Below are 57,671 nucleotides of genomic sequence, written 5' to 3' on the forward strand. Positions count from 1 at the left end.
TTGTCATTCGCCATGTAAGGCATTCCTCATCATATACGTATATTAATACGCAAAAAATATGGTGATATGCAAGTGTCTGTTTCCACACTCCCCACATAGATAAACGTTCTTTGGGGGTCGTCATCATATAGACTTTTTATGTATTTTGATAGTCTTTGATGTTTTGGATTTGACCCATCATTATTCCTTTTGAAGGCAATAAAATAAAGCATTCGAGATGAAATTAAAAGTTAATAACCTGAAATTTCTAAATTTATTTTCAAATTTAATGTATCAATTCTATGTATTTCAGTGCTAAAAGTGCCATCTTCCTTTAAATGTAATACACGATAACCCGGTGCAGAACTATCTAAAGCAAATTGTTCACTTTTTGGCTTGAATTGCACGCACGTAGAAGGTGTAGAGTAAAAATGGATATTATTCCAAAGGTTGATAGATTCTTGATGTACGTGTCCAAAAAGTACCATTTTAATATTTGAATATTTTTTGAATATTTCACAGAAACTTTCACTATTTTTAAGTTTGTGATTATCTATCCAACGAGAATCCATTTCTAAAGGATGGTGATGGCAGGTAATTATAATGTGTTGATTTTTATGTTCTGCTAAAAGGGTATCAAGTTGTTGTAATTGTTCATCTTCAATCCAACCATGAACCTGACCTTTAACAGCACTATTTAATAAAATAACAGTCCAAAAGCCTATTTTAATGGCATGAACTTGGTTTTGATTGTGATGAAAGGGGAAAAATTCAGCTTTGTCATGGTTGCCAGGAATTTGATAATACGGAATTCCCACACTATTCATAAAATTAATATACGTTTCATAAGTTTCAGGAACAGGTGCTTGAGCCAAATCTCCTGTATGAAATATAGAATTTACGTCCGGATATTTTTGTTGAATATCTTTCATCACAGCATGAAAAGTTGCAGATGGATTCATCTGTAAAAATTCTAAATTATCTTTATTCATCAGATGGGTATCTGAGATTTGTATGACTGTTAAATCATTTTGCTTATTGTTTTCTGTTAAAGCCATGTCCATCCCCTCTAGACATTCTTTATGGTTTTAATATGTTGTTTTAACCATTGTAAAGCCATGATGACAGGTGCATTTCTCAAGCGTCCATTTGTTAAAAGTGTGTTTAAATCTTGGTATGAAATTAAATGAAGTTGAATATTTTCCCCTTCATCGGGCATGCCAAAAATCCCACCTTCTTTTGGCAATTTTACTTTTGCGCTATATAAGTGAAAAAGTTCTGAGCAAGCGCCTGCAGAAGGGAAGAATGTGAAGAGATGTTCTAAATCATCTACTTCACATCCAGATTCTTCAAGAGCCTCTCTGCGGATGCAACTTTCAGGTGTTTCATCTCCATCGAGTACACCTGCAATAATTTCAAGTTGCCATGGAGATTGTTCATCATCCATAGCACCTACTCGAAATTGCTCAATTAAAGCAAATTTTTGTTGCTCATCATCATAAAGAAGAACACCTGCTGCTTCAGGGCGATGAATAAGTTCACGCTGAATATCGGGTGTATATGAAGTTTTATTAAACAATTGATGAGATAAACTCACTTTTTCAACTTGTATGAAGCCACGATATAAGTATTCACGTTGATGAATTTTATAGTCGTTAATTCCATAAGTTGCTTGTTTAATAATATTCATAATTTATTCATTAGGATAAATAAAATCTTATTTCATCCTAACTGAGTTTTTGATGAATACAAACAGTTTTCTGATCATTTACACTTTATGGTACAACTTTTGTCCTTGTTCCAAATACGCGTCACTCATGGCTTTGAGACCAGTTTCAATTTCTTGACTGTTTTGATCGGAATTAATCTCAGCATTTTGATTTTGAGCATACTCTCTCACATTTTGGGTGATTTTCATCGAACAAAATTTAGGTCCACACATAGAGCAAAAGTGTGCAGATTTATGTGCTTCTTTTGGCATGGTTTCATCGTGCATACTACGTGCAGTGTCAGGATCTAAACTTAAGTTAAACTGATCTTCCCATCTAAATTCAAAACGTGCTTTTGAAAGAGCATTATCACGTGCTTGAGACCCCGGATGTCCTTTTGCAAGGTCAGCGGCATGAGCTGCAATTTTGTAGGTGATGATGCCGTCTTTTACATCTTTCTTGTTTGGTAAGCCTAAATGTTCTTTGGGCGTGACATAACAAAGCATTGCGGTGCCGTACCAACCAATCATTGCCGCACCAATGGCAGAGGTAATGTGGTCATAACCTGGAGCTATATCGGTCGTTAATGGTCCAAGTGTATAAAAGGGTGCTTCTTTGCAAACTTCAAGTTGCAAGTCCATATTTTCTTTAATCATATGCATTGGCACATGACCCGGACCTTCAATAATCACTTGAACATCATGCTCCCAAGCTTTATGCGTTAATTCACCTAAAGTTCTGAGTTCATTAAATTGTGCTTCATCATTGGCATCTTGAACACATCCGGGGCGTAAGCCATCTCCTAAACTAAAAGAAACATCATAAGCTTTCATAATTTCGCAAATTTCATCGAAATGCGTATATAGGAAGTTTTCTTTATGATGTGCCAAACACCACTGCGCCATAATTGAACCGCCACGAGAAACAATTCCTGTGAGGCGATTGGCTGTTTGAGGTACGTATCTTAAAAGTACGCCCGCATGAATGGTGAAGTAATCGACACCTTGTTCGGCTTGCTCAATGAGTGTGTCTTTAAAAATTTCCCAAGTTAAGTCTTCAGCAACGCCATTTACTTTTTCGAGTGCTTGATAAATAGGTACAGTACCAATAGGGACGGGTGCATTTCGAATAATCCATTCACGTGTTTCATGAATGTTTTTACCTGTAGATAAATCCATGATGGTGTCTGCGCCCCAACGTGTTGCCCACGTCATTTTGGCAACTTCTTCATCAATGCTTGAACCAAGTGCAGAGTTACCAATATTGGCATTAATTTTCACAAGGAAATTACGTCCAATAATCATCGGTTCACATTCAGGATGATTAATGTTTGCAGGAATAATGGCACGACCAGAAGCGACTTCTTGACGTACAAATTCAGGTGTAATTTCACGTAAATTTTGCGCACCAAAATTTTGCCCTGCATGTTGGCGCATATCTACGCCATCACGTTGTCTTTGGTTTTCTCGAATGGCAATGTATTCCATTTCAGGTGTGATAATGCCTTGTTTTGCATAATGCATTTGCGTGACATTTTTGCCTGCTTTGGCACGTCTTGGTTTTTGAATATCTGCAAAACGAATATCAGCAGTACGAATATCTTTTAAGCGTTCTTGACCAAATTGAGATGTTAGTGTTTCTAAACGTTCGGTATCTCCGCGCTCTTCAATCCATGCTTCACGAACACTAGGTAAACCTGTTTTAAGGTCAATCGTTACGTTTGGATCGGTATAAACGCCAGAAGTGTCATACACCATGAGAGGTGGATTTTTTTCACCGCCTAAGCCTGTTGGTGTATCCGTAAGTTCAATTTCACGCATGGGAACTTGAATGTCTGGGCGTGAACCTTGGATATAAACTTTTTTAGAAGCAGGTAAAATTCGAGTTAAATCTTTTGCATCTTGCTCATGTTGAGCCGAAATTTCAGAAGCAGTGAGATTCGTTAATTGGTTCATTGCAATGATCCTTATGAATGACATCAACGAATCAAGCACGACCAAAAACGTGGCGGTTTTATCTTGTAAAATTTAGATAAATTGAGGCTAAGTTTTTAGATGGGCTTGATTCCTACGCAGGTATTAACCTGATCAGGTTCAACGGTACTCATCTTCAAACAAAAGCTTTGGGCTTTATTTAGATGATCTCAGCGAGTTTTTACTCGCGCTCCGTCAAGCGATGCGAGGATATTAGCATGAAGCTGAAGGAAAAACAGTGCTCGTTTAATCTTCAACTGCTTTTGATGAATGGATTGATGCGTGGATATAAAGGTTGAAAATGAGATTAATTTTTGTAGCAAATCGCATCTGAAAAGCAATCGAATGGTTGATTCAATTGAACAGATTTGAGTTTTAAATATTGATTGAGTTGAGCACTTGGATGTTCAAAACCTGTTAATTTTGTTCTTTCATTTAGATTCATTTGAATAAAACTGAGGAAGCGTCTTGCTTGATTTGAAAGTTGAGATTTATTTAATTTTGATAGCTTTTCTATTGCAGATAAATGATCGCTTTTAATTGAGGATTCACCTAGATATGATTCGGAAACAGGATTAACCGACACACCTTTAAACAAAAGCTGACTGTACGCTTGATATAAATATTGAGCTTCTTTAATGAATTGGCTTTTAGGATACTTATTTACATAGTCCTCCCAAAATAAAGCACGTTCTAATAACTCATTTGCATCGATAGTAATATCTTGATTATAAAATAGGTTTTGCATGTTTTGTTGAGCTAGATTCTCTATAAATACTCGCTCTGCTTGAGGTAAGTAAGGTGCGAAAATTCGAGCAAGATATTGCGGATTTCGTCTATAAACTAATTCTTGTTGGGCATTTTCATGAAGCTCAACATAAGCTTGACCTTTATGTTTAAGTAAATATTGGTCTCTTAAACTAAATTCTTGATGATGGCTTTGTTGAATAGTTGGATATTGAGCCATATTTAAAGCATGGCTTTCAAAGGCTTTTTGTTCTTTTGATGTGCGTTTAACGGTTAAAAAATTATTGTACATTTGGTTGCTCAAATGCATTAAGTGCATTTGTTGTTTTAGATCGACCAATGGAATACAAATTTTTAAATCATGATTGATTTGTTCAAGTGCAAAAGTAGTACGTGTATTATCAACCTCTTTCATTTCTTTGCTTAAATTTTCACATAAATGGGTCAAGTCTAGTTGTACTGGAGCCTCGTTTTTTTCTTCGGCACTTATAGGTGGAGGAGCAGATTTTTGACATGCAACTAAACTAAGCATAAAGCCCAAAGTACTTAAAATAATTGCGATGTAAAAAACTTTATATTTCACTATAACTCTTGCATAAAGAATATAAAACTAACTGAAACAATCTTAGCTTTGAAACATGAAGAATGATTGTGGATTTATGAGTTGGTTTGGTAAGTATGTGCATGTGAACGTAACAAATGTTGTTGCTGTAGTAATTGAGTGTGAAAGCCTGTCTAGATTTGAAAATAAATGAAAAATATACATAAAAAGGATGTTTAAGCTTTCAAAATTGTGATGTTATTGATTGAATACAAGATGTTATTGGCAACTAGACTAAATTTCGTAAGGGTTTAAACAATACAATGAAGAAAAACTTTTTATGCTTTTTATCTCTTGCTGTCATAAGCCCGTGGGTAAATGCTTTAGATTTGGTAAGCGCTTACGATCGTGCTAAAAATTCAGATCCAAATTGGCAAGCAAATGTTCTCCAATATGAAGCAGATCAACTAAATTTAGGTTTGGCAAAAGGTAACTTGCTACCAACCGTTACATTATCTGGAAATATCACAAGAAAAAGTCAGGACATGAATAGCATTTCTATACCTGGCGCACCCGAAGTAAATTCAGATAATTTGATGTCATCATCTTCAACTACGCGACAAGCCTCAATTACAGCAAGACAACCATTGTTTAGATGGGATGCTTGGGAAGGGCTGAAACAGGTTAAAACCTCGGTAAATTTAAGTGAAGTAACGTTAAAAGTTCAGCAGCAAGATCATATTTTAAATGTGTCTGAATCTTATTTTAATGTGCTTAGGCAACAAGCTTTAACAGCCGCATATTTACAAGAAGAAAAAGCTTTGCTTGAACAACTCAATATGATGAATGCCAAACTAAAAGAAGGATTAGTTGCAAAAAGTGATGTGAGTGAAGCCAATGCACAATATCAAAATGCACGTGCAAATCGAATTTCAACGCATGTTCAATTGGTTTTAGCGCAAGAACAATTGTCACAACTGATTGGGCTGTATCGTGAAAATTTAGCTGTTCTTCGAGATGATTTTAAGTTTCAAAAACCGATTCCTGAAAAGCTTCAAGATTGGACAGACTTAGCACAACGTCAAAATTTAAATGTGCAACAAGCACGTTTGCAATATCAATATGCCGAAGATGGTGTGCGTGTTGAGCGCGCTGCAAAGTATCCTCAAATTGAAGCAGTCGGAACTTATGGATATAACAAGCAAAGTCCAGAAAGTTTAATGTCTCAAAATGGTGAGTTTGATCAAATTGGCGTGGAAGTAAACTGGAATATTTTTAGCGGTGGACGTGTCAAAAAGAATGTGCAAAAAGCAGCAGTAAATGCAAAAAAAGCACAGGCTCAATTAGATGCTGCCATTTTAAAAGCCAATACAGATGTTAAAAAATCGTATTTACAAGTTGAAACTGACCAAGCGAAACTAGAAGCAAGAAAAGCGGCAATGGAATCTTCAGAAATTGTGTCAAACGCATCGAAAGCGCAATATAACGAAGGCTTAAAAACCATGGTTGATGTACTTTTGGCACAGCGAAATGCATTTTCGACAAAGCAAGATTATTTAAATGCAAAGTATGATTATGTAGTAAATGTCTTAAGGCTCAAGGCATCTGTAGGGCAGTTAAATGAGCAAGTGCTGAAAGAAATGAATGCTTGGCTGATTGCAAAATAATTTTGAAATTTAGGCGATTTAAATAAGTCTAAAAGATGATGTGCTTTGTCATAAAAAGTTCATCATTGATGTGCTTTAATATTGTTCATTATAAATTTATAAGTCTGTTGTCGTGGAGTATATTCCTTGAGTCCAACCAATCCTGTGCTGAATCATCATATTTCTTCTCAATTTAACGAAGAATTAAGAGATGTAAATACAAAATTTATGACGATGGGCGGCTTAGTTGAACAACAGGTCGCAAGTGCAATTCGTGCATTACTTGATACAGATGCTAGCTTAGCAATTGAAACACAATTTCAAGACAATGTTGTGAATCGATATGAAACTGAAATTGATGAAGCATTAACTTTAATTTTAGCTAGACGCCATCCTGCTGCAATTGATTTGCGTATGGTCATTGCAATGTCTAAAGCCAATACAGATTTAGAGCGTATTGGTGATGAAGCAGCAAAAATTGCACGTATTGCGCAAAATTTATGTGAAGAAGGTGGTTCTCCACGTGGTTATATGGAAACTCGCCATATTGGTAATCAAGTTCGTATTATGATTCATGATGCATTAGATGCTTTTGCACGTTTAGATGTAGACCAAGCATTACGTGTTTTATTGGCAGATGCCGATATTGACCGTGAATACCAATCTGCAATGCGTACATTAATGACCTATATGATGGAAGATCCGCGCCATATTTCACGTGTTATGAACGTTATGTGGGTATTACGTTCATTGGAACGTATTGGTGACCATGCACGGAATATTTCTGAGCAAGTGATTTATATGGTGAAAGGTCTAGACGTACGCCATACAGACGTTAAAGAAATTGAAGAAAAAGTACAGGAAAAGTAATTTTAAAAATTATTTAGTACACTTTTAAGGCCTCTAGTTATTTAGAGGCTTTTTTATAATGATTAAAAAAAGAATAAAAAAAATCCCAGACTTTGGGGGAAGTCTGAGACTAAAATTAGTACAGTATCAATGGAGATAGATACTGTCTATGAGATTTATTATAGGAAAGAGCTAAACATAAATCATGTGGTTTATTGTGTTCTAATGTAATGTTTTATAAACAGAAGTTGTTGATAATTACAGAAAAAACACATATTGTTTTTATGGATTTATTGTTTATCTAAGTTAAAAATATACGTTAATTTCTAGGTGGTATAAATATTTAAAGACTTTTCTTTGGTTCTAAGATTAGTGTGATTTTTATCCATTTTTCTTATGCCTTAATAAGTTAATAAAAAGAATCCCCAAATTTGGAGATTCTTTTCAGATTAAAGCCTACGCACACCTTCGGTGTTTGTCTTGCGTAATTTTAGAGCGATGCTCTAAAAATTACTCAGGCTTTAGACCTTCAGCTTTTTCTAGAGTTTCATCATTATTGAAGAATTTTTCACGTTGTTCTTCAAGAAACTTTTTAGCATCTGGTTCAAACACATTTAAACGCTTTTCGTTAATAAGTGTCGTTTGGTGCTTCAACCATTCTTGCCAAGCTTGTTTAGAAACCGTGTCAAATAATTCTTGACCCTTTGCACCTGGAAAAGGTGCAAAATCTAAAGCTTCCATTTCTTGTTGATACTTACGGCAAAATACTTGTCGAGACATATCAATACTCCGAATTAAACGTAAAATTTAAGCGTAAAGGCTTTCTAAGCGAGTATATGCACGAGCAATTGCAGCTTCTACTTGCGCAGGAGCTGTACCGCCAATGTGGTTACGTGCATTTACAGATGCTTCAAGTGTTAAAGCTTTTTCAAATACATCTGCTTGAATTAAGTCAGAGAACTGTTGAAGCTGTTCTAATGTTAATTCAGATAAGTCTTTGCCTTCTTGAACACCAAGCGCAACAGCTTTACCTACAATTTCATGGGCATCACGGAAAGCAACGCCATTTTTCACTAAGTAGTCAGCAAGGTCAGTTGCAGTAGAGAAACCACGAAGCGCAGCTTCACGCATGATTTCAATGTTTGGAACCAATGCAGGAATCATGTCGGCAAATGCCATAAGAGAACCACGAACCGTATCAATTGCATCGAATAATGGTTCTTTATCTTCTTGGTTGTCTTTGTTGTAAGCCAATGGTTGACCTTTCATAAGCGTTAATAAGCTCATTAAGTCACCATAAACACGACCAGTTTTACCACGAATTAATTCAGGAACATCTGGATTTTTCTTTTGTGGCATGATTGATGAGCCAGTGCAGAAACGGTCAGGAATATTCACAAATTTGAACTGAGCCGAAGTCCAAAGAATCATTTCTTCAGACATACGTGATAAATGCATCATAATTAAAGATGCAGCAGCATTGAATTCAATACCAAAATCACGGTCAGAAACTGCATCAAGTGAGTTTTCACAAACTGCTTCAAAACCTAAAAGTTCAGCAGTGTATTCACGTTCGATTGGATACGTTGTACCTGCAAGCGCAGCAGAACCAAGCGGTAAACGATTTACACGTTTACGGCAGTCAATTAAACGCTCAGAGTCACGTACTAACATTTCAAACCAAGCCATTAAATGGTGACCAAAAGTCACAGGCTGTGCAGTTTGAAGATGTGTAAAACCAGGCATAATTGTATTGGTGTTTTTAGCCGCTAAGCTCAAAATACCTTTTTGCAATTTTTCGAGTAATTGTAAAATCGCATCAATTTCATCACGTACATATAAACGGATGTCAGTTGCAACTTGGTCATTACGGCTACGACCTGTATGCAGTTTCTTACCCGTAATACCGATACGCTGAGTTAAACGAGATTCAATGTTCATGTGAACATCTTCTAAATCGATGCGCCACTCAAAGTTGCCCGCTTCAATTTCAGATTTAATAGTGGTTAAACCATTAATAATGTCATCACGTTCTTGTTCAGTTAAAACGCCAACTTTTGCAAGCATAGTTGCATGTGCAATAGAACCTGCAATATCTTGTTTATAAAAGCGTTGGTCAAATTGAACAGATGCTGTAAATTCAGCAACAAATGCATCAGTAGCTTCAGAGAAACGACCGCCCCACATACCCGATGTTTGGGTTTGTGACGGATTTGAGGAATTAGAAGATGTGGTCATGTCGGCTCAATAGAATAAAAAGCGATAATATGCAAAGTAGTATAGCAAATTCGGAAACAGTTACCGAAAAACAAGTCGATCAAACTTTTGCACATATGCAGGGGGAAAATCATTCAATCTATTTTTTAACGAAAATAGGTCGTTGGCAATATTTAATTGAATTATTTATTGGCAGTGTTTTATTGGCATTGGTTTTGGTCTTGGCAGAAGCACAGGGATGGTCAGGGCTAAGCTTTGAGCGTTTTATTCAATATGTGCTTTATATCGATTGGGTACTTTTGTGCTTTGTTACTTTGGTTGAATACTTTCAGAAAACGCTTATAAAAGTGCATTTGGCACAATCATTTGTTATGGGTTTTTTGTTGTTGCAATTGATTGTCTTTTCGACAAGTGTTGGTCTTAATTTCTTTATACATTTAGGTGAAAACCTTGGCTTAGAAAATTTGAGCTTGGATGTCTTATTCGATAATATTGGTTTGCACTTGGGTTATGGCATATTGCTTGGCGCATTTTGCTTTAGATATTTATATGTACGTGAACAATGGGTGCAACAGCAGAACAGTGAATTACGCTCAAGAGTAGATGCCTTACAAGCACGTATACATCCTCACTTTTTATTTAATAGTTTAAACAACGTTATTAGTTTAATTGCAATAGATCCAGATAAAGCAGAGCAAATGCTTTTAAATTTATCTCGATTATTTCGTGCAAGTTTGCAAGAACTCAAGCTTGTGAGTTTGGCTGATGAAATTGAACTTTGCCAAAAATACTTAGAAATAGAACAAATTCGCTTAGGTGATCGGTTAAATGTAGATTGGAAATTTGAAAATAAGCAGCTTTTCAATCAAACACAAATTCCACTGCTGACTTTACAGCCACTACTTGAAAATAGTATTTTTCATGGTGTAGAGAAAATTTTAGCCAAAAGCACCATTAGTATATTGGTTGAAGTTTTAGATAATCATGTCAATATAGTGGTGACAAATCCCTTTATAATTAATGATGTTGCACAGCGTCAAAGTCATGGGATAGCAATAAAAAATATTAAACAGCGCTTGCAAGCCTATTATGGAAGTTCTGTGACATTTAGAACATTTTCAAGCAATCAAATATACACAACAGTGGTTCAGTACAGATACAAATAATACGTTTCAGGTTTCTTAAATTTTGGAAAATTAATTGGGTAGATGAATGTATGGATATATTGATTTGTGATGATGAATCTTTAGCAGTACAAAGATTATCAAAATTAGTTGAACAGCTTGGGCATAAAGTTGTTGCGACTGCATCACATGGTCAAGAAGCCATTGAACTTACACAAATTTACTCTCCAGACGTTATTTTACTTGATATTCAAATGCCAGAAATGGATGGCTTAACCTGTGCAAAGCGTTTACGTGAATTGGGTTTAATGCCTGCGATTGTTTTTTGTACGGCATATGATGAGTACGCACTAAATGCTTTTAAATCTCAAGCAGATGGATATTTGCTCAAACCTGTGCTAAAACAAGATTTACAACTGGTGTTAGATCAATTAACCAAGCTTACTCAAGCTCAGCTGAGTAACATAAAACAAAAAGAAAATATGGAAGAATTAAATAATCAGCGCACACAAATCGTGGCGAAGACCTTTCGAGGTGTAGAGCTAATTCCTGTGGAAAATATTTATTATTTTCTAGCAGATCAAAAGTATGTCACCGTTCGTCATAAGAATGGCAGTGTTCTTATTGATGAAACTTTGAAAGATTTAGAGCAAGAGTTTGGTGATGAATTTATTCGAATTCATCGTAATGCCTTGGTTTCTGTTAACTTTTTGAGCGGTTTGGAGCTTGTGAGTTCAGGGCAATATCAAGTGAGATGTCATGGCTTGGAAGAAAAATTATCCGTAAGTCGTCGACATTTACCGCTTTTAAGAGAGCGTCTACAAAAAATTTAATTGGCTTAAATATAAATTTTGACACAAGCAAAAGTTCAATTTACTTGCATTTTTAAGATTTCAAGTTAAGTTTACATGCATACTCAATCATTTATTTAAGCTGGCATAATGAAAACCCTTAAAATTGCAACTCGACAAAGCCCACTTGCTTTATGGCAAGCAGAACATATTCGTGCGCGTTTAGAGGCGTTACATGCAGATTTAACCGTTGAACTTGTAACTTTCGTTACGCAAGGCGACAAAATTTTAGATACGCCACTGGCAAAAATTGGTGGTAAAGGTTTATTTGTAAAAGAATTAGAAGCTGCATTATTAGATGGTCGAGCAGACCTTGCTGTACATTCAATGAAAGATGTTCCAATGGCATTGCCTGAAGGTTTAACGCTTGCAGTGATTTGTGAACGTGAAGATCCTCTAGATGCTTTTGTTTCAAATACTTATGCAAGCTTTGATGATTTACCGCAAGGTGCAAAAGTTGGAACATCTAGCTTACGTCGTAAATGCCAAATTTTAAAAGCACGTCCAGATTTAGAAATTATTGATTTACGTGGCAACGTAGGTACACGTTTATCTAAATTAGATGCGGGCAATTACGATGCAATTATTCTTGCAAGTGCAGGTTTAAAGCGTTTGGAATTAGCAGATCGAATTCGTCATACACTTGATCCAGTTGTGAGTTTACCAGCCGTTGGACAGGGTGCATTAGGTCTGGAATGTCGTGAAGATGATCAAGCAGTCTTAGATTTAATTTTGCCATTAATGCATGAAGAATCGAATGTTTGTGTACGTTCAGAACGTGCATTTAATGCATATTTAGAAGGTGGTTGCCAAGTTCCAATTGCAGGCTATGCGACATTACAAGATGGTCAATTAACCATTGAGGGTCGTGTAGGTAGCGTAGATGGTGAAACCTTACTTCAAGTGAATTTAAAAGGTCAGCCTGAAGATGCTGAAAAGCTAGGGGTTCAATTGGCTCAAGAATTACTTGCATTGGGTGCAGGTGAGCTTTTAAAAGCATTACATTAATATGCTTTTTATTAATACCCGTCCTCAAGATCGTGCAAAGCCATTAACGGTGGCTTTGCAACAACAGTTTATTGAAGTTATTGAACTTCCATTGTTAGAACTTATTGCACGTCCTTTATCAAGCGAGTTAACGTACTTATATCAGCAACTTTTCTCTGCAAAAGTTATTGTAGTAGTGAGTCCAACTGCTGTTGAAATTGGCATGAAATATCTAAAACAATTAGATATTCAATTGGCTGATTTAGCACATTTGAAATGGATTGCTGTAGGTCAAAAGACTGCTGAAAGTTTGCTGGACTATGGTGTTGAAAGCTTTATTCCAGATGTTGAAACATCGGAAGGTATGCTGAATTTATCGGTTTTAAAATCTTTAGATGCTCAAACTGAGATTGCATTTTGGCGTGGTGAAGGTGGTCGTCAATTTATGATGGATACTTTAATGTCAGAAGGGCATAAGGTTCTTAATTTTATTTTGTATGAACGTCAATGTCCTGAGCAGTCTAAGCAAGATATAGAAACAATAAAACAGCGGTTAATACAATCACCAAGTTATAAAATGGTGGTGAGTAGTGAGGCAAGTTGGTTAAATTGGATTGAATTAATTCAAAATAATCGTGATATTCTAAATAAAGCTGATTATTGGGTACTTGGGGAGCGATTATTTCAATTGTTACTTAATGATCAAAAGCAAAATAAGCTTAGTTTTAAAATTACAAAATTAGCCAATTTAAAAATAGATTCAATCATGCAACAAATTATTGTTGCTCAAGGGAAATCATGAAAAAGCTTTATATTTTTGTGCTCATAATTATTTTGGCTGTAGTCGCTAAATTAAGTTATGACGTATATAAAATATCGGAACAGCAAATTCAATTGCAGCAAGTGGTTAATAAGTTAGAAAAAACAAATTCGAGCTTAAATGATCAGTTAGTGGCAATTAAGCGTGAACCGAATGAAAGCAATTCTATTGAATCTAAAAAAACAACCGATGTTGATACGCATATTCAGCCGAATGATATGATTAAACAGCAATTAAATTTGGTTGAATTTGCATTAAGACAGCATCAATATCATTATGCAGTAGAGAAATTATTGGTACTTAATCAACAAATTAATGATTATGTTTTAGCGCCATCATTAAAAAATAGTTTGCATCAAGTTATTAATAAAGACGTACAAACGATTAAGCAATATGTAATAAATAGTGATGCACAACAACAGCAAATTAATCAGTTAATTTTGAAGTTAAATTCAGAGCTTAAACAAGAAATTATTCAACCGAATTTAACGATTTCACAGCCTGAAAATGGATACTTTTGGCAAAAATGGTTTTTTGTTGAATCTACTAAAAAACCAGCACAGCAATTAATGCAGCGCTCAGTAATTTTAAAAGAAGCACAGTTAAGATTACTTATTGCACGTGAAGCATTATCTCAAGGTCAATTTGTTCAATATCATCAAGAATTAACCGATATTATTCAGTTGCTAGAGCAATTACCAGATCAGGTTGCTAAACAAATTGTTCAACAAATTAAAATGCTTGATGGAATGACCTCTATTCCAGTTCCTGTATTAAGTACTCGAGCATTAATGGGCTAAGTTATGAAAACAGTTGTTCTTGCTTATGCACTTATTATTTTAATTTTTACTGCCATTTTGAGCCTATTAAATTATGGCTATGGTGCAGGTTATGTTTATATTTATTGGCGTGACTTACAAATACAAACCAATACTTGGGTTATTTTCTTTTTAACAATTTTAACCAGTTTATTTATACAAATATTATGGGTGCTAAGTAAGAGATACTTGATGCGTGAAAAGCGTAAAAATGAAGTTATTTTTGACTTTAAAAACTTGCATCCATATGAGCAATTGGCTGTTATTTCGCTTTTAGATGCGGAAATTGATCAGAAAGATTTCATTCAAACTGTATTTTCAAATTCAGGTTTATTGCAGGGTGTTATTGATTCTCAACTTGAATATGTACAAGGCAATTTACCTCAGGCACTTATATCGTTAGAACAAACCAATGCAATGGCATTTGAGTTGGCGGAAATTCAACGCATCCGTATTTACTTGGCACAGAATGATGCTGAGAAGGCGCTAACGCATCTTGAGTTCTTAAATCAGCATGAATTATCACCTTGGTTAAATGATGTTAAAAACTCGTATGAGCGCACATTACAAGATTTATGGGGCGCTTTTGCAGTTGCATTTCCGTGGAATTATTTACGCTCAACCAAATATGGTCATTTAAATATCGATAAAAAAGTTGACTGGTTAAAGCAGTTACTTAAACAGTTTGATCAAGCAAGTTTTGATAATTTAGAAGATTTAAAGCAACGTTATTTGGCTTTATCTAATAATATCTCTGAAAAAAGTTATGAGGTGAATGTGCTTTGGTTAAAAGTACTTTCACGCTTACCAGAGCTAAGTGAACAGCATGAAGAGCTTGCAGAATATTTGTTAGGGACTCAATTTGATCAGGAAGTTTTCTACTTATGGTTCCAGCAGCAAGTATTAAAGCAGAACCCAGATTATGCAACGATTGAACAAAAAATTGAATATTGGGAAGCGAAATATCCTGCATTGCCTGTATTAAGTTTTGTGAAATGGCATGTTTTCCAAGAGCAAGGTCGTTTTGCAGAAGCAGAGCAATTATTAACACTTTATCCTGATCATGTGTTAATGAACTATTTAAGAATTAAATCGACTTTAAAAGATCAAGATCATTTAGTTCAGCAGCTTAATTTGATTTTTGAGAATAATGCGAATCATGTAGCAATTAAAATATAAGGTGAATAATGACTGCACTTAAAGATTATCCCGTGATATATGAGCAACAAGTTGCTTGGGGTGATATGGATGCTTTTGGGCATGTTAATAATGTAATTTATTATCGATATATTGAAAGTGCTCGATTATGTTATTTGGATAAATTAAATATTTTTGAGCAAGATATTTATACAGTTGTTGCATCAAATCAATGTAAATATATTCAACCTGTATTATATCCAGATCGTTTAAAAATAGGCGCGCGTGTAGATGAAATAAGAAATAGTGCATTTAGAATGCATTATTCTATTTGGAGTGAAAAGCTGAGTAATATCGTTGCAACGGGTGAGGCTGTAATTGTATGTGTAAATAAAAATGATATGAAAAAAGTACAAATACCCACTTATATTAAAGATAAAATTAAGCAATTAGAAAATGAGATTAATCATCTAATTGAGTAAATTGGAGAAATAATAAATTGTTTTTAATTGTAGTTTGTTGACTTTAAATGATTGAATTTTTTTATTTATATAAATAATATGGTCGAGTTAATTAATAAAATCAATATTCAGAAATTGGAGTTTATAATGCCAGATATTAGTAATATGTCTGTTGAACAGTTAAAACGTTTACAGCTTGAAGCTGAAGCTTTAATTGCATCTAAAAAAGATCAAGCAATAGAAGATGCATATAATCAAATTTTAGCAATTGCTGAAAGTGTTGGTTTATCTGTAGACCAGATTGTTGAGTTTGGCTCTGTTAAACGTAAAAAAGGCACACGTAAAGCAGTAGAACCTAGATACCGTAATAAGGGTAATACTGAAGAAACTTGGACTGGTCGTGGTAAACAACCTCGTTGGTTAGTTGCACAACTTGAAAAAGGTGCAAAATTAGAAGATTTTCTTATCTAATTTTTTAATTAATAATGCGCTGAAAAGTATTTATTTTAAAAGCCAAGTTTAATGAACTTGGTTTTTTTATGTTTGATGGTTTTAAATTGTATTGAGTTTATAAAACCGTAAGCTATTTTAATCATTCAGCGTGATATTATAATTCAAAATCACTATTGAGTAGCTTTTTATGACTTGGAAATTGCAGGCCATTACAGGTGAGTTCACAGGGCAAGAGATTCTCATTGACCGTGATATGTTGGTTGGTCGTCATCAAGATTCAGATATTCTTTTACAATCTTCTGAAATTTCACGTAAGCACGCAGCATTTTTATTGAAAAATAATGAGCTTTGGCTTCAAGATTTGAAATCTTCAAACGGAACATTTGTAAACGATGTCCGTATTGAAGAAGAAACTCTTATTGAAGCTGAAGATATTGTTCAGTTTGCAAGTTTAAAGTTTTCTGTACTACAAGAAGCGCAAAAAATTGAAAAGCCTACATTTATGCAAGGTGTAGAACTTCAACCTGTTGTCGTGGCAGATAAAGAAGAAGTAAAACAAGCTATTCAACAGCCTTCAGAAGCTATTGCGACATCTGAAACTGCGGCTAAGCAAGAAGAACTTACACCTGCACAGCAAATGAATGAGCAGGGTATGCCAGACTTAAAAGCACGTGATGCAAGTGTTCAAGTCACTAAAGAAGGTATGCCAACAAATGTTGGTATTCCAAAACCTGCGCCAATTCCTGCTGATGTAGATTTAACTGCGCCTATGAAACGTGAGGAATGTGAAGTTGAAATTCCTGCGGTTTGCGTAGAAGAGGAAAAAGAAGCACAAAAAAATGCTTCAGTTGGTTTGGTGGCTGTTATCGCGATTGTTATTTTGGCAATTATTGCATTTGTATTGTTTAAATAACGTTGGTTTAGCATACAATCGAAGGCATGCAATCGCATGCCTTTTTTATTGTGGAGTGAAAATGTCTGTCGCAAAGCTTAATAGTCGAGAAGTAATTTTATTTGACCTAGATGGCACTTTGGTTGATTCCGCTTCAGATTTATATCGTGCAATGAATTTGAGCTTAAAAGAATTGAATTTACCACTTGTGACAGAGCAGCAAGTTCGTGTTTGGGTAGGTAAGGGTACAGCAATTTTTTGTGATAGCGTTTTGAAGCATATCACAGGGGAAGTTGATCCAACGCAACATGAGCAATTACTTGCAACATTCTTAAAAATTTATAATGCAGAACCTTGTGTAGAAACTTTACCTTTTGATGGTGTTGTTGAGTTTTTAGATTGGGCTTCAGCACAACATAAAAAACTGATTTGCGTGACCAATAAGCCTGAACAGCCTGCAAGAGCAATTATTAAAGAATTAGCTTTAGACCATTATTTTGAAGATATTATTGGTGGTGATCGATTTGCAGAGCGCAAACCACATCCTAAACAACTGCTTCATTGTGTAGAAACTTACCAAGTGACTAAAGATCAAGTGCTCATGATTGGAGATTCAAGCAATGATGTAGAAGCTGCTCGTCGTGCAGGAGTAGATTGTATTGTGCTTAGCTATGGCTATAATCATGGTGAAAATATTTTAGAATGTCAGCCACAGCAAGTTGTTGATGATCTTAGAGAATTAATTGCGTAAAGCAGCGGTAAATGAAGGAATGTTGAAAATGAGTACTTGTGTGGTTTTTCGATGGCGAAGCTCAGTTAAATAAAATCGAATGAAATGAACATCGTCCATTAAGAAATTTTTTAGAGAAAAACATGACTACTCAAGCTCAATTCAACTTATTAAAAGATGTTGGCTATAATCTTATTCCTGTATATCGTCAGCGTTTAGCAGATACAGAAACACCGCTTTCTGTGTTTGCACGATTAAAATCTCACGAACAAGCTTATCTTTTTGAATCTGTGGAAGGTGGTGAAAACTGGGCGCGCTATTCCATTATTGGTTTGGGGGAGTCTACAGTTTTCTCGTGCAATGAAGGCCAGCTTACGGTTCAGCAAGCAGATGGTGCTATCGTAAAACAAGAATGTGCAGATCCATTTCAATATATCCGAGATTTTCAAGCGCAATATAAAGTTCCAACAAAAAATGATTTACCTGCGTTACCAAGCTTTACAGGTGGTCTAGTTGGGTATTTTGGTTATGACTCAGTTCGTTATATCGAACCTCGTTTAAAGAATATGCCAGAAGCAGATCCTGTAGGTTTGCCTGATATTTGGATGATGCTTTCTAAAACCGTCATCGTTTTTGATAATTTGAAAGATACCTTGTTTTTAATTGTTCATGCAGATGTGAACGATACAGATGCTTATACAAAAGCACAGGCTGAGCTAGATGCATTGGAAGAGCTTCTAGCAACACCAATTAGCCTTAAAGCAGAAAAGCACACAGCACCGCATTTTGAGTCGCTTACAGGTAAAGAGAAGTATTTAGAGTCAATTGAAACTGTAAAAGAATACATTCGAGCAGGCGATGTAATGCAAGTTGTTCCTGGGCATCGTATGGTTTCAGACTTTGATGGTGAGCCATTGCAGGTTTATCGTGCGCTACGCCATTTAAATCCATCGCCGTATTTGTTCTTGGTGCAAGGCAAAACATTAGAAAATAAAAAACCATTCCATATTGTCGGTTCATCACCAGAAATTTTATCTCGTTTGGAAAATGGTATTGCAACAGTTCGCCCATTAGCGGGTACACGACCACGCGGCAAAACCAAAGAAGAAGATTTAGCGCTTGAGCAAGATTTACTATCAGATGAAAAAGAAATTGCAGAGCATCTTATGCTAATTGATCTTGGGCGAAATGATGTAGGTCGCATTGCAAAAATTGGAAAAGTACAAGTTACAGATAAAATGGTGATCGAACGTTATTCGCATGTCATGCATATTGTGTCGAATGTTCAAGCAGAAGTTAGAGATGATGTAGATGCTTTAGATGTATTTAAGGCAACGTTCCCCGCTGGAACACTTTCTGGTGCACCAAAAATTCGCGCAATGGAAATTATTGACGAAGTTGAACCTGTAAAACGTGGAATTTTCGGTGGAGCTGTTGGTTATTTAGGCTGGCATGGCGAAATGGACATGTCTATTGCAATTAGAACATGCGTAATTCGTGAAAATAAGGTGTTTGTTCAAGCAGGAGCGGGGCTTGTTGCAGACTCAAATCCTGAATCTGAGTGGCAAGAAACGCAAATAAAAGCTCGCGCAGTGATCAAAGCGGTTGAATTATCGTCAAATGGATTGATTTTGTGAGTTTTTAACGTTTTTTTTGAAAAAAACACTTGCACGGATTCTAAGTTTTGCTAAACTGCACACCGTTCCGATACGAAACGTACGAAACACTAAGAAACGCCGGCATAGCTCAGTTGGTAGAGCAACTGACTTGTAATCAGTAGGTCCACAGTTCGAATCCGTGTGCCGGCACCATCTTAGGAGTTTTGAGTCGAGTAAAAGAGCGACACTGGAAGTAAGTGTAAATGGTGAGGTTCCCGAGCGGTCAAAGGGGGCGGACTGTAACTCCGCTACGAAAGTTTCGAAGGTTCGAATCCTTCCCTCACCACCAATTTAAGACTTCAATAAGTGGATGTACCAACATCGTGCGGGAGTAGCTCAGTTGGTAGAGCGGCAGCCTTCCAAGCTGCATGTCGCGAGTTCGACCCTCGTCTCCCGCTCCATTGAAGCGAAAATTTGCTCTTATAGCTCAGTGGTAGAGCACTCCCTTGGTAAGGGAGAGGTCTCGAGTTCAAATCTCGATAAGAGCTCCAGATTACAGTTTAGTGATTTTGTCACAAAGTTAAATAAAGCAGGCTATTTAGTCTGCTTTTTAAGTATTTAGGGTGTCTATTTTTTAGGCGATTAGTCGATTTTAGCAATCTTAGAGTTGTGTCGACGTAAACGAGGAGAATCTCATGGCTAAGGCTAAGTTTGAACGTAATAAGCCACACGTTAACGTGGGCACAATTGGTCACGTCGACCATGGTAAAACAACTTTAACAGCTGCAATTGCAACTGTATGTGCAAAAACTTTTGGTGGCGAAGCGAAAGACTATGCTGCAATTGACTCTGCACCTGAAGAAAAAGCACGTGGTATTACAATTAATACTTCACACGTAGAATACGATTCAGTAATTCGTCACTACGCACACGTAGACTGTCCAGGTCACGCCGATTATGTTAAAAACATGATTACTGGTGCTGCTCAAATGGATGGCGCGATCCTTGTATGTGCTGCGACTGATGGTCCAATGCCACAAACTCGTGAACACATCCTTCTTTCTCGCCAAGTAGGCGTACCTTACATCGTTGTATTCTTAAACAAATGCGACCTTGTAGATGACGAAGAATTACTTGAATTAGTAGAAATGGAAGTTCGTGAACTTCTTTCTGCTTACAACTTCCCTGGCGATGATACTCCAATCATCCGTGGTTCAGCTTTAGCTGCGCTTAACGGTGACCAAGGTCAATACGGCGAACCAGCTGTAGTAGCTCTTGTTGAAGCTCTAGATTCTTACATTCCAGAGCCAGAACGTGCTATCGATCTTCCATTCCTTATGCCAATCGAAGACGTATTCTCTATCTCAGGTCGTGGTACAGTAGTAACTGGCCGTGTTGAGACTGGTATCGTACGTGTTGGTGAAGAAGTTGAAATCGTTGGTATTAAAGATACAGTTAAAACAACTGTAACTGGCGTAGAAATGTTCCGTAAACTTCTTGATGAAGGTCGTGCGGGCGAGAACTGTGGTGTTCTTCTACGTGGTACTAAACGTGAAGACGTTCAACGTGGTCAAGTACTTGCTAAACCAGGTGCAATCAAGCCGCATACTAAATTTGACGCAGAAGTATACGTACTTTCTAAAGAAGAAGGTGGTCGTCATACTCCATTCCTTAACGGTTACCGTCCACAGTTCTACTTCCGTACAACTGACGTAACTGGCGCTATTTCTCTTCAAGAAGGCGTTGAAATGGTTATGCCTGGTGACAACGTAGAAATGGCGGTAGAATTAATCCACCCAATCGCAATGGACCCAGGTCTACGTTTTGCGATCCGTGAAGGTGGTCGTACAGTTGGTGCTGGTGTAGTTGCTAAAGTAACTGCATAATCGCTAATGGTATTTCAAGTTGGGGCTTCGGCTCCAGCTTGTTTTGTAGGTCAGTAGTTCAATTGGTAGAGCGTCGGTCTCCAAAACCGAATGTTGGGGGTTCGAGTCCCTCCTGGCCTGCCATTTTTTAAAAAAAACTTGATGCTGGTTAAATTGGTCATATAATAAGTCGCGAGTTCTACGACGAGTACAAAAATGTCGAATGATAAATCGCGTGACGCATTAAGCGAAGCGCCAATCCCTCAAAGAAATAATTCTGCTGAAATCGTAAGCTCTAGTTCACCGATAGACTATATTTTATGGATTTTTTCTATAATTTTATTTATCGCTGCAATGCTGACAAATCAACATTTGCCAGGATATTGGGCGCCTGCGAATGATGTTTGGGTTCGGGTTGGTGTGATTTTGGCTTGTATCGTAGCCGCTTTAGGTTTATTATACGCCACCCATCAAGGCAAAGGCTTTGTTCGCTTACTAAAAGATTCGCGAATTGAGTTGCGTCGAGTGACCTGGCCAACCAAAAATGAAACTGTGACCACATCATGGCAAGTTTTATTGGTTGTAATCATTGCTGCAATTGTTTTGTGGTGTTTTGATTATATTTTAGGCTGGCTAATGAAGTTTATTATCGGGTAAGAGAGCTATGAAACGTTGGTACATTATTCATGCCTATTCAGGTTATGAAAAACAAGTGATGCGTTCGCTTAATGATCGAATCCAGCGTAGCGCTGTTGCCGATAGCTTTGGTGAAGTCCTTGTCCCTACTGAAGAAGTGGTGGAAATGAAGGAAGGTAAAAAGCGTAAGTCTGAGCGTAAATTCTTTCCTGGCTATGTGTTAGTCGAAATGGAAATGAATGATGATACTTGGCATATCGTGAAAGAGTGTCCCAAAGTACTTGGCTTTATTGGTGGTACTGCAGAAAAACCTGCACCTATTACTCAAAAAGAAGCTGATGCAATCTTAGCTCGCGTGCGTAATACTGGTGAAGCACCTCGTCCTAAGACGATGTTTGAACCAGGCGAAGAATTACTTGTTGTGGACGGTCCATTCACTGACTTTAAAGGTGTTGTGGAAGAAGTTCTGTACGAAAAGTCACGTTTAACACTGACTATTAATGTATTTAACCGACCAACTCAAGTTGAATTGGAATTTCGTCAAGTCGAAAAATCAGTTTAATTTTAATTGGTTAAAAACGCCCGATTTTTCTAAGATCGGGCATTGTTGTTGTAACGGTTATCGTTACTTGAAAACGTTGGGGAGCCTTAATCGGCGTTTGTACCCAGAGGTAATTTGAAATGGCTAAGAAGATTGACGGCTATATCAAGCTGCAAGTTCCAGCTGGTAAAGCGAATCCATCTCCACCGATTGGTCCTGCACTAGGTCAACGTGGTGTTAACATCATGGCATTCTGTAAAGAGTTCAATGCTGCTACACAAAAAGTTGAAGCTGGTCTACCAATTCCTGTAGTGATTACTGTGTACAACGATAAGTCGTTCACATTCATCATGAAAACTCCTCCTGCTGCTATTCTTCTTAAGAAAGCTGCTGGTATCCAAAAGGGTTCGGCTGTACCTAACAAAACTAAAGTTGGTAAGTTGACTCGTGCTCAATTGGAAGAAATTGCGACTACTAAAGAACCAGATTTAACTGGTGCTGATTTAGACGCACGTGTACGTACCATTGCTGGTTCTGCGCGTTCTATGGGCTTGGAAGTGGAGCTTTAAGACATGGCTAAATTAACTAAACGTCAAAAAGCGATTGCAGCTGCTATTGAAGCTAACAAAGTTTACACTTTGGAAGAAGCTGTACAAGTATTAACAAGCCTACCTGCTGTTAAATTCAAAGAATCTTTGGATGTTTCAGTAAACCTAGGTGTTGATCCTCGTAAATCTGACCAAGTTGTTCGTGGCGCGACTACACTTCCTGCAGGTACTGGTAAAACTGTACGTGTTGCTGTGTTTGCTCAAGGCGCTGCTGCTGAAGCTGCTAAAGCTGAAGGCGCGGACGTTGTTGGTTTTGATGATCTAGCTGAAAGCATTCAAGCTGGTAACCTTGACTTCGACGTAGTAATTGCTGCTCCAGATGCAATGCGCGTTGTTGGTAAGTTGGGTACTATTCTTGGTCCACGTGGCTTAATGCCAAACCCTAAAGTGGGTACTGTAACTCCTGACGTAGCTAGCGCTGTTAAAAACGCTAAAGCTGGTCAAGCACGTTACCGCGTAGACAAAGCTGGTATTATCCATGCTGCGATCGGTCAAGTAGGTTTTGAAGCTACTGCTGTTCGTTCGAACGTTGAAGCTTTAATTGCTGACTTAAAACGTTTGAAGCCTGCTACATCTAAAGGCGTTTACATCAAAAAGATCACTTTGAGCTCAACTATGGGTCCTGGTCTTACTGTTGATGTTGCAAACGTTTCTAAATAAGTTTCGACTTATTACAGAATTTTAAAGCCCTGAGTAAAAATCAAAGCGCTGCTTTGATTTTTACGCAAGAAAAAACCGGTCTCGGGCTTCTTGCAAACTTAGGCAAACTTTGAATTGATAAATATTTGTTTATCAGCGTCAAAGACCTCAGGCGAAGGGAGTTTACTTCCTTCTTAATTTTCCAGCCTGCGTAGACGCGGTGGTGTGATTTGTTCATCCTCCGCGTGTAAGTTCAGAAATGAATTTACGAATTGGGAGTGTACTTCGAGTAAGTACATAAATCACCGTTAGGAGGTTTTACAATGGCTCTTCTTATCGAAGGCAAAAAACAGATCGTTGCTGAAGTAGCTGAAGTTGCTTCTACAGCGTTTGCTGCTGTTGTTGCTGACTACCAAGGTTTAACAGTTGAGCAATTAACTGCTCTACGTGTTGAAGCTCGTAAACTAGGTGTTGCTACACGTGTTGTACGTAATACTTTAGCTAAACGTGCTCTTCAAGATACTCAATTCACTATCTTGAACGAAACTCTTGTTGGCCCAACAATCTTAGCTTTCTCGACTTCTGAAGACGACATGGGTGCTGCTGCACGTTTGTTTGAAGAATTCGCTAAAACTAATAAAGCATTTGAACTTAAAGCTGCTGCATTTGATGGCAAACTTTATCAAGGTGCTGAAGTTAGCGTTATCGCTAATCTTCCGAACCAAGAGAAAGCGCTTACTATGCTTGCAAACGTTCTTCAAGCTCCTATTTCGAAATTGGGTCGCTTACTTACAGCGCTCAACGAGAAAAAAGAGTCAGAAGCTGCATAAGCTCAAACTTAAACACACATCATTCAATACCCATTTGGAGTTAATCTCATGGCTTTAACAAACGAAGAAATCCTAAACGCAGTAGCTGAAAAAACTGTTCTTGAACTTGTTGAACTTATTTCTGCTTTCGAAGAAAAATTCAACGTATCTGCTGCTGCTGTAGCTGTAGCTGCAGGTCCTGCTGCTGCTGCTGCTGAAGAGCAATCAGAATTCAACGTAGAGTTGACTTCTTTCGGCGCGAACAAAGTTGCTGTAATTAAAGCAGTTCGTGAAGTTACTGGTCTTGGCTTAAAAGAAGCTAAAGACATGGTTGAAGGCGCTCCAGCTATTCTTAAAGAAGCTGTTTCTAAAGAAGAAGCTGAAGAACTTAAGAAGAAACTTGAAGAAACTGGCGCTACAATTACTGTTAAGTAATTTCGCTAGGGGGCTAATGAAAAATTAACCCCGAAATTTGGCTGATGGCTCTTGGGTCATCAGCCTTTTTGCGTTACAATAATCGGCTCGATTTTTGTTTGCGTGATGCAAAAAGCACCACATTTATAATAATTGAATAAAATTAAATGCTTACCAATATTTTTCCATGTTTAAAAATATTGTTAAGCGTTTTAATACCACTGAAAATTGCAGCATTTGAACAAGGTGGTGGTCATATCGACCTGCGTAATTCCTTCTAAACCCGTTCTGCAGGCGGGTTTAGTTTACTTTCCGAGGACTCCAGATGGCATACTCATATACCGAAAAGAAACGGATCCGTAAGAATTTTGGTAAATTGCCGAGTGTGATGGATGCTCCGTACTTGCTTTCGATTCAGGTCGATTCGTACAGAACATTCCTTCAAGATGGCAAAACACCAAAAAACCGCGAAGATATCGGTCTCCAAGCCGCATTTCGTTCAGTTTTCCCTATAGAAAGTTATTCTGGCAATGCTGCTTTAGAATTTGTTGAGTATAGTCTTGGTAAGCCTGAGTTTGATGTTCGCGAATGTATTCTTCGTGGCTCAACTTATGCGGCACCAATGCGCGTAAAAATTCGTTTGATCCTTAAAGATCGCGAAACAAAATCTATTAAAGATGTGCGTGAGCAAGAAGTGTACATGGGTGAAATGCCACTCATGACAGATAACGGTACTTTCGTTATTAACGGTACTGAGCGTGTAATCGTATCTCAATTGCACCGTTCGCCAGGCGTATTCTTCGATCACGATAAAGGCAAAACACACTCAAGTGGTAAAGTCCTTTATTCTGCTCGTATCATTCCTTACCGTGGTTCATGGTTAGACTTCGAGTTTGATGCGAAAGATTTAGTATATGTACGTATTGACCGTCGTCGCAAATTATTAGCAACTGTTGTACTTCGTGCTTTAGGTTATAAAGACGAACAGATCTTAGACTTATTCTTTGAGAAAGTTCCTGTATACCTAGACATGGGTAGCTACCAAATTGACCTTGTGCCTGAACGCCTACGTGGTGAAATGGCTCAATTCGACATTCTTGATGCTGACGGCAAAGCGATTGTTGAACAAGGTAAACGTATTAATGCGCGTCATGTTCGTCAAATGGAAGCTGCTGGCTTAACTAAGCTTTCAGTTCCTGATGAATACTTGTACGAACGTATTACTGCTGAAGACATCGCTTTACGTGATGGCGATGTTATTGCTGCAAACACAGTATTGAGCCATGAAATCATGGTTAAGATTGCAGAAGGCGGCGTTAAGCAGTTCAATATTCTGTTCACAAATGACATCGATCGTGGTTCATTCATTGCAGATTCTTTACGTGCTGATACGACAACAAGTCGTGAAGAAGCGCTTGTAGAAATCTACAAAGTAATGCGTCCAGGCGAGCCACCAACGAAAGAAGCTGCTGAAAACTTATTCAACAACTTGTTCTTCTCTTCTGAGCGTTATGACTTATCTCCTGTGGGTCGTATGAAGTTCAACCGTCGTTTAGGTCGTCCTTACGAAGTTGGTACAGATCAGAAGTCACGTGAAGTTGAAGGTATTTTATCGAACGAAGATATCACTGATGTTTTAAAGACATTAATTGAAATTCGTAACGGTAAAGGCGAAGTAGACGATATCGATCACTTGGGTAACCGTCGTGTTCGTTCTGTTGGTGAAATGACAGAAAACCAATTCCGTGTTGGTTTAGTTCGTGTTGAGCGTGCTGTTAAAGAGCGCTTAAGCCAAGCTGAAACTGATAACTTATCTCCGCAAGATTTAATCAATGCGAAGCCAGTTGCTGCTGCAATCAAAGAATTCTTTGGTTCAAGCCAGTTATCTCAGTTCATGGACCAAAACAACCCATTATCTGAAATCACGCATAAACGTCGTGTATCGGCTCTTGGTCCCGGCGGTTTGACTCGTGAACGTGCGGGCTTTGAAGTACGTGACGTACATCAAACTCACTACGGTCGTGTATGTCCAATTGAAACTCCGGAAGGTCCAAACATTGGTTTGATCAACTCGCTTTCTGTTTATGCTAAAGCGAATAGCTTTGGTTTCTTAGAAACACCATACCGTAAAGTTGTTGATGGCCGTGTAACAATGGACATTGAATACTTATCGGCAATTGAAGAAGTGGGTACTGTAATTGCACAGGCCGATTCTGCAGTTGATGCTGATGGTAATTTAACGGAAGAAGTTGTATCTGTACGTCACCAAGGTGACTTCGTACGTATGCCTCCAGAAAAAGTAACGCATATGGATGTATCTGCTCAGCAGGTTGTATCTGTAGCTGCGTCACTCATTCCGTTCCTTGAACACGATGATGCCAACCGTGCATTAATGGGTTCAAACATGCAACGTCAGGCTGTTCCTACGTTAATCGCTGACAAACCACTCGTAGGTACGGGTATGGAAGCGAACGTAGCACATGACTCTGGTGTATGTGTGATCGCGAACCGTGGTGGTCGTATTGAATACGTAGATGCTTCGCGTGTTGTTATTCGTGTAAACGAAGATGAAATGATCGCTGGTGAAGCAGGTGTAGATATCTACAACCTGATCAAATACACACGTTCGAACCAAAACACTTGTATCAACCAAAAAGTGCTTGTAAGCATGGGTGATCAAGTTGGTCGTGGTGATGTATTAGCTGATGGTCCATCTACAGATGGCGGTGAATTGGCTCTTGGTCAAAACATGCGCGTAGCGTTCATGACTTGGAACGGTTACAACTATGAAGACTCGATCTTATTATCTGAGCGTGTTCTTCAAGAAGATCGTTTAACTTCGATTCATATTCAAGAATTGTCATGTGTTGCTCGTGATACTAAGTTAGGTGCAGAAGAAATTACTGCAGATATTCCTAACGTAGGTGAAGCTGCACTTTCTAAACTTGATGAATCGGGTATTGTTTATATCGGTGCTGAAGTTGCTGCTGGTGACATCCTTGTAGGTAAAGTAACGCCTAAAGGTGAAACACAGTTAACACCGGAAGAAAAATTGCTTCGCGCAATCTTCGGTGAAAAAGCTGCTGACGTTAAAGACTCATCTTTACGCGTATCTTCAAGCGTTAAAGGTACAGTTATTGACGTTCAAGTGTTTACACGTGACGGTCTTGAAAAAGATGAACGTGCTCAAGCAATTGAAAAAGCACAACTTGATGCATACCGTAAAGATTTGAAAGAAGAGTTCAAAATCTTCGAAGAAGCTGCTCGTGAACGTATCATTCGTTTATTGACTGGTAAAGAATCTAACGGTGGTGGTACAACTAAACGTGGCGACAAACTTTCTGAAGATATGTTGGCAGGTTTAGAGCTAGTTGATTTGTTGGATATCCAACCAGTTGATGAAGCAATTGCAGAACGTTTAACTCAAATTCAAGTGTTCTTGAAAGAAAAGAGCTTCGAAATTGATGAGAAATTTGCAGAGAAAAAACGCAAACTTTCTACAGGTGATGAACTTACAACTGGCGTATTGAAAGTTGTTAAAGTTTACTTAGCTGTTAAACGTCGCATCCAACCGGGTGACAAAATGGCGGGTCGTCATGGTAACAAAGGTGTTGTATCAAACATCCTACCAGTAGAAGACATGCCACACGATGCAAATGGTGTTCCAGTTGATATCGTACTTAACCCGCTAGGTGTACCTTCACGTATGAACGTGGGTCAGATTCTAGAAACTCACTTAGGTATGGCTGCTCGCGGTCTTGGCGAAAAAATCGACAAGATGATGCAAGAGCAACGTACAATCATGGAACTTCGTGAATTCTTAGATAAGATTTACAACAAAGTTGGTGGCGAGCAAGAAGATCTGGATAGCTTAACTGACCAAGAAGTTCTAGCACTTTCTAAGAACTTGCGTAAAGGTGTTCCTTTAGCAACTCCTGTATTTGATGGTGCTGATGAAGGTCAAATCAAAGAGTTATTAGAACTTGCGGGCATTTCACGTACTGGTCAAACAGTATTGTATGATGGACGCACAGGTGAGCGTTTTGACCGTCCTGTAACTGTTGGTTACATGTATATGTTGAAACTTAACCACTTGGTAGACGACAAAATGCATGCGCGTTCTACTGGTTCTTACTCGTTAGTTACGCAACAGCCGCTTGGTGGTAAAGCACAATTCGGTGGTCAGCGTTTCGGTGAGATGGAAGTTTGGGCACTTGAAGCATATGGTGCAGCTTACACGCTCCAAGAAATGCTTACAGTTAAGTCGGATGACGTTGAAGGTCGTACTCGTATCTACAAGAACATTGTAGATGGAAACCATTATATGGATCCGGGTATGCCAGAATCGTTCAACGTATTGACCAAAGAGATCCGTTCTTTAGGTATCAACATTGAACTGAAAAATGGTGACTAATTAGTTCCATTTAATCCCCCTTGCGAAGCAGTGCTTCTCACCCTTTGAAAAGGAGCAAGGGTGGATTTTCAGTTAAAAAACAATATTTGTGACCCAGTTGTTGAGTGAAAATCTCCACAACACACGGAGAAAAAAATTGAAAGACTTGCTCGATATCATGCGCAAAAAGACGGATTCAGACGGTCATGCTCCTGTAGAGTTTGACCGCATCCGTATTGGTCTTGCGTCACCAGAAATGATTAAGTCATGGTCTCATGGTGAAGTTAAAAAGCCTGAAACCATTAACTATCGTACGTTCAAACCAGAACGTGATGGTTTGTTCTGTGCCAAAATCTTTGGTCCAGTAAAAGATTACGAATGCTTGTGTGGTAAATACAAGCGTATGAAATACAAAGGCGTCATTTGTGAAAAATGTGGCGTTGAAGTAACAACTGCGAAAGTTCGTCGTGAACGTATGGGTCACATCGAATTAGCTTCTCCAGTTGCACATATTTGGTTCTTGAAATCATTACCAAGCCGTATCGGTTTATTACTTGATATGACGCTTCGTGATATTGAACGCGTATTGTATTTCGAATCTTATGTTGTAACTGACCCTGGTATGACTCCATTTGAGAAATACCAACTTCTTAACGATGAAGAATACTTCAATGCGTTAGAAGAGCACGGTGATGAATTCACTGCGAAAATGGGTGCAGAAGCAGTTCAAGATTTGTTGAAAGACATCGATCTTGAAAACGAAATTTCTCGTTTACGTGAAGAAATTCCGAATACAACTTCAGAAACTAAGCTTAAAAAAGCTTCTAAGCGTTTGAAGTTGATGGAAGCGTTCAAAGAATCTAACAACAAACCAGAATGGATGGTGTTGACTGTACTTCCAGTTCTTCCACCAGATCTTCGTCCGTTAGTTCCTCTTGAAGGTGGTCGTTTCGCGACTTCTGACTTGAACGATCTTTACCGTCGTGTAATTAACCGTAACAACCGTTTAAAACGTCTTCTTGACCTTGCGGCTCCAGACATTATCGTACGTAACGAAAAACGTATGTTACAAGAGTCTGTAGATGCATTGCTTGATAACGGTCGTCGTGGTCGCGCAATTACAGGTTCGAACAAACGTCCTCTTAAATCTTTGGCAGATATGATCAAAGGTAAACAAGGTCGTTTCCGTCAAAACTTACTTGGTAAGCGTGTTGACTATTCTGGTCGTTCGGTAATTACTGTAGGTCCTACTTTACGTTTACACCAATGTGGTCTTCCGAAAAAAATGGCACTTGAATTATTCAAGCCATTCATTTTCGCTAAACTACAAGCATCTGGCCAAGCAACAACCATTAAAGCTGCGAAGAAAATGGTTGAGCGCGAAACTCCAGAAGTTTGGGACGTTCTTGCATCTGTAATTCGTCAACATCCAGTAATGTTGAACCGTGCGCCAACACTTCACCGTTTAGGTCTTCAAGCATTTGAACCTACTCTTATTGAAGGTAAAGCGATCCGTCTTCACCCGTTAGTTTGTGCGGCATTTAACGCCGACTTCGACGGTGACCAAATGGCGGTACACGTTCCATTAACACTTGAAGCTCAATTAGAAGCTCGTGCGTTAATGATGTCTACAAACAACATCTTGTCTCCAGCGAACGGTGAGCCAATCATCGTACCTTCTCAAGACGTTGTCTTAGGCTTGTATTACATCACTCGTGATGCGATCAATGCCAAAGGTGAAGGTATGGTGTTTGCGGATACTGACGAAGTAAACCGTGCACTTGCAACAGGTCAAGTTGATTTACACGCTCGTGTTAAAGCACGTGTACATCAAACTGTTATTGATGAAGATGGTAACCGTGAGCAGCAAACGATTGTTGTAGATACAACTCCAGGTCGTTGCTTACTTTGGGAAGTTGTTCCTGAAGGTATGGATTTCCAACAAATTAACCTTGAGATGAACAAAAAGAACATCTCTAAGTTAATTAACTCTTGCTACCGTAAATTAGGTCTTAAAGATACTGTTATCTTTGCTGACCAATTGATGTACTTGGGCTTCCGTCAAGCGACTCGTTCAGGCGTTTCTGTTGGTATGGAAGACATGTTAATTCCACCAAACAAAGAAGCGATTATTGCGAAATCTGAAGCTGAAGTTCGTGAAATCGAACAACAGTTTGAACAAGGCTTCGTAACTGCTGGTGAACGTTATAACAAAGTGGTCGATATTTGGGCGCGTACAAACGACCAAGTAGCGAAAGCGATGATGGATAACTTATCTTTCACAACTGTTAAAAACAAACAGGGTGAAGATGAGAAGCAAAAATCATTCAACTCGATTTACATGATGTCTGACTCAGGTGCCCGTGGTTCGGCAGCTCAGATTCGTCAGTTAGCGGGTATGCGTGGTTTGATGGCTAAGCCAGATGGCTCGATCATTGAAACACCAATTAAAGCGAACTTCCGTGAAGGTTTGACAGTACTTCAGTACTTCATTTCAACACACGGTGCACGTAAAGGTTTGGCCGATACAGCACTTAAAACAGCAAACTCGGGTTACTTAACTCGTCGTCTAGTAGACGTAGCGCAAGACTTAGTAATTACTGAGCCAGATTGCGGTACTTTAGGCGGTCTTGTAATGACTCCGTTCATTCAAGGTGGTGATGTAATTGAGAACTTGGGTAGCCGAGTACTTGGTCGTGTTGTTGCTGAAGATGTAAAACGTGTAGGTTCTGAAGAAGTTATTCTTCCACGTAATACGCTTATCGATGAGAAAATTGCAGCATTCCTAGAAGAAGCTGGTGTCGATGAAGTTAAAGTACGTTCAGTAGTTTCTTGTGAATCTACATTTGGCGTATGTGCGAAATGTTACGGTCGTGACCTTGCTCGCGGTCATTTGGTAAATCCAGGTGAATCTGTGGGTGTAATGGCTGCTCAATCAATTGGTGAGCCAGGTACACAGTTAACAATGCGTACGTTCCACGTTGGTGGTGCTGCAAGCAGAACTTCTGCTGCAAACAGCGTACAAGTTCGTAATAAAGGTACAGTACGTTTCCACAACGTGAAAACAGTACAACACGCTAAAGGTCACTTGGTATCAACTTCACGTTCAGGTGAGATTGGTATTGCGGATGACATCGGTCGTGAGCGCGAACGTTATAAACTTCCTTACGGTGCGTCTATCTTACTTAAAGATGGTGAAACGATTGAAGCTGGCGGTATCGTTGCAACTTGGGATCCACATACACATCCACTTGTAACAGAAGTTGCCGGTAAAGTACGCTTCAGCCAAATTGCTGACGGTGTAACTGTTACCTCTAAAACTGATGATGCAACAGGTATGACAACAATCGAAATCTTACCAGTGACTTCACGTCCTGCGTCAGGTAAAGATTTACGTCCAGCAGTTGTATTGGATACTACAGATGGTGGCGAACAGTTCTACTTCTTACCACAAAACACAATTCTTTCTGTCCGTGATGGCGAAACAATTGGTGTGGGTGATGTAATTGGTCGTGTACCACAAGAATCTTCACGTACTCGTGATATTACCGGTGGTCTTCCACGCGTAGCCGATTTATTCGAAGCACGTAAACCGAAAGAGCATGCAATTCTTGCTGAAATTTCTGGTGTTGTAAGCTTTGGTAAAGAAACTAAAGGTAAGAATCGTCTTGTGATTACTCCGGATGATGGCTCTGAAATTTATGAAGAGTTAATTCCTAAGTGGCGTACGATGAACGTGTTCGAAGGTGAGCATGTGAACCGTGGTGAGACTGTTTCTGATGGTCCACAAAACCCACATGACATCTTACGTTTGAAAGGCGAAGTTGCGCTTACAAATTACATCGTGAACGAAGTTCAAGATGTATACCGTTTGCAAGGTGTAAAAATTAACGATAAGCACATTGAAGTAATCGTACGTCAAATGTTGCGTAAAGTTGAAATCACTGACGGTGGCGATACAAGCTTTATTAAAGGCGAACAAGTGGAATACATCCGTGTTGTTGGCGAAAACCAAGCTGTACTTGCTCAAAACAAGTTCCCTGCTAAGTTTGAACGTCAATTAATGGGTATTACAAAAGCATCGCTTTCTACCGACTCGTTCATCTCTGCTGCATCGTTCCAGGAAACAACTCGTGTGTTAACTGAAGCTGCTGTAACAGGTAAAGAGGATGATTTACGCGGTCTGAAAGAAAACGTTGTTGTAGGTCGTCTGATCCCAGCGGGTACAGGTCTTGCTTACCACTTAGAACGTCGTCGTCAAGAATCTGAAGCTGCTGAGTTTGAGCTTGTAAATGATTTCTCTGACGTAGATCAAGCATTAAGCCAAGCATTTAACGAAGAATTTTAATTCAACGTTAAATGATTGAATGAAAAGGCGCCTTAGGGCGCCTTTTTTATATCTAAAATAAACACTTTTAAAAATACGTTATTTTTCATATATTAAATAAGTAAAAGATCATGACAATTAATTGAGGGATTAAACATGAAGTTAAATAAAACAATTTTAGGCTTAGCAGTGTTGAGTTTATCTACATTTACAATGGCAGCACCTATGCCACATACCATTACTGTAGAAGATAAAGCTGTTGTTCCAGTGCTTAAAACAGAAGTGATTCGTAAAATTGCAGGTCAAAATGCAACGCGCCATGTAGAAGCTACAATTTTTGAAGTAACAAATAAAGGCAAAGATGTTGTTGCACGAGAAGTTGAATTTAATGATGATCAACAACAATTTTCAGAAAAGAAATTATCTATTCCTGTTGTGAAAAAGGGTGGTGTAATTGTACCAACTTCAAAAATTGAGCTAAATACAACAATTACACAAGGCGGGGAAGTGCTTTCTAAAAATAAGAAAATTGATGCTGAAGGTGTGGAGTTTAAAAAGGATCAATCTGAACCTGTTAAACGTACACTTAAACTGAATGAGGCAACAGGTGTAGAGGCGAATAAAAAAGTATCACATGTTGTAACAACAGAAGATGGTGAAAAAACACGTGATATGCTGATTATTAATGAAAATCCATAAGTGAATGTTGATGAGCTTTTAAGGTTTTATTTCTGAATTTGAGCTCAACATTCACACTATTTCACTTACATAAATTCATTATTCATTGTTTAAAAAATGGCTAATATAAATTGAACAAAAGGAGAGGCGCTATGAAAAAATTAGTAATGATGACAAGCGTGGTTGCAGCTTCAGCTTTTATGTTGGCAGGCTGTGAAAATATGAGTACAAACCAACAACGTATTGGTGCCGCAGCTTTAGGCGGTGCAGTTGGTGGTGGTGTGGGAAATAAAGTGGGCGGTAGTGTTGGTGCTGCTGCTGGAGCTGGCGCAGGTTCTGCTGTTGGTAGCAAAACTCAGAATGGCTCAAACCGTAATGCAACTTATAGTGGCGTTGGTGGTGCTGTAGGTGCCATTATAGGAAAAGAAGTGCTAGGTGGTAATTCTGGTGCGGCTATAGGTGGTGCATTGGGTGGTGGTGCAGGTGCTGCTATAGAGCAGAAGAAATAGAAGTTTCTTTGAGTCTTGTTTTAAAAAAGCGCAATGATTTGCGCTTTTTTATGTTTATAGATATTAAAACCATTTCTTCAATTTAAATTATATTTACCAAAAAATGAATTTTAGTTGATGATATTTAATGGAATGTTTGAATCTTTTATCGTTAATATTTTATATTAGCTAGATATAAAATTGTAAGCGGATAACTGGAGTAAATTTAATAGGAAACTCTGATAAAATACTTCTTTTTTAAAAATTACTATTTTCTATGTTTGCAATTCTTGCTGCCATTACAGTCATGTTTGGATTGTCATTGGCTCGTGTTCCTGTCGTATTTGCATTAATTATTGGTGCGGTAACTGGTGGTTTATTAGCTGGACTTGGTATCCATGGAACAATTCAAGCATTCAATAATGGTCTAGGTAATGGTGCACAAATTGCGCTTGCCTATGGTGTGTTGGGTGCATTCGCGTTGGCTTTAGCTCGTTCAGGTTTGCCAGATTTGCTTGCTTATAAGCTCATTACTACTTTAAAAGGTAATAGTGATGTTAAAGCACAAAATCGTGTGAAATATATGATTTTTGGTACTATTGCTCTTGCTGCTATATGCTCGCAAAACGTGATTCCAGTGCATATTGCTTTTATTCCAGTATTGATTCCACCGCTACTTAGCGTGTTTAACCACTTAAAGCTAGACCGTCGTTTAATTGCTTGTGTGTTGACCTTTGGTCTTGTTGGTACTTACATGTTAGTACCTTTTGGATTTGGTGCGATTTTCCTGAATGATATTTTAGGGCAAAACATCAATACATTTGGTAAGCCATACGGTTTCAGCATTTCATATGATCAAATTCCACATGCGATGCTTATTCCTGTGCTGGGAATGTTTATTGGTTTATTAATTGCGGTATTTTTTAGTTATCGTAAACCAAGAGAATATTCGGATTTAAACGTTAAATCTTCGCAGAATACGATTTCTAATAGTGTAAAAAGTGATGAAAATGGCAAACCGCTAGTTGCTAAATTTACACTGATTATGGCGGCTATAGCTGTCGTTATGACGCTGTTTGTACAAGTGATATCTGATTCAATGATTTTAGCAGGACTTGTAGGTGTTGCTATTTTAAGTTGTGCAGGTATTTTCAAATGGAAAGAAGCAGATGATGTAATTGTAAGTGGTATGCGTATGATGGCATTGGTTGGCTTTATTATGATTTCTGCGCAAGGTTTTGCATCAGTTATTGAAGCGACAAATCAGGTACCTGCTTTAGTACAAGCATCTGTTCAATGGATTGGTGATAGTCAAGGCTCAGCAGCATTTTGGATGCTTTTGATTGGCTTACTTATTACATTAGGTATTGGTTCGTCATTTTCAACAGTACCTATTCTTGCCATTATTTACGTACCGTTATGTTTACAGTTTGGCTTTAGCCCTGCTGCAACAATTGCACTTATTGGTACAGCAGCAGCGCTAGGTGATGCAGGTTCGCCAGCTTCAGATTCTACATTAGGTCCAACATCAGGTTTGAATATGGATGGTCAACATGACCATATGTGGGACAGCGTAGTACCTACTTTTATTCACTACAACATTCCACTAATGATTTTTGGTTGGATTGCAGCAATGGTTTTATAATCTAATCTTTATAAATATATTAGAAGTGAATATATATTTATTTCTGATAAATTTAGTAGGATTAAAATAAAAATATTAGATTAATAGGGTTAGGATTAAAACCAACCTTATTGGTCTAGTTAAAATAAATAATGTTAAATAACAATAACTTGATAATATATATGAAATTTTAGAAATAATAGCTATTGCATAATATTAATACACGCGTTTATTATAATGTTATTCATAACAAGGGTATTTAAAAAATGCTAAAACAAGTTGCTCTTATTGCATTAATGGGTATGTCTGCTTCTGCTATGGCTGGTCAATGGCAAGTTAAAGTAGGTGGTTCTGTAATTGCTCCAACTCAAGATACACAAATTCTTGGTGGTGCAGCAACAGTTGAAGCTGATAACGAACTTGCTTTTACTCCATCTGTAGAATATTTCTTTAATGATAATTTCTCTGCTGAATTATTATTGGCTACGCCTATTAGCCATGATGTTACGGTTAGTGGTGCAGCAAATGCAGGTGTTAAAATTAAACATTTACCACCAACATTAACTGCAAAGTATAACTTTAAGAATTCTACTGGCTTTACTCCATACGTAGGTGTAGGTGTTACTGCATTTATTCCATGGGATGAAGAAACTTCAGGTGATTTAGCTGGTACTACAGTAAAAGTTAAAGAAGACTATGGTTATGCTGCTCAAATAGGTATGAATTTTCAGCCTGCTGATGCGAAAAACTGGGGCGTTTTCCTAGATGTACGTTATGCTGATTTAAATCCTAAAGTTGAAACTGAAGTACCTGGTGCTACGAAGTTTAAGTTAGATATCGATCCTGTAATCTACACATTAGGTTATAGCTACAAGTTCTAATTATTTAGAAATGTAGAATATTAAAAGCCTTATCTTTTGATGGGGCTTTTTTATTGCAAATAGAAAACAAAAATGATGTAGATGCCGTATTGAATAACTTGCTATGGATAGATAGTTTATTAATGAATATCTAAATAAAGATAAGAGAAATAATGAAAATATTTATTCAATTTCTGCTCATGATAATGAGTCTTTCTTTGACACAAACTTATGCGGCAAGTTTCGATTGTAATCATGCAAAAACAAGTACAGAGCATGCAATTTGTGAAAGCTTAGCTGTGAATGATGCAGATGTTAAAATGGCAACCACTTATAAAATAGTCAATAAATTGGTGCCAATGGGAACCCGATCCGTGATTCGAGATGAACAGGTGAAGTGGTTAGCTATGCGTGATCGTTGTGGTAAAGCTGAAGCTTGTTTAAATGAAGTTTATAAAATGCGTCAGCAACAACTCGATATTTATTTACAACGTATTTATCAAAAAGGTCCTTTCTAATTTTTTTAAATTTGCTATTGAAAAATAAGCGCTAAGCTCCAATTCATTATGTATCCAAAACAATGTAATGAATTTAAGGAGTAATGAATGAGCGAGCAAAGCGCACAAAAACATAGTTTCCAAGCTGAAGTGGCTCAGCTATTACATTTAGTGACGCATTCTCTATATTCAAACCCAGAAATTTTCCTACGTGAATTGATTTCGAATGCATCTGATGCGTGTGATAAATTACGTTTTGAAGGGATTAATCATCCTGAATATTATGAAAATGATCCTGACTTACATGTTCGTGTAAGCCTAAATAAAGACAATAAAACAATTACAATTTCTGATAATGGAATTGGTTTAACTCAACAAGAAGCCATTGATAACTTGGGTACAATTGCAAAATCAGGTACGAAAGACTTTATGTCTAAGCTTTCTGGCGACCAAAAGTCAGATGCGCAATTAATTGGTCAATTTGGTGTTGGTTTCTATTCGGGCTTTATTGTTGCTGAAAAAATTACGGTTGAATCACGTCGTGCAGGTGCAGCTACAAACGAAGCAGTTCGTTGGGTAAGTGGCGGAACAGGTGAGTTTGAAGTTGCACAAATTGAAAAAGAAAGCCGTGGCACAGATATCATTTTACATTTACGTGAAGATGCACTCGAATACCTAGAAAGCTACAAAGTGAAGAATATTATTAATAAATATTCAGATCACATTAGCTTGCCAATTGAAATGCAAAAAGAAGTTTGGCAGCAAGAAGAAGTTGTGGAAGGCGAAGAACCTCAAGGCGGTCAATATGTTAAGACTGACGAATGGGAAGCAATTAACTCTGCAAGTGCTTTATGGACACGTAATAAATCTGAAATTACAGAAGAGCAATACACAGAGTTTTATAAAAACCTAAGTCATGACTTTGAAGCGCCACTTGCGTGGGCACATAACCGTGTTGAAGGTAGCACTGAATATACGCAATTGCTTTATATTCCAAGCAAAGCACCAGGCAATATTTTTACGCGTGAAGCAAAACCAGGCATTAAGCTGTATGTGAAACGCGTATTTATTATGGATGAAGCAGAAAACCTGATTCCAAACTACTTACGCTTTGTTCAAGGTATTGTAGATAGTGCAGATTTACCGCTTAACGTAAGTCGTGAATTACTTCAAGAAAGCCGAGATGTTAAGACAATTCGTGAAGGTAACACACGTCGTATTCTCACAATGTTAGATGGTTTATCTAAATCTGAAGACGAAAAAGACCAAGAGAAATACAAAAAATTCTATGCAGAATTTGGTTCTGTATTGAAAGAAGGCTTGGGTCAAGACTTAGTGAATCATGACCGTATTTTAAAACTTCTACGTTTTGCAACATCAACCAATGACGAAGTTTCAACAACATTGGCAGATTACAAAGCACGTATGAAAGAAGGGCAAAATGCAATTTACTACGTGACTGCCGATAGCCTAAATGCTGCGAAAAACTCTCCACAACTTGAGTTATTCAAGAAAAAAGGCATTGAAGTATTGTTGATGTCTGAGCGTGTAGATGAATGGGCAATGGAATTTGTTCATGAGTTTGACGGCACACCAATGCAAAACGTGGCAAAAGGTGCGGTAGATTTAGGCGATCTTCAAGATGCTGAAGAGAAAAAAGCATTAGAAGAAGCGACTGAACAATTTAAACCTGTGGTAGAGAAACTATCAGCTTCATTGAATAAAAAGGCGAAAGAAGTACGTGTAACAACTCGTTTAGTCGATTCTCCTGCATGTTTAGTGACAAGTGATGGTGATTTATCTCCGCAATTGTTACGCATGCTAAAACAAGCGGGACAGCCTGTACCTGAAATTAAACCAATTTTAGAAATTAACCCTGAACATCCATTGGTGAAAAAGTTAGAAAGCTCTGAACAGTTTGATGACTTGGCAAATGTGATTTTTGATCAGGCATTAATTGCAGAAGGCGGTTTACCTGATGATCCTGCTGAATATATTAAGCGTATTAATAGCCTTTTATTGAAGTAATGATTAGGTTCTATTGAGTTTAAGAAGCCTCCTTAGGGAGGCTTTTTTTATTAAATAAAATGTTAAAAATGGAATATTCTTGGCGATATATTATTCAAATTACCTATGTAAATAATAAGAAAATACGTCTACACTTAGATCTAAAAATAAGATTAAAAAATAAGTATTAATCTATAATAACGATGTTTTAATTTTGGAATTTAATTTATGAAAATTTTTCTATCTCTCGTTGCATTTTTTAGTATTCCATTGGTTTCTATGCAAGCTGCACTTGCAAATGTATCGGAAAAAAATGTTGTTTCTAAATCAGTTACATCTACTAGTAAAGCATTAAGTCATGTAGATATTAACCCTTTTGTGGATAATCAACGTTTAGACAAAGCGAAAATGGATGAAAAATCTTCGCAGAAAAAACATTCTATTCGTTAGAACCACCTTGTTGCATGTTGTGAAAATATAAATGTGTTCGATTGTTATATATGCAAAAGCCCATCTCATTTGATGGGCTAAAATTTAAGGATTTTCTATTTTTTTCTGTAAGGCATTAAGTAAATCTAGCGTAACAATAGGTTGTGGTAATAACGTTATTATTTCTTGAATCATTTGCCAATTTAGACCTTGCTGCCGTGTAAAAGTTATAAACGGATAAGCAAGGTCTTGTTCGTTTAGCAGCAAGCGATTTGTGCCACAAATTAAACGAATTTTCCCACGTTCTTCTAAAAATAATAAAGGTGTGTTTATTTGTGCTTCATCTTCTTCAAAGAAAATAAACTTTCTATTTGAAACCAAATTTTTAGGAATAAATGGCAGGTATTGGCTTTGTTGCCAAACAATCGTATTCGATGAAATATATGCTTTAAAAAGCGTATCGTTGCTATTTAAAGCATTTTTTAAGTCTTGCCACTTTAATTGACGAATAGCTGAAATTTCACAAGATAGGTTTTGGCTATAGGTTTTTAGTGACGCAATAGCTTCTATTTCACTTTCTGCACCCATATAAATAATATATTGAGTGAAGCTTCTTGTATCTGTTGTTTCTTCCGCCATAAAAATTGGATGATTAATTAAGCTTTCGATATTGGCTTCATTGATGAGAACAATATTGTTTGAGTGCTCTGAAATTGAAAACTCATAAAGAGAAGTTTCATTATTTTTTAAAAGAATAGGTTTAACAGAATAGTTTGTACCATCAATATTTACATTTTCGAGCTTAGGCGTAGCTGTTTGTATTGGTGGAATATCACTTAAAATTGGGGTTTCTTGTTGTAAATTTTCGGGTTGTAAAGCTTCATCTGTTGTTAATGGTTTTGACTCTTCTATTGGTGGTTCAGGTTCAGTTTTTTTGAGCTCTTGAATTGCTAAAGTGTAATTATGTGTTCCTCTTTGAGAAAGTGTGGACTCAATAACTTTTACTTCATTTTTTATAGCATTTTGTGGAAGGTATTTTTGAAAAATGGGCTCATCAAACAAAGTACAAATATCTTGAATGCGCTTTTTAGCCTGAGCTGTTTCAAAAAGTGAAAGTGAGCCGTGCTCTAAGCTTGTCGTTAACTCTTTCAGCTCTTCAATGTACTTTGTTTTTTCTATGTTATTCATATTCAGTAGCTCAAAGGAGTTTATGCGCCTTTTCTAGATAACTACCCAAAACAATATTTAACGCTAATTCAACCAGTTTATATTCTGAAGAAAGAGGATCTTGATATTTTTCAGACATTTCAAATAATTGTTGAATATGAATTGTTTGAGGTGGAACTTCATTTCTTATAAGTGCTTGTAACAAAGATAAGTGCATAATGAACCTGAAAAATTAAGTAAATTTAAGTTTTTGTATAAAAAACTTAGGAATTCAAACCGTATTTTTTAAGAAAAATTTTGTTACGTTTTTTATAATAATCAATCAATTTGAAAATGCAAAGAAAAAGCCATCAAAATTGATGGCTTTTTTTATATAAATAGACTTATTTTTTTGGGACTTCACATTCATCATCTGCACAAGTTGGTGCATCTTCAGTATTTGCTTCTGTTGTTGCTGGAGCTTCTAATGCTTTTTCCATCACTTGTTTAAATACTTCAGTAGGTTGCGCACCTGCTAAAGCAACACGTTGGTCAAATACAAAGAAGGGAACGCCTGTTACTTGTAATTGTTCACGAGCAACTTCTTCGTCAAATTTTACGAAGTCTGCATAAGCGTCAGAATCTAAAAGATCGTCTACTTCTACAGGGTTTAAACCAATACGTGACGCAACATCTTCAATAGTTTCACGCTCACCAATTGCCAAACCTTGTGTCATATAACTAAAGAAGAACGCTTCTTTTGCTTCTGAACCTAAACCTTTGCTTTGAGCAAGGTGAATAAGACGATGTGCATTGAATGTATTGCCTGAGTTTGCACCTTCCCAGTTAAATTCAATTCCTTCTTCTTTTGCCATAGCCGCAATATTACGTTGCATTTCTTCAACTTCTGCAAGCGTACGACCATATTTTTGTGCCAAACGTTCAGAGTTTGAAACTTCTTGACGAGCAGGAGCTTCTGGGTCTAATTGATAGCTGTGCCAATGAACTTCAAGTTCTACACCTGCTTCTGTTGCTGCTTTTTCTAATCTTTTTTTACCAATATAACAAAATGGGCAAACCACATCTGACCAAATATCTACGCGCATGAGCATTCTCTTTTCATTACTTATTTTTAAAGTGGGGATAGTTTGTATAAATTAAAGCATGAAATTCATAATTAGATGTTAAACGTACAAATCATCATAAAAAAGTAACTTATATATGCAATTTATTCTAATTTTATAAAACCTTTAAAAATAAAGTGTTGTTGCGATTGGTGATTGTATTTTGTATAAAAAGCATGCAATTATAAGGCTCAAATTGACTATACTTTTGTATAGGAGAAAAAATGAAACGTGTAGTGTTGGTTATTGCTGCGGCAACATTCAGTATTTTTGGATATATGATTTATCAATATAAAGTACAACAAAATGAGCTAGCACAATTAGAAGTTTATCAATCGGTTATACAAGATGAAGGTCAATTGATTTTTGAGTCAGCGCAAAAGTGGCAAAAACCAATTTCTGTAGATTTGGATACTTCAAATTTAGAGGGTGACTATAAAATTATGGCAGATTTTGTGCTGAATTTTATGGTGCAAAGTGCAGAAGCTCGAAATACGTATTTACGTGAATTAAAAGCATTAAATTGGGATAAGTTTTTAGATGTAAACCGTTTAGATAAAGACAAAAAGAATAAATATGAAGAAACGGAAATTATGTTTATTGCTGTAAAAGAGGTGATGACTCGTTATCAAGAAAGTATGGTGCATCGTGATGAGTTGGCGTTAAACGAAGCAAAACATTTAAAGGTGAATCAGCGTTTTCGTCGTTATTTAACCGAGTCTTTTAAAGAAGTGGTAAAGCAGAATAACGGGCAAGAATTATTTGAGCTTGAACAGCAAAGTTTTGCGAAAGCGCAGGCTTTATTTGCCATTTTAAAAGAGAGTAAGTGGCAAGCGAAGAATAATATGTTTATGTTTCAGGGTGATGATCACGTGAAGCAGTTTAATAAAATTTATAAAGAAATGCTTGAGCTAGATAAGCAAATGAAGAAGGTGAGTCAGAAAAATCAGAAGGCGATAGAAGCGAGTTTGTAGGATTTGAGATGAAAGAAGGGATGCAGAAGCATCCTTTTTTGTTTTGATTAGAGTGAGTGATTTTAAAATGTGAATATTTATAAGTGGGTAGTATTCGAAGTGATGAAGATTAATTCTGAAGTTTGTCCATTGCTTTAGCAATATTAAATAAGCCAAATATTGCTGCTAACATTGATAAAATAGAATAGATACATAAGAAAAAAATAAATAAGTTAAAGGTAGTCACACCAAATAAATATAGATTATATAATAGGTTACAGCTTTTTAAATTAATAATCTTTACAAGGTGAGCTATAGAATTTGTATGCAAAGTAAAAAGCCCAATGAATGCTAATACTTGTAAAATTATAAAATGAATAAAACTAGCATTGATTACTAAAAAAGCAGAGACATGATTTACTTTCTTTTTAATAAGAATTTCTTTTAATTTTTTATCGCCAAGAGTTAGCCAAATAGCATAACCTGATAAAGAGAAGCCGAGAAGACTAGGGAATGTACCTAAAAATAACGTATACCAGCCTGAGCTTAACCATGTGTTATAAGAAATAGCTGTAATGAGTACAGCTATCCAAAAGTAAGAAGATTTAATTACCGCATTTGATCCACCATAGCATTTCCAATAATCATGAAAATCATTCAACATTTTTAGACCTTTTTAATTTGGCGGGTTGGAATAAGCTTTTCGGAAATAAATTTTAGCCTATTTTCAATAGTTATACTTTTCTGAAAAAGTTGAGGGTGGTTTAACGGAAATGCTTTAGTACTAATTTCTTCAGATCGTTGATTAGCATTTTCAAAAATTGCACGAACTTCCCCATTTTCTGCAGCAGCCATACCAAATTTTTCTGTATTTTGTTGGAGGTTTAGATATTCTCCATCTTGTGCTGTAAGGGAGATTGTCATATTTTTAGCTTTTTGATCTTCTAGATATTCGGTGATTGCCTCATCTACTAAATCGCCAAATATATCTGGATTAGGTCTTGTAACTAAAAATTCGATTCGTTTAAGTTTTCGATTTTTTAATATACTTCGAACTTTTTTCTTTGACGTTAATGTATGGATTTCACCACTATTAAAAATTTCTTTAAATTTTGGAGTTGATAAAATCTTTTTGAAAAAATTTAATACTACATTATAGCTAATTGTAGATTTTTCATTTTCAAGTTCAAAAATTATTTTATGATTTTCAGGATAAAAAGAGAAATAAAAGAAGGTTGGTTTATATTTAATGTTTGAGGCTATATCTAAACTCCAATTTTCTGGAGTTTTACCTGTATTCAGATCAATAAATTGGGTTGGTAACAGATTTTCATATCTTACTAAAGCTCCATAAAAACCTTTGAGTTTATTATCTTTATCGAAATAATTAATTTCATGAAGAGCAAGATGATAAGTTCGGTAACCAGTAGGTATAAAGAACTTTTGCTTAAAAATAAATTCAAAAAAATCTACATAAATTTGGGGAGTGTGGTGTGGGTGTAGTGTTAAATTATATCCAGTGTAAATATATGTTCTTTGTTTTTCTAAAAACTTTTCATTTTTCACTACTATAGTCCTAAAAAATAAGTTTAATTATCTCCTTATTTTATAATAAAAAATCCTCGCTTTAGCGAGGATTTTTTATATACTTTAGACTAGTTAAACCCGTTCAATAATAGTCGCAATACCTTGACCTAAACCAATACACATCGTCGCTAAACCAATTTGTGTATCTTGTTGTTCCATTACGTTTAGAAGCGTAGTGGTAATACGCGCACCCGAACAACCCAATGGGTGACCAAGCGCAATAGCACCACCATTCAAGTTAATAATGTCTTGCTTCTCGTAAATACCCAAGCCTTTCATTACAGACAAACCTTGAGCAGCAAACGCTTCATTCAACTCAATTGTTTGAATATCTGCCATGCTTAAACCAGCACGCTTCAACGCTTTTTGAGTCGCAGGAACAGGACCATAACCCATAATTGCAGCATCACAACCTGCAACCGCCATAGAGCGAATTACAGCACGAGGCTTAAGACCTAAAGCTTGAGCACGTTCAGCAGACATCAATAACATAGCAGAAGCACCATCAGACAATGCTGAAGAAGTGCCTGCTGTTACAGAACCACCTTTCGGGTCAAACACAGGACGTAAAGCAGCAAATGCTTCAAGGTTAGAATCAGGACGAATTACTTCATCAATATCGCAAAGCTGTTTAAAGCCGTTAGCATCGTGACCTTCAACACCAATAATTTCGTTTTTAAAACGACCTTCTTGCGTTGCAGCCCAAGCACGACGGTGAGATTCAACACCAAATGCATCTTGCTCTTCACGTGTAATGCCGTTCATACGACCTAACATTTCAGCCGTTAAGCCCATCATGTTAGACGCTTTTGCATAATGCTTAGATGCTTCAGGGTTAAGGTCGATGCCGTGCATCATACCTACGTGACCCATATGCTCTACACCACCAATAATGAAAATATCACCTTGGTTCGTTGCAATTTGCGCAGCCGCCGTGTGAATTGCTTGCATAGAAGAACCACAAAGACGGTTTACAGTTTGACCTGCAACAGTTTTTGGTAAATCTGCCAACAAAGCGATGTTACGTGCAACGTTCATCCCTTGTTCAAGCGTTTGGTTCACACAACCCCAAATTACATCTTCAACTTCGTTAGTATCAAACTGGTTACGAGCAACCAATGCACGAACTAATTCAGCAGATAAGCTGTCAGCACGAACATTACGGAACATACCATTTTTGGTTTTACCCATTGCTGAACGTACACCATCAACGATGACAACGTCACGTGGATTTAAAGTAGCCATTCACGTTGCTCCTTAACCGTAGAATTTTTTGTTGTTAGCAGCCATGTCACGCAACATTTGTGGCGCTTCATAAGCTTTACCTAAGTGAGCGTATTTGTCGCAAAGCGCAACGTATTCAGCAACACCTGTTTGGTCGATGTAACGCGCAGGACCACCACGGAATGGAGGGAAACCTACACCCATAATCATCGCCATATCTGCTTCAGAAGCTGTCGCCACAATGTTGTCTTCTAGGCAACGAACAGTTTCGTTACAGAACGCAAGCATCATACGATCAATAATTTCTTGAGCATCAAATTCACGTTTTTCTGAAGTCGCAACAGAAGCCACAAGATCATACGCAGTTGGATCAACCACTTTGGCTTTTTTACCTTTACGGTCAAGTTCGTATTTGTAGAAACCAACGTCATTCTTTTGACCAAGACGTTTGTTTTCGTACATGACTTGAATTGAACCTTTGTAGTCAGGCTTCATACGGTCAGGGAAACCTTCAGCCATGACTTCTGCACCGTGAACGCCAGTATCAATACCAACAACGTCCATAAGGTAAGCAGGACCCATAGGCCAGCCGAAACGTTCCATTACTTTATCAATTTGCTGGAAGTCTGCACCATCTTTTAGAAGAAGGTCGAATGCACCAAAGTAAGGGAACAATACGCGGTTGACTAAGAAGCCTGGGCAGTCGTTCACAACGATTGGTGTTTTACCCATTTTCTGAGCAAGAACAACAGTTGTTGCGATTGCTTCAGCAGATGTTTTCTCACCACGAATCACTTCTACCAATGGCATCATGTGAACTGGGTTAAAGAAGTGCATACCTACAAAGTTTTCAGGACGTTCTAGGTTTTCAGCCAAACGCGTAATTGAAATTGTAGATGTGTTTGAAGCAATAATCGTGTTTTCGCGAACTTTCTTCTCAGTTTCAGACAATACGATGCCTTTCACTTTAGGATTTTCAGTTACAGCTTCAATAACAATATCAACGTCTTTGAATTCGTCATAGCTTAATGAAGGACGAATGCGCGCAAGAGTTTCACCCATTTGAGCAGGCTTCATTTTCTTACGTTCAACTTGTTTAGTCAGTAAACCATTTGCTTCTTTCATACCTAAAGCAAGTTGTGGATTACCAATGTCTTTCATAATAATTGGTGTGCCTTTGCTTGCCGCTTGGTAAGCAATACCACCACCCATAATACCAGCACCTAACACAGCAGCTTGGTTTACAGGATGCGCGCCTTTTTCATAACGCTTCGATGTTTTTTTCACAATTTGGTCGTTGATGAATAAACCAATCAACGCGCCTGCTTGTGGAGTTACAGCAGCTTTCGCAAAGCCTTGAGCTTCTACTTTTAAAGCTTCATCACGTGGAAGGCTTGCACCTGCTTGTAGCGAGTCTAAAAGTAATTTTGGCGCAGGGTATTGCGCAGGATTTGCTTTAGAAAGTACCGCACCTTTAGATGAGTTAAATGCCATCATTTGTTCGATAGGGCTTAATTTAACAGGATCTAATTTTTCTTGGCGTTTTGCTTTCCAGTCTAAGCGACCTGCAATTGCTTGTTTAACAAGGTCAATAGCAGCATCTTGTAATTTGTCAGCAGCAACAACAGCATCAACAGCACCGTCTTTAAGTGCGGCAGCAGGTTTTTTAGGATTAGCCATAGCCATCCATTCAACTGCATTGTCGATACCAATGACACGGCTTAAACGAACCGTACCACCAAAGCCTGGGAAAATACCAAGTTTGATTTCTGGCAAGCCAACTTGCGCTTGTTCAGACATCACACGGTAGTCACAAACAAGGCACATTTCGAAACCGCCACCTAAAGCCATACCATTAATAGCAGCTACTTTAGGAAGGTTTAAATCTTCGAAAGAATTGAAGATGTCATGAACAGGCAAAGCCCAATCCACAATTGCTTGTTCGCCTTGTGCAAAGTTCGCACCAAATTCTGTAATGTCTGCACCAACGATGAATGTAGATTTTGCACTTGTTACGATTAAACCTTTAACATCGCTATTTGCTTTAACAGCGTCAATTGCAGCTTTAAAATCTTCAATTGTTGCACGGTTAAATTTGTTGACCGACTCACCTTGTAAGTCAAAGCGGAATTCTGCAATTCCGTCCGAAAGCATTTGGACGGTAATGGCATTGCCAGCGTGGATCATGCCTGATCTCCTTTATTTTGGAGGACTTCTAAGTTGATGTTTTGAAGCGTATGCGCTTTCCCGCGCATCGTGTACTTCACTAATCTTACGATAACTATATCCAAAAAGAACATAACAAGTTGTATCAAGCCGTGACGCAAGGGTCATGAAATTTTATTTAAGCTTTTCTTGCATTGATATTTTTAAGATTCAGCCACTAATAAGTAGATACTAAGAAATAATTGTTTCAATTCAAATTTTTAATAGTTTCGTTCTATTTTATATTGGAATTTAGCCTGAAAATTCAAGTTTTATTTGAGTATATTTTTGGTCAAAAATGTCAATAGAATAAAAAACTATGTATTGAATATCAAAAATAGAACACTGCATTTGAAAAGTGCAAACACGATTTGCATGCTTAATTTGTTATAATTTCACCAATTACTCATGTCTTTTATTAAAGGCAAATTAAAAAGACTTTAGGTAGTTTTATGATTAAGTGGATTATTTTGGCAATTTTTGTTGCTTCTGCACTGTATATCCAGCGTCGGGGCAAGGTTCGCCACACGTTTTATCGTCAATTTTTTGACCATTCAACAATTCTTGCACCCATTAACTTTCTAATGTACAAATTTTCGAAAGTGCCTAATCAGCCTTATATCGATACGCAACATTTTAAAGACTTGAAAGTGTTAGATGAAAACTGGGAAATGATTCGTGATGAAGCGAAAGCCTTGTATGAACAAGGTGGTATTAAGGCTTCTGAAAAATACGATGATTTAGGTTTTAACTCATTCTTCAAAACAGGGTGGAAGCGTTTTTACCTAAAATGGTACGATTCTGCGCATCCATCTGCTGCTGAACTTTGTCCAAAAACGACAGCACTTTTGAAAACCTTACCAAGTATTAAAGCTGCAATGTTTACAGAACTTGCGCCCGATAGCCGTTTAGTGCGACATCGTGATCCTTATGCAGGTTCATTGCGTTATCACTTGGGTTTAATGACGCCAAATGATGACCGTTGCTTTATTGATGTAGATGGTGAGCGCTATTCTTGGCGTGATGGTGAAAGTGTCGTTTTTGATGAAACTTATATTCACTATGCTGAAAATAAAACGGAACAGAACCGCATTATTTTCTTTGCCGATGTTGAGCGTCCTTTAAAGTCAAAAGTGATGGAACGTTTTAATCATTGGTTTGGTAAAAAAGTAATGACTGCTGCAAGTTCACCAAATGAATCGAATGATAAAACAGGTGGCTTAAATAAGGCATTTGGTTATATTTATCAAATTCGTGTTAAAGCCAAAGCATTGAAAAAAACCAATAAAGGTCTTTATTACTTCTTGAAGTGGTTCATTATTTTCGGATTATTCTTCCTGATTTTTGTTCGACCATATGTTTTTTAAAAAATTGTACTTTGTATGATATTAAAAGCGCTCCTAGGGGCGTTTTTTTATAACCGTTTTTTGTAATAGTGATTCATTTTGAGCATGTGGGATTATCGTATAGAATGAAGTAAAAGAAGGTGAATATTCATGCAAAAATTTAGATCAAAAAAAGAATGGTGGGTGTTGGCATTTATTGTTTGTATGACAGGCTTAATTATTCAATTGCTTGTAACGATGCAGGCGAAGGGGAATATAGCGGCATATCCTGTACATACAGCAACGTATGTTATTACGGTGTTTATTTTGTGGTGGCCGATCTTTAATACGCGTTATATTGTAGATGAAAAATATTTAACAATTCATTGCATGTTTTTAACGTGGAAAATTCAACTGACAGATATTCAACGAATTTCAAAGACAAATAATTCAGTTGCATCACCAGCGTTGTCGCTAGATCGTTTAAAAGTTGAATATACAAAAAATGGAGAAAACAAATTTATTTTGGTTTCTCCTAAGCAGCAAAAAGCATTTTGTGATGCTTTAAATATGCAATTAGCACCTTAAAATTTAAGTTTTAGTTCATCTCAATAATTTTAAAATGACCACCTTGATAATCTAATTCAAGGTGGTTTTTTTCTGGATGATTTAAAAAGTAAATAGCCAAAATGGGTTCGAGTTCTGTTCGAATTTTACGTGCTAAATGTCGTGCACCATACCGAATATCATGGTCTTTATAAAAGTATTCTTTGGCTTTTAAACTCAGTTGAATATTACGATTTTGGTGCTGTAAGCGTTTATTCAGTTTCTCTAATTCAATTTCAACTAAGCGTGGTAAGGCATCTTCTAAAACCGCTTGATAATGTAATGTGCGATCAATTCGATTTAAAAATTCAGGATCAAATTTACGTTGCATGACTTTTTCGATAATGGTTTTAGTCGGTACACGCTTTAAGCATAAGTTTTGAATTTTTTGTGGCAATACATTGAGTTTATCTAAATATTGTTGAGCAGCTTGCGCACCAATATTACTGGTCATGAAAATCATACAATTTCTAAAATCTATGGTTTTAGTACCAGCAGTTAACGTGAGTTTTCCTGTATCTAATACGTTCATTAGTCCACGAATAACTTCAGGCGAAGCTTTTTCAAGTTCATCAAATAGCATTATTCCCGGGCGAGTATGGCTGCCATTAATTGCCGTTTCATCAAATAAACTATGTCCTTCTTTAGAGCCAACATAGCCGGGAGGTGCGCCTGTGAGTGCGGCAGCATAATGTTCTTGAGCCAATGTATTCATATCAATACGGCAAAAGGCATCGGGTTGTCCATAAATTGCTTGAGCAATTAAGCGTACAGTTTCCGTTTTTCCTACACCTGTTGGACCAAGCATCAGCGTTACAGCAAGTGGGCGCTCTGGACTTGAAAAATCAGCTTTAACCACATGCAACATTTTTTCAATTTCATTGAGTGCATGGTCTTGTCCAATAATTTGTGAACGAAGCAATTCCATGACTTTGTTTGGTTCAAAGTGAAAGCGTGGCTGACCAATCAAACGATTTTTGTCAGATGTACGTAAAGTGGATGTGCTGGGTTGTACAACATGAATCGCAGAATTGGCTGTGGTCATTGTGGTTAAATCTCAAATCTCGCTATTTTGAGCATATCAAATTCGTGATTTATCACTCATAGTTTTTAGCAATCAGATCATCGTTAAAAGATTATATTTACGCATGATGATATTCAAAGTGACTTGAAATTTAGAGTCGAAACAGCACATCATGTAGCGATAGATTAAATCTAAATTAAGGCGCAGAGTGAACGAAAACGCACGAAATAATATTGAGAAAATTTTAGCGAATATGACCAATTTACCTGGTGTTTACCGCATGTTAGGTAAAGATGGTGAGTTGTTGTATGTCGGGAAAGCTAAGAATTTAAAAAATCGTGTATCGAGTTACTTTGTAAAAACCATTGAGCATCCGAAAACTCAAGCCTTAGTCGCTCGTATTTATGACATTGAAACGCTAATTGTCCGTTCTGAAACGGAAGCGTTATTGCTTGAACAAAACCTGATTAAACTGCATCGTCCGCCATATAATATTATGTTGCGGGATGATAAATCTTACGTTTATATCTTTGTTTCGGCAGATAAGCCTTATCCACGTATTGCAAGTGGGCGAGGTAAAGGTAAGCATCAAGTTGGTAAGTTTTTTGGACCTTATCCAAGTGCTTATAATGCACGTGATACTTTGGTTGTTTTACAAAAATTATTTAATGTTCGCCAATGTGAAAATAGCTATTTTTCACAGCGTAAACGCCCATGTTTGCAGTATCAAATTAAGCGTTGCTCTGCGCCGTGTGTAGGTTTAATTTCACCAGAAGAATATAAAGAAGATATTGATAACTCGATTCGTTTTTTGCAAGGTGATACCAAAGAATTAAACCAAGAATTAATTTCAAAAATGGAAGTAGCAGCAGAAGCTTTGGAATTTGAAAAAGCCGTTTTTTACCGTGATCGCATGGCATTACTTCGTGATGTTCAGGCACAACAGGCTATTTATAAAGTAAAAGGTGAGGCAGATATTATTGCCATTGCTTACCATGCAGGCGTGACATGTGTGCAAATTATGCATGTGCGTAATGGCAAAATGTTGGGTGGAAAAAGTTATTTTCCAGATATGCAAGGCGATGATTTAGGGCAAATGTTATCTGACTTTCTAGCCAACTTTTATTTCCAAGTTGCAGATGAAGTACCTACAGAACTCATTGTAAATACTGAAATTCCAGATAGAAAAGAACTAGAAGATGCATTGCATCAACACTTCGAAAAGAAAGTTCATATTAAGCATAATGTGCGTGAAACACGTGCAGAATGGCTCGAGCTTGCACAAATGAATGTGCAACATGCAATTAAAGGAAAACTTGCGAATCATTTTGAATTAAATGAGCGTTTTCATCAGCTTGAACAAGTGCTTAGCAGACCCATCGACAGCATAGAATGCTTTGATATTTCACATACGATGGGTGAGGAAACGGTCGCATCTTGCGTTGTTTTTGATAGTGGCGGTGCGCGTAAACGTGATTATCGTCAATTTTCTATTACAGATATTACCGCAGGCGATGATTACGCTGCGATGCGACAAGCTTTAACGCGTCGTTATAAAAAACATATGTTGCCCGATTTGCTACTTATAGATGGGGGCAAAGGGCAATTACATATGGCAATGGAAGTCATGCAAGAGCTAGGTTTAGAAGCCTTTATGGTGGGTGTTTCTAAAGGTGAGGGGCGTAAACCCGGCTTGGAAACGCTTCACTTTACAGATGGCGAAAAAATTCAATTAGCAGAAGACCATAAAGCGTTGCATTTAATTCAACAAATTCGGGATGAAGCACATCGTTTTGCGATTACTAAACATAGAGCTAAACGAGATAAAAAACGAGGCTCTTCTATACTTGAAGTGATTCCGGGTTTAGGGCCAAAACGACGACGTGATTTGTTAACACATTTTGGTGGTATACAAGGCGTGTTGAAAGCTTCTGAAAAAGACCTGACTTTGGTACCGGGTTTGGGAGATGTGATGGCGCGTACAATTTATAAAATTTTGCATGAGTAAGGCATAAATATCACAGAAAGCTTGGGGGTGTTTTCTTCGTGACACCGTTCGGGATTTCGTATAAAGTGAGCGCTATTAACGATGGATAAAACCTTAGCATTTATGTGAATTAAATTTTACATGAAGGGGAAAAATTGGCGATGTCTATGACCACAGGTCGAATCCTGAATATTCCGAATATATTAACCTTAGCGCGTATTGCTCTTATTCCTGTATTTTTATTGGTGGCATATTGGCCTCCTGCAATTGGTGTAAATGAGCATACTGGTGGTATGACTCGTCACTTAATTCTTACTGCAATTTTTGTTGTTGCTGCGGTAACAGACTGGTTTGATGGCTATTTGGCACGAACACTGAATCAAACATCTGCATTTGGGCGCTTTTTAGACCCTGTTGCAGATAAATTGATGGTGGCAGCCGCTTTAATTGTTCTTGTGCAATGGCAACCTTCTATTTCTATGGCATTTGCTGCAATTGTGATTATTTCACGTGAAATTACAGTTTCTGCATTACGTGAATGGATGGCAGAACTTGGCGCACGTACAAATGTTGCGGTATCTACAGTGGGTAAATATAAAACTGCATTCCAAATGATTGCAATTTCAGTATTTTTACTGAATTGGCCGCCTTTAGAAATGTTGGCATATGCATTGTTATACACTGCTGTTGTTCTAACTTTATGGTCAATGTTTATTTATTTAAAAGCAGCTTGGCCGTACCTGAAGCAGCCTTAAAAGATTTTGTAAAAAGCTCCGAAATATCGGAGCTTTTTTTATTTCTTTCAATTGCGTAGTGAATTAACTATGCGTTTCTTCTTCAGCGTCATCTTCAAAGGTTTTGGCAATTTTTTCAATATTTAAGCTCTTCGCCATCGCATCAAAAATTTCCTTATAAACACCATCTTGATGATAAAGCGCATCGTGTTCGCCATGTTCTGCAATTGCACCATCTTTCATCACATAGGTGTAATCGGCATCAATAATTTGCGACAAGCTATGTGAAATCATAATCACAGTTCGCCCTTGTTTAATCTCATCTAAGCTTTGTTTAATTTGCTCGCTTGCAATAGCATCTAAACTTGCTGTTGGTTCGTCTAAGAAAATAATTGGTGGATTTTTCAAGAACATTCGCGCTAAGGCAATACGCTGTTGTTGACCGCCTGAAAGCATTAAAGCATCTGCATCGTAACCATTTGGGAGTTGTAATATTTGCTCATGAATAGATGCTTTTTTTGCCGCAATAATGACTTCTTCTAAAGTCGCATTGGTTTTGCCATAACGAATATTTTCGAAAATTGAACCTTGGAAAATATGATTCTTTTGTAAGACTAATCCAATATGTTCACGTAAATAATGCGTATCTATATCTTGAAGATCTATGCCGTCGATACAAATTTTTCCATCTTTAGGTTCATAAAACTTATCAAGCAAACTAATGAGGGTCGATTTTCCTGCACCCGATAAGCCAACCAATGCGGTAATTTTATTGGGACGAATTTCCATGTTAATGTTCTTTAAAGCATGGTGCCCATTTGGATAGTAAAAGTTGACATTTTCAAGGGTAAACTTGCCTTGAATCGCTGGTTTTTGTGATCCGCTTGATTCAATTTCATGGTCTGCTTCTAATATATTGAAGAAGCTTTCTGAGTAAATCATGGCGTCATTAACTTCATCATAAATACGATGCAATGAGCGAATAGGCGCAGATACGTTATTGAATAACAAAACATGATACATAATCATGCCAATACTCATTTGTCCATCAAGCACAAAATAAGCTGTAAGAATAATAATGAGCACAATGCCAATTTGTTCAATAAAGGTTTTTAAGCCATCAAATAAGAAACTCACTTGGCGAGTTTGCATTTGATTGTCGGTTAGTTCTTTTTGTAATTTAAGTTGTTTCGATGACTCAATGCTTTCACGGTTAAATGATTTAATGACCGTAATTGAGTTGATAATTCCTAAAATGCCTTGGCTCTTTTTCTCACGTCCATCACGTAAATTACGTCGCCATCCTCCAAGTTTTTGTGCTTGTTTATAGGTAAGCCAAAAGTAAATAGGTACAATAATTGTTGCGACCAAGCCCACATAAAAATTGGCATAATACATTAAACCTAAAGCGACAAAAGCACTGGTAAATAAAGGTAAAATATCAATAAAAAAGATTTGAACTAAACGAGTAAGTGAGCCAATCCCACGGTCTATTCGGGTTTGCAGTTTACCTGCCTGATTATTATCTTCATTGAAAAATGACAGTCGGTAAGTGAGGAGCTTTTCAATAATGCCTTGTGCTAAATCTTGTGAAACAAAGATTCTTAATTTTTCGCCATAAAACTTTTGTCCAAATTGAACGAAGGCATTTAATATTTCCTTACCCAATAATATTGCGGTAATTGTAATTAAAATATGCCAACCTTCACTTAAGCCCAAGCCTGCTTCTACAAGTTTATTAATGCTGTCTACGGCATATTGAAGCGTAAGTGCATTCACCTGAGCGGTTAGAGAGCCAATAAGCGTAAGAATGAGTGTTGCAATAACAAGAAGTCTATATGGTCGAACAAATGGTCTTAGTTTTTGAAAGAGATGCCACAAATTCATAATGAATAATTCTTATTTTTAAACATGAATTTAAGTCTATTCCTGAATGTGAATTTCGACAAGTTAGCTTGATGTTTTGATTTGTGAATGAGCAATGCGTTAAGCTCAATTGAAAGCCTAGAAAATAATTTAGAAATGAACTTTGAACTATTTGAACCCGACTATAAAGAAAATATTTTACCTTGCGATGGCGTGGTGAAAGATTTTGGTTTGATTTTAAATACAGAACAAAGCGAGAAATATCTACAATATTTTCTACAGCATTTAGCATGGAAAAATGACGAAGTTCATTTACATGGAAAGTACTTTAAAACAGATCGAAAAATTGCTTGGTATGGCGATGAACATTTTCAATATCAATATTCAGGTACTTTAAAAGAAGCTTTTGTGTGGAATGCAGGATTATTTCGTTTGAAGCAATATATTGAGCAATTAGTTGGACACTCTTTTAATTCGTGCTTGGCAAACTTATATGAAAATGGAACACAAGGCATGGGATGGCACAGCGATAATGAATTAGCGTTGTCACCGAAAACAGGCGAGGAAACAGTTATTGCTTCTTTGAGTTTTGGCGCTACGCGTAAGTTTAGTTTTAAGCATAAATTTAAAGATCATAAAGTTGATATGTTGCTACAAAGTGGACAACTTATTGTTATGCGTGGGCAAACCCAAAAATATTGGAAGCATGCTTTAATGAAATCGACCAGAATTTTAGAACCTAGAGTAAATTTAACATTTCGATATTTTTATCCAAATTCAGAAGCATAAAAAAGCCCACATAAACGTGGGCTTTTGCATTTATATGTCATTGGTTCTAGCTTAGAGTTTCTGAGATGTTCATAGAGCTAGCAACTTTTTTCTCAATTAACTCTGCATTTTCCTGCAAAATTGTAATGAGTTTTTGCAAGTTCACAAATTCAAAGCGATTTTTAGAAGCCAAAAGTGTTAATGCTAATGGTGCTTCTTTTGTTGAAAACTTAATAGGAACAGAAACAGCAGCAATATTTGGATCGAGCTCGCCATTTGAAAAATAATATCCTTGTTTCTTAATTTTTTTCATTTTCATTAAGAAATCATCTGCACTGTGCGCGAAATCGACTTCGGCAAGTTGCTTAGAAAAGCGTTGGTAATAATCTAAAATTCCTTGCTTTGGTAAATGCGCAATCATAATTTTTGCAGATGAACTGACAAAAACTGGGCGAGGGCAACCACGACCATATGAAAGTAACGATGCATTTTTATAAACTTCATCATGAAGGTCTATACAAGAATCATAATTTAAGTGTGTGAGTAAGCAGGAAAATTCAGTACGTTCTACAATTTCGCGCATAAAAGGGATGCTAATTTGTACTAAAGGATCTGTTGTGCGAGAAATATAATCGAGTACGGCAATTTTTGAACCAAGCGTGTAGTCGCCAGATGTACCACTAATTCTTTGTAATAATTCAGCTGATACGAGTTCTTTTAAGTAGCGGTAACTTGTTGGTTTAGATAAACCAAGCTCCTCACTAATAATATCGAC

52 protein-coding genes, 5 tRNA genes and 1 riboswitch (2 of these 58 cut by a window edge) are annotated in these 57,671 nt (G+C 37.2%); of the genes, 40 read left to right on the top strand and 17 right to left on the bottom strand.

From position 1 onward, the window contains the following. From dksA to SKM54_RS09785, 5 genes are all read right to left on the bottom strand, one after another. Window positions 1–14 carry the 5' end (the start) of an RNA polymerase-binding protein DksA gene (gene dksA, locus SKM54_RS09765; RefSeq protein ID WP_154771947.1) on the bottom strand. 514 nt of this gene lie to the left of the window's left edge, so the window shows 14 of its 528 coding nt (coding positions 1–14); the start codon lies at window positions 12–14; its stop codon lies off the left edge, out of view. A gap of 216 nt (window positions 15–230) precedes the next feature. Further along, window positions 231–1,043 carry a 3',5'-cyclic-AMP phosphodiesterase gene (cpdA, locus tag SKM54_RS09770; protein WP_407061304.1) on the bottom strand — a complete coding sequence of 271 codons (813 nt, stop codon included), beginning with the start codon at window positions 1,041–1,043 and terminating at the stop codon, window positions 231–233. Between the two features lie 5 nt (window positions 1,044–1,048). Beyond that, window positions 1,049–1,669 (bottom strand): NUDIX domain-containing protein, encoded by a 621-nt coding sequence (locus SKM54_RS09775; protein ID WP_321090188.1) that lies wholly within the window; start codon window positions 1,667–1,669, stop codon window positions 1,049–1,051. A gap of 78 nt (window positions 1,670–1,747) precedes the next feature. Beyond that, window positions 1,748–3,643 (bottom strand): phosphomethylpyrimidine synthase ThiC, encoded by a 1,896-nt coding sequence (gene thiC, locus SKM54_RS09780; RefSeq protein ID WP_321095256.1) that lies wholly within the window; start codon window positions 3,641–3,643, stop codon window positions 1,748–1,750. Between the two features lie 92 nt (window positions 3,644–3,735). After that, window positions 3,736–3,866, bottom strand: a riboswitch (TPP riboswitch). Between the two features lie 102 nt (window positions 3,867–3,968). Further along, window positions 3,969–4,991, bottom strand: coding sequence for a hypothetical protein (locus SKM54_RS09785; RefSeq protein WP_321095257.1), 1,023 nt, complete (start codon window positions 4,989–4,991; stop codon window positions 3,969–3,971). A gap of 281 nt (window positions 4,992–5,272) precedes the next feature. On the opposite strand from SKM54_RS09785, the gene abuO reads away from it, so the two are divergent. Together abuO and phoU are read left to right on the top strand one after the other, a co-directional pair. Continuing rightward, window positions 5,273–6,616: a multidrug efflux outer membrane protein AbuO gene (abuO, locus tag SKM54_RS09790; protein WP_321095258.1), complete on the top strand. Its 1,344-nt coding sequence runs from the start codon at window positions 5,273–5,275 to the stop codon at window positions 6,614–6,616. Window positions 6,617–6,742: 126 nt separating this feature from the next. Beyond that, window positions 6,743–7,465 carry a phosphate signaling complex protein PhoU gene (phoU, locus tag SKM54_RS09795; protein WP_321087824.1) on the top strand — a complete coding sequence of 241 codons (723 nt, stop codon included), beginning with the start codon at window positions 6,743–6,745 and terminating at the stop codon, window positions 7,463–7,465. A 489-nt stretch (window positions 7,466–7,954) separates the two neighbouring features. Here phoU and SKM54_RS09800 read toward each other — a convergent pair whose 3' ends face one another. Both SKM54_RS09800 and argH read right to left on the bottom strand, forming a co-directional pair. Next, window positions 7,955–8,224: an oxidative damage protection protein gene (locus SKM54_RS09800; RefSeq protein ID WP_321087825.1), complete on the bottom strand. Its 270-nt coding sequence runs from the start codon at window positions 8,222–8,224 to the stop codon at window positions 7,955–7,957. A 27-nt stretch (window positions 8,225–8,251) separates the two neighbouring features. Beyond that, the gene (argH, locus tag SKM54_RS09805) at window positions 8,252–9,682 is read right to left on the bottom strand and encodes an argininosuccinate lyase (protein WP_171501191.1); all 1,431 of its coding nucleotides are present in this window, start codon (window positions 9,680–9,682) and stop codon (window positions 8,252–8,254) included. On the opposite strand from argH, the gene SKM54_RS09810 reads away from it, so the two are divergent. The 32 genes from SKM54_RS09810 to SKM54_RS09965 all read left to right on the top strand — a co-directional run bounded on the left by SKM54_RS09810 (window position 9,673) and on the right by SKM54_RS09965 (window position 40,368). Beyond that, the gene (locus SKM54_RS09810) at window positions 9,673–10,827 is read left to right on the top strand and encodes a sensor histidine kinase (RefSeq protein WP_321087827.1); all 1,155 of its coding nucleotides are present in this window, start codon (window positions 9,673–9,675) and stop codon (window positions 10,825–10,827) included. The two genes, argH and SKM54_RS09810, sit on opposite strands and share 10 nt — an antisense overlap. A 50-nt stretch (window positions 10,828–10,877) precedes the next feature. Then, complete coding sequence (locus SKM54_RS09815; RefSeq protein ID WP_321095259.1) at window positions 10,878–11,618, top strand: LytR/AlgR family response regulator transcription factor; 741 nt, start codon at window positions 10,878–10,880, stop codon at window positions 11,616–11,618. Window positions 11,619–11,726: 108 nt separating this feature from the next. After that, window positions 11,727–12,644 (top strand): hydroxymethylbilane synthase, encoded by a 918-nt coding sequence (hemC, locus tag SKM54_RS09820; RefSeq protein ID WP_311918149.1) that lies wholly within the window; start codon window positions 11,727–11,729, stop codon window positions 12,642–12,644. A 1-nt stretch (window position 12,645) separates the two neighbouring features. Beyond that, window positions 12,646–13,425: a uroporphyrinogen-III synthase gene (locus tag SKM54_RS09825; RefSeq protein ID WP_154771957.1), complete on the top strand. Its 780-nt coding sequence runs from the start codon at window positions 12,646–12,648 to the stop codon at window positions 13,423–13,425. Beyond that, window positions 13,422–14,243, top strand: a complete 822-nt coding sequence (locus tag SKM54_RS09830) for a hypothetical protein (RefSeq protein WP_154771958.1) — start codon at window positions 13,422–13,424, stop codon at window positions 14,241–14,243. The genes SKM54_RS09825 and SKM54_RS09830 overlap by 4 nt, the downstream gene beginning before the upstream one ends. A gap of 3 nt (window positions 14,244–14,246) precedes the next feature. Continuing rightward, complete coding sequence (locus tag SKM54_RS09835) at window positions 14,247–15,440, top strand: heme biosynthesis protein HemY (protein WP_321091647.1); 1,194 nt, start codon at window positions 14,247–14,249, stop codon at window positions 15,438–15,440. Window positions 15,441–15,448: 8 nt separating this feature from the next. After that, entirely contained in the window at window positions 15,449–15,880 is a 432-nt protein-coding gene (locus tag SKM54_RS09840) for an acyl-CoA thioesterase (protein WP_248103836.1), read from the top strand. Between the two features lie 123 nt (window positions 15,881–16,003). Continuing rightward, entirely contained in the window at window positions 16,004–16,330 is a 327-nt protein-coding gene (locus tag SKM54_RS09845) for an H-NS histone family protein (protein ID WP_321087858.1), read from the top strand. 169 nt (window positions 16,331–16,499) lie between these two features. Continuing rightward, the gene (locus SKM54_RS09850; protein ID WP_321095260.1) at window positions 16,500–17,225 is read left to right on the top strand and encodes an FHA domain-containing protein; all 726 of its coding nucleotides are present in this window, start codon (window positions 16,500–16,502) and stop codon (window positions 17,223–17,225) included. A gap of 61 nt (window positions 17,226–17,286) precedes the next feature. Then, window positions 17,287–17,955 carry a phosphoglycolate phosphatase gene (locus SKM54_RS09855; RefSeq protein ID WP_321087832.1) on the top strand — a complete coding sequence of 223 codons (669 nt, stop codon included), beginning with the start codon at window positions 17,287–17,289 and terminating at the stop codon, window positions 17,953–17,955. A 122-nt stretch (window positions 17,956–18,077) separates the two neighbouring features. After that, complete coding sequence (gene trpE, locus SKM54_RS09860; protein ID WP_311918155.1) at window positions 18,078–19,571, top strand: anthranilate synthase component I; 1,494 nt, start codon at window positions 18,078–18,080, stop codon at window positions 19,569–19,571. Between the two features lie 98 nt (window positions 19,572–19,669). Then, window positions 19,670–19,745 (top strand) — tRNA-Thr (locus SKM54_RS09865). A gap of 52 nt (window positions 19,746–19,797) precedes the next feature. Continuing rightward, a tRNA-Tyr gene (locus SKM54_RS09870) sits at window positions 19,798–19,881 on the top strand. Between the two features lie 36 nt (window positions 19,882–19,917). Then, window positions 19,918–19,993, top strand: a tRNA-Gly gene (locus SKM54_RS09875). Between the two features lie 15 nt (window positions 19,994–20,008). Next, a tRNA-Thr gene (locus SKM54_RS09880) sits at window positions 20,009–20,083 on the top strand. Window positions 20,084–20,227: 144 nt separating this feature from the next. Beyond that, window positions 20,228–21,418 (top strand): elongation factor Tu, encoded by a 1,191-nt coding sequence (gene tuf, locus SKM54_RS09885; RefSeq protein ID WP_154771964.1) that lies wholly within the window; start codon window positions 20,228–20,230, stop codon window positions 21,416–21,418. 47 nt (window positions 21,419–21,465) lie between these two features. Beyond that, window positions 21,466–21,541 (top strand) — tRNA-Trp (locus tag SKM54_RS09890). A gap of 72 nt (window positions 21,542–21,613) precedes the next feature. Next, window positions 21,614–22,054 carry a preprotein translocase subunit SecE gene (secE, locus tag SKM54_RS09895; RefSeq protein ID WP_154771965.1) on the top strand — a complete coding sequence of 147 codons (441 nt, stop codon included), beginning with the start codon at window positions 21,614–21,616 and terminating at the stop codon, window positions 22,052–22,054. A gap of 7 nt (window positions 22,055–22,061) precedes the next feature. Then, complete coding sequence (nusG, locus tag SKM54_RS09900) at window positions 22,062–22,595, top strand: transcription termination/antitermination protein NusG (protein WP_154771966.1); 534 nt, start codon at window positions 22,062–22,064, stop codon at window positions 22,593–22,595. 119 nt (window positions 22,596–22,714) lie between these two features. Then, a complete protein-coding gene (gene rplK / locus SKM54_RS09905; protein ID WP_004868049.1) occupies window positions 22,715–23,143 on the top strand; it encodes a 50S ribosomal protein L11 in 429 nt (142 codons plus the stop codon). Between the two features lie 3 nt (window positions 23,144–23,146). Then, window positions 23,147–23,842 carry a 50S ribosomal protein L1 gene (gene rplA / locus SKM54_RS09910; protein ID WP_311918156.1) on the top strand — a complete coding sequence of 232 codons (696 nt, stop codon included), beginning with the start codon at window positions 23,147–23,149 and terminating at the stop codon, window positions 23,840–23,842. Window positions 23,843–24,144: 302 nt separating this feature from the next. Beyond that, entirely contained in the window at window positions 24,145–24,651 is a 507-nt protein-coding gene (gene rplJ, locus SKM54_RS09915; RefSeq protein WP_311918157.1) for a 50S ribosomal protein L10, read from the top strand. 48 nt (window positions 24,652–24,699) lie between these two features. Further along, the gene (gene rplL, locus SKM54_RS09920; protein ID WP_154771969.1) at window positions 24,700–25,065 is read left to right on the top strand and encodes a 50S ribosomal protein L7/L12; all 366 of its coding nucleotides are present in this window, start codon (window positions 24,700–24,702) and stop codon (window positions 25,063–25,065) included. Between the two features lie 304 nt (window positions 25,066–25,369). Next, a complete protein-coding gene (gene rpoB / locus SKM54_RS09925) occupies window positions 25,370–29,458 on the top strand; it encodes a DNA-directed RNA polymerase subunit beta (RefSeq protein WP_321087834.1) in 4,089 nt (1,362 codons plus the stop codon). A gap of 136 nt (window positions 29,459–29,594) precedes the next feature. After that, on the top strand, window positions 29,595–33,785 hold the full coding sequence (gene rpoC, locus SKM54_RS09930; protein WP_154771971.1) for a DNA-directed RNA polymerase subunit beta': 4,191 nt from the start codon (window positions 29,595–29,597) through the stop codon (window positions 33,783–33,785). 135 nt (window positions 33,786–33,920) lie between these two features. After that, entirely contained in the window at window positions 33,921–34,463 is a 543-nt protein-coding gene (locus SKM54_RS09935) for a hypothetical protein (protein WP_321095261.1), read from the top strand. Window positions 34,464–34,594: 131 nt separating this feature from the next. Next, window positions 34,595–34,951 (top strand): DNA transfer protein p32, encoded by a 357-nt coding sequence (locus tag SKM54_RS09940; RefSeq protein WP_154771973.1) that lies wholly within the window; start codon window positions 34,595–34,597, stop codon window positions 34,949–34,951. Between the two features lie 256 nt (window positions 34,952–35,207). After that, window positions 35,208–36,575: a Na+/H+ antiporter family protein gene (locus SKM54_RS09945; RefSeq protein ID WP_321095262.1), complete on the top strand. Its 1,368-nt coding sequence runs from the start codon at window positions 35,208–35,210 to the stop codon at window positions 36,573–36,575. A gap of 245 nt (window positions 36,576–36,820) precedes the next feature. Further along, window positions 36,821–37,435 carry an OmpW/AlkL family protein gene (locus SKM54_RS09950; RefSeq protein ID WP_321089276.1) on the top strand — a complete coding sequence of 205 codons (615 nt, stop codon included), beginning with the start codon at window positions 36,821–36,823 and terminating at the stop codon, window positions 37,433–37,435. Between the two features lie 152 nt (window positions 37,436–37,587). After that, a complete protein-coding gene (locus SKM54_RS09955; protein WP_321095263.1) occupies window positions 37,588–37,932 on the top strand; it encodes a lysozyme inhibitor LprI family protein in 345 nt (114 codons plus the stop codon). Window positions 37,933–38,019: 87 nt separating this feature from the next. Continuing rightward, window positions 38,020–39,939 (top strand): molecular chaperone HtpG, encoded by a 1,920-nt coding sequence (gene htpG, locus SKM54_RS09960; protein WP_321095264.1) that lies wholly within the window; start codon window positions 38,020–38,022, stop codon window positions 39,937–39,939. A 207-nt stretch (window positions 39,940–40,146) separates the two neighbouring features. Then, complete coding sequence (locus tag SKM54_RS09965; protein ID WP_248103568.1) at window positions 40,147–40,368, top strand: hypothetical protein; 222 nt, start codon at window positions 40,147–40,149, stop codon at window positions 40,366–40,368. 84 nt (window positions 40,369–40,452) lie between these two features. On the opposite strand, the gene SKM54_RS09970 is transcribed toward SKM54_RS09965, so the two are convergent. The 3 genes from SKM54_RS09970 to SKM54_RS09980 form a co-directional block, all read right to left on the bottom strand. Continuing rightward, the gene (locus tag SKM54_RS09970; RefSeq protein ID WP_321095265.1) at window positions 40,453–41,535 is read right to left on the bottom strand and encodes a hypothetical protein; all 1,083 of its coding nucleotides are present in this window, start codon (window positions 41,533–41,535) and stop codon (window positions 40,453–40,455) included. A gap of 10 nt (window positions 41,536–41,545) precedes the next feature. After that, window positions 41,546–41,731, bottom strand: a complete 186-nt coding sequence (locus SKM54_RS09975) for a hypothetical protein (RefSeq protein WP_154771979.1) — start codon at window positions 41,729–41,731, stop codon at window positions 41,546–41,548. 166 nt (window positions 41,732–41,897) lie between these two features. Continuing rightward, window positions 41,898–42,599, bottom strand: coding sequence for a DsbA family oxidoreductase (locus tag SKM54_RS09980; RefSeq protein ID WP_321095266.1), 702 nt, complete (start codon window positions 42,597–42,599; stop codon window positions 41,898–41,900). Between the two features lie 242 nt (window positions 42,600–42,841). Here SKM54_RS09980 and SKM54_RS09985 point away from each other — a divergent pair, with 242 nt between their 5' ends. Beyond that, window positions 42,842–43,591: a hypothetical protein gene (locus SKM54_RS09985; RefSeq protein ID WP_321095267.1), complete on the top strand. Its 750-nt coding sequence runs from the start codon at window positions 42,842–42,844 to the stop codon at window positions 43,589–43,591. 109 nt (window positions 43,592–43,700) lie between these two features. On the opposite strand, the gene SKM54_RS09990 is transcribed toward SKM54_RS09985, so the two are convergent. The 4 genes from SKM54_RS09990 to fadB all read right to left on the bottom strand — a co-directional run bounded on the left by SKM54_RS09990 (window position 43,701) and on the right by fadB (window position 48,568). Continuing rightward, window positions 43,701–44,234 carry a hypothetical protein gene (locus tag SKM54_RS09990; RefSeq protein WP_321095268.1) on the bottom strand — a complete coding sequence of 178 codons (534 nt, stop codon included), beginning with the start codon at window positions 44,232–44,234 and terminating at the stop codon, window positions 43,701–43,703. Window positions 44,235–44,236: 2 nt separating this feature from the next. Then, window positions 44,237–45,136, bottom strand: a complete 900-nt coding sequence (locus SKM54_RS09995; RefSeq protein WP_321095269.1) for a DUF4747 family protein — start codon at window positions 45,134–45,136, stop codon at window positions 44,237–44,239. Window positions 45,137–45,229: 93 nt separating this feature from the next. Continuing rightward, window positions 45,230–46,402, bottom strand: a complete 1,173-nt coding sequence (fadA, locus tag SKM54_RS10000) for an acetyl-CoA C-acyltransferase FadA (protein ID WP_248103410.1) — start codon at window positions 46,400–46,402, stop codon at window positions 45,230–45,232. Window positions 46,403–46,414: 12 nt separating this feature from the next. Next, complete coding sequence (gene fadB, locus SKM54_RS10005; protein WP_321095270.1) at window positions 46,415–48,568, bottom strand: fatty acid oxidation complex subunit alpha FadB; 2,154 nt, start codon at window positions 48,566–48,568, stop codon at window positions 46,415–46,417. Between the two features lie 470 nt (window positions 48,569–49,038). Between fadB and lpxO the strand changes: the two genes are divergently transcribed. Both lpxO and SKM54_RS10015 read left to right on the top strand, forming a co-directional pair. Continuing rightward, complete coding sequence (gene lpxO / locus SKM54_RS10010; protein WP_321095271.1) at window positions 49,039–49,953, top strand: lipid A hydroxylase LpxO; 915 nt, start codon at window positions 49,039–49,041, stop codon at window positions 49,951–49,953. Window positions 49,954–50,082: 129 nt separating this feature from the next. Next, window positions 50,083–50,499 (top strand): PH domain-containing protein, encoded by a 417-nt coding sequence (locus tag SKM54_RS10015; RefSeq protein WP_154771993.1) that lies wholly within the window; start codon window positions 50,083–50,085, stop codon window positions 50,497–50,499. A gap of 10 nt (window positions 50,500–50,509) precedes the next feature. Here the strand turns inward: SKM54_RS10015 and SKM54_RS10020 are convergent, their stop codons facing one another. Continuing rightward, window positions 50,510–51,562 (bottom strand): AAA family ATPase, encoded by a 1,053-nt coding sequence (locus SKM54_RS10020; protein ID WP_154771994.1) that lies wholly within the window; start codon window positions 51,560–51,562, stop codon window positions 50,510–50,512. 187 nt (window positions 51,563–51,749) lie between these two features. Here SKM54_RS10020 and uvrC point away from each other — a divergent pair, with 187 nt between their 5' ends. Continuing rightward, window positions 51,750–53,549, top strand: a complete 1,800-nt coding sequence (gene uvrC / locus SKM54_RS10025) for an excinuclease ABC subunit UvrC (RefSeq protein WP_321089290.1) — start codon at window positions 51,750–51,752, stop codon at window positions 53,547–53,549. 146 nt (window positions 53,550–53,695) lie between these two features. Continuing rightward, window positions 53,696–54,283 carry a CDP-diacylglycerol--glycerol-3-phosphate 3-phosphatidyltransferase gene (gene pgsA, locus SKM54_RS10030; RefSeq protein ID WP_154772061.1) on the top strand — a complete coding sequence of 196 codons (588 nt, stop codon included), beginning with the start codon at window positions 53,696–53,698 and terminating at the stop codon, window positions 54,281–54,283. A gap of 63 nt (window positions 54,284–54,346) precedes the next feature. Here pgsA and SKM54_RS10035 read toward each other — a convergent pair whose 3' ends face one another. Beyond that, window positions 54,347–56,149, bottom strand: coding sequence for an ABC transporter ATP-binding protein (locus tag SKM54_RS10035; protein ID WP_321095272.1), 1,803 nt, complete (start codon window positions 56,147–56,149; stop codon window positions 54,347–54,349). Between the two features lie 135 nt (window positions 56,150–56,284). On the opposite strand from SKM54_RS10035, the gene SKM54_RS10040 reads away from it, so the two are divergent. Further along, on the top strand, window positions 56,285–56,917 hold the full coding sequence (locus SKM54_RS10040) for an alpha-ketoglutarate-dependent dioxygenase AlkB family protein (protein WP_154772062.1): 633 nt from the start codon (window positions 56,285–56,287) through the stop codon (window positions 56,915–56,917). A 46-nt stretch (window positions 56,918–56,963) separates the two neighbouring features. Here SKM54_RS10040 and SKM54_RS10045 read toward each other — a convergent pair whose 3' ends face one another. Continuing rightward, window positions 56,964–57,671 carry the 3' portion of an IclR family transcriptional regulator gene (locus SKM54_RS10045; protein ID WP_321087851.1) on the bottom strand. Its footprint extends 72 nt past the window's final position, so only the last 708 of its 780 coding nucleotides appear in the window; its start codon lies off the right edge, out of view; its stop codon occupies window positions 56,964–56,966.

Source organism: Acinetobacter faecalis, assembly GCF_034187745.1.
Taxonomy (GTDB): domain Bacteria; phylum Pseudomonadota; class Gammaproteobacteria; order Pseudomonadales; family Moraxellaceae; genus Acinetobacter; species Acinetobacter faecalis.

Bases quoted from the DNA above. Each gene is read 5' to 3' on its own strand.
- cpdA (WP_407061304.1), bottom strand. From the start codon at position 1,043: ATGGACATGGCTTTAACAGAAAACAATAAGCAAAATGATTTAACAGTC.
- SKM54_RS09775 (WP_321090188.1), bottom strand. From the start codon at position 1,669: ATGAATATTATTAAACAAGCAACTTATGGAATTAACGACTATAAAATT.
- thiC (WP_321095256.1), bottom strand. From the start codon at position 3,643: ATGAACCAATTAACGAATCTCACTGCTTCTGAAATTTCGGCTCAACAT.
- abuO (WP_321095258.1), top strand. From the start codon at position 5,273: ATGAAGAAAAACTTTTTATGCTTTTTATCTCTTGCTGTCATAAGCCCG.
- SKM54_RS09800 (WP_321087825.1), bottom strand. From the start codon at position 8,224: ATGTCTCGACAAGTATTTTGCCGTAAGTATCAACAAGAAATGGAAGCT.
- SKM54_RS09810 (WP_321087827.1), top strand. From the start codon at position 9,673: ATGTGGTCATGTCGGCTCAATAGAATAAAAAGCGATAATATGCAAAGT.
- argH (WP_171501191.1), bottom strand. From the start codon at position 9,682: ATGACCACATCTTCTAATTCCTCAAATCCGTCACAAACCCAAACATCG.
- SKM54_RS09815 (WP_321095259.1), top strand. From the start codon at position 10,878: ATGGATATATTGATTTGTGATGATGAATCTTTAGCAGTACAAAGATTA.
- hemC (WP_311918149.1), top strand. From the start codon at position 11,727: ATGAAAACCCTTAAAATTGCAACTCGACAAAGCCCACTTGCTTTATGG.
- SKM54_RS09825 (WP_154771957.1), top strand. From the start codon at position 12,646: ATGCTTTTTATTAATACCCGTCCTCAAGATCGTGCAAAGCCATTAACG.
- SKM54_RS09830 (WP_154771958.1), top strand. From the start codon at position 13,422: ATGAAAAAGCTTTATATTTTTGTGCTCATAATTATTTTGGCTGTAGTC.
- SKM54_RS09835 (WP_321091647.1), top strand. From the start codon at position 14,247: ATGAAAACAGTTGTTCTTGCTTATGCACTTATTATTTTAATTTTTACT.
- SKM54_RS09840 (WP_248103836.1), top strand. From the start codon at position 15,449: ATGACTGCACTTAAAGATTATCCCGTGATATATGAGCAACAAGTTGCT.
- SKM54_RS09850 (WP_321095260.1), top strand. From the start codon at position 16,500: ATGACTTGGAAATTGCAGGCCATTACAGGTGAGTTCACAGGGCAAGAG.
- SKM54_RS09855 (WP_321087832.1), top strand. From the start codon at position 17,287: ATGTCTGTCGCAAAGCTTAATAGTCGAGAAGTAATTTTATTTGACCTA.
- trpE (WP_311918155.1), top strand. From the start codon at position 18,078: ATGACTACTCAAGCTCAATTCAACTTATTAAAAGATGTTGGCTATAAT.
- tuf (WP_154771964.1), top strand. From the start codon at position 20,228: ATGGCTAAGGCTAAGTTTGAACGTAATAAGCCACACGTTAACGTGGGC.
- secE (WP_154771965.1), top strand. From the start codon at position 21,614: ATGTCGAATGATAAATCGCGTGACGCATTAAGCGAAGCGCCAATCCCT.
- nusG (WP_154771966.1), top strand. From the start codon at position 22,062: ATGAAACGTTGGTACATTATTCATGCCTATTCAGGTTATGAAAAACAA.
- rplK (WP_004868049.1), top strand. From the start codon at position 22,715: ATGGCTAAGAAGATTGACGGCTATATCAAGCTGCAAGTTCCAGCTGGT.
- rplA (WP_311918156.1), top strand. From the start codon at position 23,147: ATGGCTAAATTAACTAAACGTCAAAAAGCGATTGCAGCTGCTATTGAA.
- rplJ (WP_311918157.1), top strand. From the start codon at position 24,145: ATGGCTCTTCTTATCGAAGGCAAAAAACAGATCGTTGCTGAAGTAGCT.
- rplL (WP_154771969.1), top strand. From the start codon at position 24,700: ATGGCTTTAACAAACGAAGAAATCCTAAACGCAGTAGCTGAAAAAACT.
- rpoB (WP_321087834.1), top strand. From the start codon at position 25,370: ATGGCATACTCATATACCGAAAAGAAACGGATCCGTAAGAATTTTGGT.
- SKM54_RS09935 (WP_321095261.1), top strand. From the start codon at position 33,921: ATGAAGTTAAATAAAACAATTTTAGGCTTAGCAGTGTTGAGTTTATCT.
- SKM54_RS09940 (WP_154771973.1), top strand. From the start codon at position 34,595: ATGAAAAAATTAGTAATGATGACAAGCGTGGTTGCAGCTTCAGCTTTT.
- SKM54_RS09945 (WP_321095262.1), top strand. From the start codon at position 35,208: ATGTTTGCAATTCTTGCTGCCATTACAGTCATGTTTGGATTGTCATTG.
- SKM54_RS09950 (WP_321089276.1), top strand. From the start codon at position 36,821: ATGCTAAAACAAGTTGCTCTTATTGCATTAATGGGTATGTCTGCTTCT.
- SKM54_RS09955 (WP_321095263.1), top strand. From the start codon at position 37,588: ATGAAAATATTTATTCAATTTCTGCTCATGATAATGAGTCTTTCTTTG.
- htpG (WP_321095264.1), top strand. From the start codon at position 38,020: ATGAGCGAGCAAAGCGCACAAAAACATAGTTTCCAAGCTGAAGTGGCT.
- SKM54_RS09965 (WP_248103568.1), top strand. From the start codon at position 40,147: ATGAAAATTTTTCTATCTCTCGTTGCATTTTTTAGTATTCCATTGGTT.
- SKM54_RS09970 (WP_321095265.1), bottom strand. From the start codon at position 41,535: ATGAATAACATAGAAAAAACAAAGTACATTGAAGAGCTGAAAGAGTTA.
- SKM54_RS09975 (WP_154771979.1), bottom strand. From the start codon at position 41,731: ATGCACTTATCTTTGTTACAAGCACTTATAAGAAATGAAGTTCCACCT.
- SKM54_RS09980 (WP_321095266.1), bottom strand. From the start codon at position 42,599: ATGCGCGTAGATATTTGGTCAGATGTGGTTTGCCCATTTTGTTATATT.
- SKM54_RS09985 (WP_321095267.1), top strand. From the start codon at position 42,842: ATGAAACGTGTAGTGTTGGTTATTGCTGCGGCAACATTCAGTATTTTT.
- SKM54_RS09990 (WP_321095268.1), bottom strand. From the start codon at position 44,234: ATGTTGAATGATTTTCATGATTATTGGAAATGCTATGGTGGATCAAAT.
- fadA (WP_248103410.1), bottom strand. From the start codon at position 46,402: ATGGCTACTTTAAATCCACGTGACGTTGTCATCGTTGATGGTGTACGT.
- fadB (WP_321095270.1), bottom strand. From the start codon at position 48,568: ATGATCCACGCTGGCAATGCCATTACCGTCCAAATGCTTTCGGACGGA.
- lpxO (WP_321095271.1), top strand. From the start codon at position 49,039: ATGATTAAGTGGATTATTTTGGCAATTTTTGTTGCTTCTGCACTGTAT.
- SKM54_RS10015 (WP_154771993.1), top strand. From the start codon at position 50,083: ATGCAAAAATTTAGATCAAAAAAAGAATGGTGGGTGTTGGCATTTATT.
- SKM54_RS10020 (WP_154771994.1), bottom strand. From the start codon at position 51,562: ATGACCACAGCCAATTCTGCGATTCATGTTGTACAACCCAGCACATCC.
- pgsA (WP_154772061.1), top strand. From the start codon at position 53,696: ATGACCACAGGTCGAATCCTGAATATTCCGAATATATTAACCTTAGCG.
- SKM54_RS10035 (WP_321095272.1), bottom strand. From the start codon at position 56,149: ATGAATTTGTGGCATCTCTTTCAAAAACTAAGACCATTTGTTCGACCA.
- SKM54_RS10040 (WP_154772062.1), top strand. From the start codon at position 56,285: ATGAACTTTGAACTATTTGAACCCGACTATAAAGAAAATATTTTACCT.